The following is a 57,192-nucleotide window of genomic DNA, read 5'->3' on the forward strand; positions in this document are numbered from 1 at the left end:
CGAGCCGTCGAGTCTTGTGGCTGTCGTGATCTGTAACTAGAGAAGCACTCCTTCCATCATCAGCACCCGACAACCTGCTGTCGCGACCTCGTCTATATCAGTGTCGTCTAATATCCTGTAGCGAATCTCAGCATGTTGCATTTCTCTAAACTGATCTTGACGATGATGAGCTACATGTCGGTTCCTCAAGTTACGTGCTAGACCCACATACAAGACTGGATAGTCAGGACAACCCACATAGTAAATCCCAGGCCCAGACGGCAAATCACCACGCTGCCTGTAGGGCAAAATCGGCATCTCTTTATAATCAAGATTCAACTTCATGCTGCTTTGCTGTTCAGGCACAACTCCATCAAGGTTGCCCGTGTAGTAAAGCCATTTAACGTTTCCCCAATTGCGGAAAGCAACCAAGTCAGTGAACTTCTGCTCATCGCTGCCAGTTGTCCAGAATTCGGACATCTTCTGGGGTTAGGTCTGGGGTGGCGGTGCGATCGCTTCTGCTCGTTCTGGGATGCAATGTTTACCTCAATGAGGATGAGTGGAAGCCTTAGGGGTATTGGTGGCTACTTTCGCGATCGCACGACTCCAGCGGATGTTGGCTTGATGATTCGGCTAGGTAATGTTCCTGGTCAACGGTCGTTAAGATCTTGGCAACACCATCAGTGATTGCCGTCAATCCGCTAAACCGAAGTGGTAAGGCTCCACTAATCATCACCAGTTATCGAAATGGCACATCCTCACAGTGGAACACACATCAGGCTGAAAGCAGCTATCACAAACATTACTCTGCATCCAAATTTTACTGATTGCATCAAGACCCGAACTTTCGTCAGATGCTTGGTGCTTGGGGCTGTCTAGCACTGGCTCACTAAAAAGATCGATGACGAATCTTTTCGTCTTTTCGTAGCTTCCAGCATCGATATGAACTGCCGCAACCAACGCCTCAAAGGTTTCGCCTAAAACAGACGATTGCCTAGAGATCCCTTGCTTTTTTTCTCCTATACCAAGGCGAATGAATGATGCGATACCCATCTCTTCAAACATCCGCCCCAAATTTTCCCGTTTTTCAAGTTCAATCTTCTTGTTAGTGATAGATTCGCGGCTGTCATAACCTTGTTGAATCAGCATTTCAACCAAAATTGATTTTAGAACTGCGTCACCAAGAATTCGGTAGAGTTCTTGATCCTGGCAATTTCGACCCTGCTGCCTTTGTTCCTGTGCAAATGCCTTACGAGTGAGTGCGCGAATGAGCAAATTCTTATCGTTAAAGGTGTAGTTCAAACGTCGCTCAACTACTGCAATGTCTTCAGGTTTCATCTCTAAGCTACGTACTGGATTTTGCGCGTGCTCAATAAATACACCTTTGAAGCTTGTAATTACGGTTCTTGTCAATCACGTAAAGTGGTTTGACTGTGAAGATTGACAGGTAGCCTTGAAAGCTTGCCTATATACAAGGACTAGCAGCATAACGGTTGCGGTCGGCGGTTGTCATGGCCTCAAAGCCAACAATAGAAGCTTCTTCAATTGGCTGCACCGCGATCGCCCCTCCAGTCTCTCTAGCTTTTCCCCAATTGGGGAACGCAACCAAGTCAGGGGACTGCTGCTTATCGCTGTCAGTTGTCCAGAATTCGGACATCTTCTTGACCTAGGTCTGGGGTGAAGGTGCGATCGCTACACGTCCCAAAGTGGGACAACTGGACAACAAAGATAAGTGGGAGGCTTGGGGCTTCTGGTCAGGTGCATTCCCTGTAGCGCGATTGAGGCAGATTCTAGCTGAATAATTGCGTTCACTAACAATACTGCCAAGCTAACGTAGATAATGCTCAAACTTTAACTAATAGCCTTTAATGCTGAGGAACAAGTTACTTTGGGCTTGACCAGGGAGTGAATCGAGTGCCAATCCCTCTCATCTCCAACTTAAAGTCAGCATAAGGAGCTTTTTGTAGTTCAGGAAACGAAAGTGATTTCAGGTCTTCTATAAACGGGGAACCACTTCCAAATTTCTGACTAGCAATAGTATTCATTGCCTCATACCTAACAATTTGCCCATCAGAGGAAACCCTAAGTTTGAAAATACTCGGCTCCTCATAAGACCAACCACCTTTACTGCTAACACCCACTAAATTCATCCTGGCGGTGACAGCTGCTCCTAACGCCCCTAACTCTGCTGTATCGTTCAGATCAGGAGTGTAGCCTTTGAAAGCTGCTATGACTTGGGAATCCAGAAATAAGTTTTTACACTTTTCTCTACATCTTTCGTTCCAAGCTGGATAAGCAGCTGACCAAGGTAATAGATGTAAAACTTTTCCTTGCGGCGAAAGAACAACCTTGAAATCTGCAAACTCAAGTGGTTTGCCAGCTTCCAATTCAGCTCCTAATTGTTTAAGTGGATTCTTCTCTAGAGCTTCTATTATAAAAGACTGTGTTTGTCCAATAGACAGAGACTCTGGATCATATGCAAAATAGCCAAGGATTTGGCCACTACCACTGAGAATAAATCTCCAGACAACCTTTTGTTGACTTTGAGACGTGGATTCAGTACTACTTGCTGGAGTATAGTTTCCTTCAATTAGATTAGACAGTTTTCTTGAGAGATCCAGCCATCTCCTGGGCTCTTTGATTAGGGTGACTTTATCTATATTTTTTTGAGGATCAAAGCCAAAGTCTTCAAAGTACCCATGATAATAAAGAATATCCATCAACGCAGAGATATTGCCAGAAAGCAAAGAGCGTTCGCCAGGGGATGCACCAAAAATATTAAAGCTTACTTGACCTGGCATTTCATAGCTTCTCAGGAAGGTGCTATCAGCCAGCGTTGAGACAGATGTGCCCATAGCAAGTGGATAACAGGCATAGACTAGATCCCAACTTGCTAAAACAAAGTCAATCCCATAAATCTGGCTAGGATCGAACTCGTCAGCCAGTCTATAACCTTGCTGATGATAGCACTCTTCTCTAATGTCCCCAATCGTTGATGCTGTTGTCAAATCTGATGATTTCTTGGATTTGCTTTGGCTAATAGTGTGCTCCAGATTAAGAAGTTTTACAATTGGGCTTTGCAATTTCTCTTGAACAGATTCATCAAGTTGTTGAGTAGTTTTGATACCTGCCAACTGAGCAATGACTTGATTAATCTGAATGTCCACTTTTAATCTTGGGTTATTTCCCCCCGCCCTAATTGCTTCAAGGCTAGACAAGTCATTAATAGATCGTTCAGCACGTGCAAGAAAGTCTTTTACTTCGCGAAGTACTTGCTGATCGATATCGGGTTGCCAGCCATTTTTCTGCAACTCCCTCATCAACATTACTCGTGCTTGGGCATTTAAGAATTCAGGAATACCAAAGGCGGTTCCATTTTTATATTCCTCGATTGCCTGTTCGAAATTGCCTAGCTTTTCATATAAAAAACCTACAGCGATTTGAGTCTTATAGTCATCTGGAGCAAAATTCAGCGCTCGTTTGTAGGCTTTAAACGCTTGTGACCACTCTCCTTGTTTCTCGTGCTGCTGACCTTGAGCAAAATACCAATTCCCAACTAAGTGTAAATTCTGGTTAATGCTGTATGCCGTCCCTAGCAACATTAGCGATGCTGCAAATGTTGCTTCTGCATGTAGCGAAGGAGGAACTTTAACACTACTTAAGCTTCGGGAAACAGCTTTTCGTCCTTGGTCAGTCAGTGCTCCACCTGCAACAAAGGCTAAACCTGCACCCTGGCCAATCGTGCTCAATGTACCTAAAAAGTCAAAGCCTTCTGTTGAAAATGCTTTGGCAGTCTGAGTTATGAAGGATGTAGCAAGCACCAGACAAGCCACTGTGCCTACATTCCAAAGCCAGTCGAACTTGGCTGAGAGAGGCTTTGAGCGGGGTGACTCTGTTGATGGTTCTAGATACCACCACCAAGCCGATTCTGGCGGCTGTAAACTTTGACGTAGTTGGTCAAGGTGTTCAGCATGGCCAATGCTGTCTGACTGTTGTTTAAGTTCTAAATCCAACTCAACAAGTTTTGCAAGGTGCTCATCCTCAATTTGAGAAGCTTGAGAGAGAGCATCTTGAACTCGATCGCGCGATCGCAACACTTTGATAACTTGGGAAGAGGACAGCTCTGGCTCAGTTGCCAAAATCTTGAGAGACTCTGCGTAGTGAGCTAAGAGTTGCATTAGACTTAGCTCATTTTGCTGGCTGTCAAATTGGTCCATAGCTTATTGCTGGTAAGTAAAAGAATTGGGTAAAGCTTGCGATCGCTCTACTCTACTAAGTACTCAATTCAAAATCAGAAATTTTCGACATACTAAAGTAGGTTTGGCTCTGCCAGCGCGATCGCTCCTTCAATTTTTCCCATTTCTCCCTTGGCGATCAGTGTCAGCGATCGTTAGCACTTTTTACTTAACCGGGTACCACTTGTCCGAGTTCGCAAACCTCGAGGGAAAATTCTAGGTTTGCAGACTACTCATGACACCTCTTCAAGCTGCCTTAGTCACTTTCCCATCTATTTGTATTGACTCTAAAGCTTGAATCTCCAGGATATTTTCTAGAAGCTCATAAATAGTTTGCTTAGCTGCTAGTAATAGCGTACAACCCTGCTGTGTCAATTCAATGTTTTCTAACCATTGATGGCAGATAGCACTGATACTTTCTAGGTGTTGACAGACTAGATGAGGAGCAATTTCAGCAGCAGCTTGTTGTAAAACTGTAGAAGTACTCCGTAGCTGATTAGCTAACTTTTCAGCATGAGGAGAACCCCAAGAAGATTCTGCTATGGATGCATATGTTGATGAGGTTTGCCAGTTCTCTTTTTGGCTTGTGTTTGCTTGAATAAAGCCTTGTTTATCTGCTTGTTTTAATAAAACGGAGCAGCGGGCATAGGTGGATTGAACGCAGTAGAGGCTATTAACTGGAGTGGGCTGCCCAGCAGTGCTGATGTTGATAGGGGCAACATCTGTTAAGGGAACTCGAAGACTGTACCAGCTCAAAGTATCCATACTCACTACTTTGAGCAGTTCCTCAACAGCTAAGTCAGGTATGGCGTGGACTCGTTGAGTGGGCTGATGGAATGCGTAGAGTTTTAGGGGTTGAACGATGATGAACTGAAATTGCTCTTTGGTATATCCCAGACATTGCATCGCTGCTGTGAGTTGACGGTCATAGCCAATATAAGTGGGAGGGCGCAACAGAATAATTTTGTCGTAGCCCTCTTGGAAAATTGCATGATAGCGAGCGAGATCTTCAAAAAGTTGCGTAAACTGACCATCCCGATGTTGCAAAATTCGATCGCAATCGTCGCCAAAATCAGCGGTTTTGATAAACCAATCTTCGGGTTCATCTTTAAAGGTGGCTTGTTCGATGCCGAGGGCCAAGTTGGCGGCAAACTGACGTGACATGGAAGCTTGATAAACGCTGTTATGAGTTTTGAGAGCGTCGAGAGAGATTGCAGAGTCGGAACCTGCTTGACTAGGAGTACACAGCGTGTAGTTAGTTTCTCGGAGCAAGCTTCTGAGGGTATCGGTGACTGTAAAGCGCAGGTCGGCTGATGAAGTAAGTTGCTCTGGAAAAATCGGAAGAGAGTTGAAATAAATTTGGCGTGATCGGGTCATACAGTATTCGGGGAGTGATGGGATTGGGAGCGCGATCGCACTTTGGAAAAATAGTTAAAGTGCGATTGCACTTTAGGGATTAAGGAATAATAGAAACGTGGTTAGACTTCAAAAACAGCTAATGTAGACCAAAATTTTAGAAATTCTTCACGCCCCATTGTGTATTTCGTGCCGTCCCACGGATCACGGATAAACAAGTTTCCAATAGAATCAGCTCCATCCACTATCACCATATGATCAATTCCAGGTTCTCCAATTTTGGTCCTCACCTGAGCCATCCAAGATTTGCCAGTACCTATCAATGCATTTAAATCCTTAGAAAGGTCTGAACCAGATACCATTCCGCCCCGCCACCTACCACTACCAGTAAGTTCATTCAGTGCTTTTCCGATACGTTCTGCATCAGTTGGTGCTCCAGCCAAGTCTTCGATTCTAGTTTGACTAATATTGAAAATTCCACGTTCTCTCAACAGCATTTCTGCACTGGCTGAGCCGCAAGATAAAGGGCTTACTTGCTTTACTACGGAAGGATCTACGACTTTCTCACCGATCGTACGCCAAGGCCGATTAAGCTTTGTGCTCTCATCAACAAAGCCAGCTAATCCACCTTTGAGTTCAGGAATAAGCTCATCAGCTTTTGTCGATGACTGAGAACTGATTTTTTGTAAAGCAGATGGAATTTTGTCAACAATATTTTTTCCTTTTTCTAGTAATCCCGAAACTCCGATTTGTTCAAGAACAGACTTAAAGTTTGTTCCTAATTTCTGTATACCCTCTGAAAGAGTATTTAGAAACCCTCTAGAAATATCAGATATTTGAGTAAGGATGGAGCTGCCTGCTTTTCCTAAAGCAGGCCAATCCAAATTTGAAATAGCTCTGATAATATCTCCTAAAATTGGTACTTTTCCAAGTTTTGCAATTAAACTTGCACCTTTACTCCCTTTACCGATCAGACGTACGAGACTACGTAGATAAGGACCAGCTAAAGGAATTGCAGCAACTGCTGTTGCAATAGCCGATGCAATCAATCCCAACCAATTTTCACCATCCAGAGCTTCTCCTCGCATGACCTTAGACACAGATTTAAACAACTCTGCAACTAAATCTCGAATTCCTTGAGTAAGGGAAAGCCCAATTTCAGTAACGACACCCACACCTGGGAAAAAGATATCAATAACTCTAGCTATGATTGAAGGCAATACAGTATCAAACAAAATTTGTAATAGTGTTGCCTCATCATTAAATCCACCAAAGATAGCTCCCAAAACAAAGTCTTTGGCTTCACCTAGACCATTGAGGAAGTCATTCAAAAGACGCTTGTAGAGATTACCTTGGTCACGAATAGCCTTCTCCAAACCTGTCCGAGTTGCCTCAATCTGCTGATCGACACCATGAATCTTGTTGTAGAGATGCCCTGTCTTGTCACCAAAAATGGCATCAACAATAGCCGCAACCGCCTTTTGAGTGCGGGGTTTGATATAGTTAACTGTTCCTTTAGCAAAATCAGCTACAGAGGATATACCGCTTTTTACCCCATTGGCTAGGCTGTTAGCTAAAGGTTCAACAACACCATCATAGAAATTCCATTTGAACCCTGGGATTATGGTTCTACCCCAAAAATCTTTAACTGGAGGGATATCAACTCCAACATGACGAAGTCCCTGTAAATATCCAGTAACCTTACCCTTAAACTCACCGACCCAATTGTTAATGCCTCCTACTAAAGCATCAATTTTGCCTTTTAGTTCTTGGGACAACCTTTCAATTTCACCATTGATTTCAGCGCCTGTTCTGTAGGCATTCTTCAAGGCTTCAATAAATTGCCAAATTGCATCCTTGACTAAAGTTTGAACACCATCAATCTTGCTTTTTAACCAACTTCTAGCTTCATTGATTTTGCCTTTCAGGTCATCTTTAGCCCGTCTGAGATTATCTCCAATTCCCCAAGCTTCATAAACTTGACTAGGTATTTTGCTGTCAATTTGTCCCAAAATCCAGTCAGTAGTACTGTCAACACCATTCTTTATCGGATTAGCTCTATCATCGACCCAACTGCGTGTACTATCCCGGACGGCATCAAGCTCAGAATGAATCTTTTGCCGTTGCTCAGCATTCATTTGCTCAAGCAGCTTTTGTAAATCCTGTTCATACTGGTCTTTTTCAGCTTCTAAGTTGCTGATTCGAGCATTCGCTTTTGCCCGTTCAGGTCCAGCAAAGTTATTTAGGGCAGTGTCATAAATACGCTGAATGCGGGGGTCAGCAAACAGTGGTCCACGAGTTGTACCATTACCGCTGCCTCCATTACCTCCATTACCTCCACCCACGCGCCAGCCCGGAGGTGGACCTTGTTCGGAGCGGGAGAGTAGATGCTTGAATTTGACTACAAGCTCATAATCTGTAGTTACTCCCTTCGGACTGTTAACCCGAAGCAAGTAGGTTCCTGGAATCAGATCAACCAGGATTTGTTCGTCAGTAATCCCTTCGCGCATGGAGTAAGAGATTGGGCGATTCCGCACGTCATACAATACGAGATCCGCGTCAGCCAATAGGCGCATTAACCGTGCATCAATTCTGCCTGGGCGGGACAAGGTGAAACGATAGTAGTCATCAGGAACTAGGTTTCCTACCGTCTCACCCGTTAACCTTGTCTCAAAGGGATCAATCGGTCCAAATTCTGGCAACGGCTTAGCAACATACCAATCCAAACCGCCCTTACCTTGTTGCCGTGCAATTTCTGCCTGCCGCTCTAGTTCCCGAATTCGCTCCTCTTCCTGGCGGCGTTCTTCTTCCTGGCGACGACGCTCCATTTCTTCTCGCAAGCGCCGTTCTTGTTCTTCCAACTCCCGCTGCTTTGCTTCTACCTCTAAGCGACGGCGTTCTTCCTCTTGGCGAATCCGCTCCTGATCTCGTTGAAAGGCCTCTTCTTGTTCTCGACGAATCCGCTCTTCTTCTTGCTGCCGTTGTCTTAACTCTTCCTCTCGCCGCAACCTTTCTTGCTCCATCTCCCATTCATAGTTGGGACGATGAGCGGGAACCTCAATCCAATTGTTGTTTGGATTATTGGAATCCCAATAAAGATAATCATAATTCTTGATTCCATTATGGTCTCCGATCCACTTGTAGTAAGGATAGGAACCATTGCCCATAAAACGCTGAGCTAGACGACTTAAACTATCGCCCTCCCGGACTTGGTAAGGTACCCATTCGTAGTACTGACCATTTCCGGAGAACTTCTCTGCGTGAGCCCAAATTTCAGGAGCAACCTTGTCCGGGTCAACTTCTGGCATGAGAGAATAGATGAACTCCTCATTTGGGTCACCAAAGTTCGTCTCGGTTAGTTGTTTGAATGCCTCAATCTGTTCAGGCGTAAGATCACCTGGTTTCGGTTGCTGTCCACCCAATAGCCCCCAACCAAGAGTGGCCTGATTTAGATTCACCCGGTAGCCCAAATCTACTAGAGAGGCTAAGGTGACAGCACCGATAGGCGAAAAGACTTGACCATTAGCGTCCGTCTGGAAACCTAAGTCATAAGTCATCACCTCATCTTGAAACAAAGTTTCATTCCAATGCAGTCCTGCCGATCCAGCACCCTGAGTTTCTAGAGAGATGGCATCTGTGACCCCACCTAGCTCCTTGAAAGCTGCAACAGCATTCTCACCGCTGTATTGGGCTAGTGGAGTCCCCGCATAGTCAACCAAACCCTTAGCTTCCCAAAGATTGCCAAAGCCTAGAGCATGTAGGATTTCATGCTGTGCTACGCTGAACAACTGTCCAGAACGTTCTAATTCCGCCACATCTGCCGCGTCAAATTGCACAATTGATTGCGCCGGAAGTAGTGTGTCATAGCGCATGAAATCAATCTTTGTCTGCGCCTGAGTTCCACCCGCTCCATCCAAGTTATTAACAAAAACCTTAATGTTGATGTCATCAATTATCTTGCCGTCAACGATCGCACTGGGTAATCCTTGAGCAATCAGAGGCTCGATACTTCGCACAGCAGCCTGAATCACGGCCTGTTGCGAGGTTGTTAATCCTCCAGAACTAGATGGAGAGGTATTATCTCCAACGGATACACCTTCAAACTCCACACTAATGTTGAAAGGTTCTGGTGCCTTACTCTCGAAACCTTTCAAGATATAAGTTGCCGTGGAGCCAGCATGGCTATCCACCTTGACTAACACCTCTCCTGAAATACCTTCTGGTACTGCCAAGAAATGGGTTCCATGGGCCAATACTTGAGTCCCCAGAACTTGGCCTGACGGCGTTAGGAAACTGACCGATGCATCACCAGATAGAACCGAAATTTCAGCATTCACCAACTGCTGGCTAGAAACTCGGTAAATATCAGTTGAGTCAACGTTGCTGACTTGATCAATAACATCCTGCGTGCTGGAAGCTTCAATTAAAGTCGGCGTATGTGGCAGAGCTCCGCCTGGATTGGGTTCCAACGAGCCTTGTTCAGAGCCTGAAGGTTCTGAAAAGCCATTGCCTCCTTGGTCAACAGGGGTTGCTGGAACAACAGGAGCGGGGAGGGCAGGATGAGCGGGCTCGCCTGGTAACTCTTTACCAGGGTCAGCGTGAGAGATAGCATTTAAAGTAATTTGTTGACCGAGCTCGGACTGCCGCCAATCTTTGTTGGGAGCGATCACATCATCCAGGAGTGCCGCTTTACCAGTTGCACCATTAACTCGGAAAATGAGGTCGTTGTAATCGCGGTCGCTACCTTTATCAACACGCTGGTCTTCCATGACAAAGGTGCTACCATCGCCTGTCACATCCGCAGCTTGGCCCACATGAAAAGCATCATCTGGGTTAGCAGTTGCCATTGAGAACAAGGGCAGCTTCGCACCATTAACAGCTGGATTATCAAAAACTGTTTGGATCTGACCATTTGGCACTAGCATGATGCCGAATTCATCACCTGGTCGCATGGTAAACGTCTTCATGCCCAGATACTCACCCATGTTCCAGTCATTGCTTTCACCCAAGCTGCCACTAAACTTGGCTGCTTCTAAGCGATCGCGAATGACCACATGACCTAGCTCAGAATCACTTAAAGCGCGACGGGCTGCTTCCTGAATAAACGCTTCAGATCCAGGTTCAAACTGCTCCATCCCATCCAAGCTGAAGACAGCTAGCTCACCTTTGTAGCTGCCGCCATCGAACAAGAAATCAATCCCGACTTCTCCAGTCTCGCCGACTGTGAAGACCCCAGAATCAAACCTAACTCTGGGGGTTGCTTCTTCTGCAACGGGCAGCTCAATCTCTACATCTGTGCTTGCTTCACCCTCTGGTAGCTCCTCAGCCGTTTGCTCAGCATCCGTTACAGTTGTGGGATCAATGTTTTGCTCGCTAACTTCAGCATCAATGTTGCTTTGTGCTGCCTCATCTGCATCAAGGCTCAGTTCAGTCTCAACATTAGCTTCTATGTCAAATTCTGTTGAGTCTAACGGGGAGTTTGAACTGAGATTAAAACTCTCTACACTCTCCTCTGAGGCCATAGGGGATTCGGTTGGCTCAAAGTCAACTTGATAGATAAAGGCAATGGGCTCAATCTTTTCATCACCCATATCAAAATCAGGCAAGTCCTCTATCCCTTGATCTAGCTCCCCATCCACATCCATGTTTGGAGCAGAACTAGTCTCACCTGAGAGCGGTTCCTGAAAGCCATCTGCATCTGTTGCTAGCTCTGCATCTGAAGGAGCAGTGCTTCCTGCATTAAGATTGATATCTACAATTCCACTTTCAATGCTGTAAGCGACATCTACGTCTAAGGCAGCAAGGTCAGGTGTCTCATCTCCGCCATCAACCAAACCACTGGGCGTCAAGATGGGTTCAAGGATAAAAGTTTGAGTCTGCGCTCTTTGAACATTGTTCGGAGCAGCAAAACCTTGAGCAGCACGCCGCTTAGCAGAGCGATTAAACAGCCTCATAGATAGCACCTGAATTTATGGATGAAGAGTTAAATGGGGATCGCACAACCAAACTGCACTGGTTAATTCGAAGCTGTGCAGAATGAAGTTTCGATAACACTACGGTATAACCTAGCTAAAACACTAAGGGAATACACGTAAAAACTTAAAATACTTTTGTTACTTAAAAAACAAGGTTTGTTCGTGAACTTTGAATAAAGCTGTAAGATTTCTATTGGCCGTAAGTCCACTTACTGTCTAAACTCACGCCAATATCCCTACGGGTGCATCTGCTAGGAGTTCCATTGCTGAGTCATGATTGCAACAATTGGATTTGCCCTGACATCACTCCTTACTGGCGGTTGGGGCAGATTGCTAGTTCAAACCAAGTTGTCCTGTTAGCGTTACATACTAAGAGACAACTGCGCTTCTCCATGACTGAGGGTTATGCGTTGCGTTTCTTCACAGGGCAGTTTACGGTGAGCCAGGTGCAAACGCTTTGTGAACGACAGTTTGGTAATAATGCTGTCTCATGTCTAGTTACAGAGTTGTTGCAAACGCTCATGACTCTAGAAGTCTTGGCCTTGCCATCAGAAAGCACTACTTCCACAAAGAGTGGCCCTCAGCTTAAATCCTGTGTGCAATGGGTTGAACATCCTGAGGGCTACTGGATTTTACGGAACCCTGAAGATGTTACCTATCTTCAAGTGAGCGATCGCGATAAAGCTGTGATTGATCAGTTAGGTCAGCTTTCCCCTACCGAGATCGTTCAAACATACACCGTTAGTCCTTCTCAATTACAGCATCTATTACAACTGCTAGCAGCCACGGGTATGTTGGTTGGCTCTATCCCAGCAACGCCGCCCAAACGTAAATTCACACCCATGCAGTTGTTGTTCTTTAAGGTTTCCTTATTTAATCCTGACCCTTGGTTGAATCAGCACATCGACTTACTGCGTTGGGTTTGGTCTCTCCCCTTTTGCTTAGGATTGAGCTTCTTTTTAGCCTGCTCAGCAATCATCGGTTTGGATCAATGGGATGGCATTCTTCAGATAGGACAACAGATTTGGGCAACTCAAGGCGCAACCGTACTGCTCCCCTTTGGGCTATTGGCAATGCTGGTTGTGACGATCCATGAACTAGGCCATGCTTTTACGCTCAAGCATTACGGTGGCATTGTTCCCGAAATTGGGCTGATGTTTATGTTTTTCATGCCCGCAGCCTACACCAACACCACGGATGCTTATGCTTTAGTCAGCCGATCACAGCGAGTTTTGGTAGTGGCGGCTGGAGTACTGTGTCAAATTATCATTGCGGCGATCGCACTTTGTCTTTGGAACTGGTCTGTCGATGGCACCTGGTTGAACACAGCCAGCTACTTGCTGATGGTGGCAGCCCTCTTTACGGTTGCTGTTAATCTGAATCCCTTAGCCAGATTTGATGGCTATTACTTAGCCGTTGCCTTGACCGGAATCAACAACCTCAGATCTCGGTCTTTTGGATTCTATGCCAATCTCTTTCGGCGACGCCCTTTGCAGGAGAAGCCTCGTGACTGTTGGATTCTTGCTACTTATGCTCCTTTCAGTTTTGCCTATGTTCTGCTCGTCTTTGGTGTGATTTTCTATCAAGTACTGGACTGGACTCTGACCAATATTCCTACTATTGCGCTCACGCTCTTAACTTTGTGGGCAATTTATTTCTATTGGCCTAGCTTGACACCGAAATCAGCTTCTACTTCCCGCTGAGCCCCTAGCACTTTAATTAAAATATCTACCAAAGCTTATGACCGCCGACTCCCCGCATCCTCAGTTACATCTACAAGTCGTTCCACCAACTAACCGACCCAACTCTAATCCTGCCCCCCCAGCCCAGGCTAGTAGGCCTGACAAAGAACCCCCAGTTGCCCCTGAGAGCGGGACTTCTCCCTATCAACGCTGGCTAATCATGAGTGGTCTCGGGCTCGGCTTAGGAGCGATTAGCTTCATCGCAATTCCCAATCACGTGCAAGGCAGTGTGGAGGTAGAATCGACTGCGGGAGCCCGTGACTTTGTCTATATGCAAATCTCTGGGACCATCCAGGAATTGTTGGTCCAAGCCGATGCTATGGTTGAACCCAATCAACCTGTAGCTCGTTTGAACAGTGATGAATTAGAGCAGGAGATTGCTGAAGCCAAAATTGCTCAAGAACAGGCTCGGTCTACACTAGAGGCGAAAGAGCAGCAGCTACCAATGGCTCAGGCGAGACTCAATGAGGCATTGGTCACTGAAACAGCGAGTCGTCAACAGACTGAGCGGCTGCAACGTGAATTCGCTCAGACGGCAGGAGGCACTCCTCCTCCTCAGATTCGTGAACTGGAGAATGAGATTACTGGTATTAAGAGTGAGATTGTCGGGTTAAAGGATAACTTGAAGATAGTAGAGTCAACTATTAGCGATTACCAGGCAGCAGTACCTGACGGAGCGATTGCTCGTAATGTGTTGAGAGATGCTGAGCGACAGCAAGCTACCCTGCAAAGTACAGTCGCCAACAAGGAAAGTCAAGTTAGAGCAAAAGTGGAACAAATTGCTACCATCCAAAAGAACTTGCAGGAAGAGTTAGAGCAACTCCAGGCAGAGGTTAGCCGGAAGGTAGCAGCCCGCCAGTCTGCCCAACAGGAAGTAGCAGCAGTAGCAGCAGACATTCAAACTCAACGTCGTCTAGAAGAGACGCTAGGTGAAGAATTTAAGCGGCAACAGGATAAGCAGCAACACTTAATGCTACGAGCAAAGCAAGGAGGAACTGTGATTACAGAGTCCCTTGATCGACTGCGAGCCAAGAAGCTGCAAGCCGGAGACCCAGTCCTAGAAGTCGTTAACTTGAAGCAATTGACTGCCAATGTCAAAATTCGTCAGGAAGATTCAGATCTAGTGCACAAAGGTGCCCTTGTGAAGTTTCGGCCTCGGGAAGCTGGGATTCGAGACTACACCGCAACGGTGCAGGCGATCGCCCCCGTGGTGCAACTAGATGAGTCACGGCAGAAGCGAATGTTAACGGTGCGCATCTTAATTGACAACGATGACAATCGCTTGCGACCCGGTGTTACTGGTGATGCTCGAATTGAGACAAAGTCAATTCCTATCTACCAGAAGCTCCAGCGAGAGTTCCTCAAACTGGTTCCAATTGGCAAGTTTTTCTAAACTTGTTGTCTTAAATTTTGGTAGCGCAGTGCTTCTCGATCAATGAACTACTCCGCCGCAAGTGTATAGTGACTTTTTATTTGACGTGGAAACACATTAGTGTCGTTGAAGAAGCCAAGCTAAATCTGGCTTGAGTCAAAAAAGCAAGCTAGACTTAGCTTGGCAATGCTGATGGACAGATGCTAATTCACTGAGAAAATTCTCCCTGTAATCCAGCAACAGAGGAGATTTTGCTCTACGACATGAATTTGTTTCAATGCCATTTAATTTGTCACTGTACAAGTGGAATTGAGCTCAGGTAAACTTGCCCTTATAGAAGGCACTGTTCAATTCGACTTTTTCCACCAGTCCTTTGCCTTTTCAGTTTTTTCAATTGCTGTAGTTTGGTCGTAAACCTTGTTAGCTACCTCAACTGAATGTCCCATCAGTTCAGCCAATGCCTCTTGCTGTTCTGCATTACCGTATTTTCTTTGGTAAGTGATTGCAATATTCCTAAAGATGTGCGGAGAGGGCCGCTTACCTGTGAATTTGTACATAATAGTGGCAACCATTGCACTTACCACAGGTCCTGACAAGGGTTTGCCTATAGAGTCTGGTTTACCATTGCCGCCGACCGAGAAGAAGACAAAATTGTGTTCAACATTGGCCTTAGGTCGCCACTCATTGAGCCACTCATCTAAGTCTAAGGTTAAGTGCTGAGGCAACCAATATTCTCGCCCCTTGCCAGTTTTAGATCCTGTCTTATGGTCTTCAGGACCAAGTTTGACTCTGTAACCTTCTGTCTCTCTAAATAGGGTTCTGCCAAGCTCTAACTCTCTGATCTCTCTTTGTCGCACAGGACAATATGTCAGGATGGCAATAATGAGATAACGTTGCCACCATCGGAGAATTGCTGTTTGCGATCGCATCTCTCCCTTCTGAAGTTTTCCTGTGTACTTGGACTTCTTACTCCGTCTGGGAGCACAGCATTGACGGAGATACTGAACCACAGATTCACACTCCTCGAAAGTAACCAGCTTTTCTTCAAGGTTGAGTCGGGAAGGCTCAGATTTACGTTTCTTTTGAATATCTGCTCGGTAATCTTTGAGCTCTTCTATCTCCTGGACATCTCTATAATCTCGCTTTTTGGAGCGTTTATGATACACCCACTTACCAATATTGACAGCACACTCAGCAGCTCTTGAAGCCCAGCTATAGCTATTCTCTCGTTCACTGATGCCCCAAGCTACAAACTCCTCTAGTAGCTCTTTATTGCTCATCCACTCCAAGCTGATGTCGCTCAAGCTCCAGCCTCTGATATTTTTTAGCCATCCTAAGAAACAAAGACTAAAGTCTTGATAGATTTCAAAGGTTGATTCTCTCATGGCTTTATCTTGCCGCTTGGCTACTTCTGGGGCCGTGCAGAAATAATGAAATCCATAATGTGGCAGAGCTTTCAAAGATTCAGCTGACAGTTGACTTATAAACTCAGGACTAAAGTGTTCCTGCTTTAATTCATAAGGACGAGCTGCAAGCTGTTTTTTTAACTCAGGGGTCACCTCAGTCGCTTTTAGCCCGTAGGGATTGTGGTTATAGCACCTTCTACCCTTGCGCATTGCCTTGAGAGAATAAGTAGTTTTAATCTGAGGTGTAAATTTTTCACTGTCGGGTTTGGTGGCGTCGAAATACCAACTTTGTTCTTGTATCCATTTAGTAAAGCGAAGTAGGTGTGAGCGGTAATCTTTAACAGTTCCTTTCGTGATGCCTCCAAGCGACAAAGCTATCTTTGTTTGCTCATGAAATGCATTTTCAACATCGTTGACCTCCTTCAGAGGCACCCTTGATAGGCAACCTTCAAAGTCTTCACTCACTGCCTCTACTCTAAAGGCATAACTGATGCTGTATCCCGGAAGAACATAAAGCTTGAGAGCCGTTTTCAACCCAGCAAAATGTTTTGGCTTATCCGTAGCGATGTGAAGCTGGTAGAGGTGAAAAGCATCTAAAAGGGTGGTTGGAATCATAAGGTATCAGTTGAAGCGATGCTCTAGTATAGTACAAAAATACTAAACTGGCATAGAGACAATTAAAGCAAAAGGTTTTTTTAAGATGATTGACTTTAAAAGCTATACGTTTTGCCCTGCAAAGTTTTTAGAGGTTGAGATTTTTGATGGCGTAGGAAAAAGTTTTCCTACCTTCCTACGCCTAATTTGGGTTTGCTATGACCCTGTTTAGCTAGTTCGGCCTGCTACAAAAAAGGGCGATCTACCGGATCGCCTTGTGCCTAGGATCAGCAAGGTGCTTAACTGCTTGCTTTTAGAGTTTCGGTCAGCTTATCGAGCCGCTCATTGGCTTCTTGACGGCGATCGCTAGCCTCTTTACTCAGTTGCAGAATGCCAACCCCAGACACCAATCCACCAGCAGTTGTTACCGTGCCTTCAGAAGTGTGATTTGCCATCAGAAGTCCAACTCCTACAAGCATGATGAAAGCGCTGACAGTAGACACAACCAAGGCTAATCGGAAACTGTCATGTGCAAGTTGGGAGCATTCACGGGTTTGTTGTAAAGCTTCAGACAAAACTTGGTTCTTGAGGTTAGTAGCGGGTTCGGCAGAGGAGTTAGAGAGAATTGGTTGAGAAACTTGAATCGGCTGAGCCATATTGCGGTCACTCGCTGTTTTCTAGTTACTCTCTTAACAGCGATCGCTGCCAATTTTATGCCAACTGCTGATGGGGACGAATACAAAAAATCCCGCTGGATGCGGGATACGAGCGTTGCAAAGATGGATGACTGCCTATCTTAAACCTTGAGTTATAAAAGCTGCCCAGTAGATGGAATGGGCAAAAGGCAACTGGGTTCGGCATAGCTTCTTCAGTCGAGTCTGGGTGTCTTCGATCTGGGTAGCAGATCTGGCCCACAGGTCATGATCTCGTTTCCGGTTTTGGTAATCATCTGATTGGGGGTTGTACTGGCCCATCTGTGCCTCAGCTTGTTGGCGTTTTGCCTCCGCTGCTTCATATTTCTGGTCGAGCAAGGTAAGTAGGGGTTGTTTGTAACGCTGGGCCAGATCCGCTCCAGTCATTTGTCTGAGATCCTGCTGAGCACGTTGCACAGCTTCTGGACAGTTCAGCGAACGCCGATGTTGATGGTAGTGGATAGAAAATAAGGCAGTTGCTAAGTCATCCACGGCCCAAAGGGTACTGACGACACTGCGCGCTCCAGCACAGAGAAAACCAGTTGCGAGGCTAAGGGGTTCATCAAAAGTCGCAGATGTGAATCCAATACCTGTCTCACAGCAAGAGAGGAAAACATCAGATAGATGGGGTAGTCGCCAAGCGGGTGTCAGCAGTTGCCCTAGAGTGATCGCTCCATCGGCTAGAACCAGCATTGATTCCAAGGGGTTATCCAGCCGAGATTGAGCATGGTGGCTAGAGAGGATAACTTGCGATTGTTGTGCTAACTGGCGATAGTTTTCTACCTTGGCTTGGTCGCGTCCCCGTAAGCGTTGGGCTGCCGGAATATTGTAGAGCTTGGCGATCGCCTCCCCCTCAAAGCTAGAGCAAGGTAGATCTTCTGTCGCATCTTCTACCGTGCTGTGCTGGATGGAATCGAAGGCTATGGGTGGTCGCTGTTGGCAGAACTCTAGCACCTGGCAACTGGGGACAACGCGCAGTTGAAACCGATCGCCCAGAAAACCTTCTGGCGTAGGCAAAGCTGCAAAGGGAATTTGGTGTAGAAACAGGTGGGGCACCACGATTAGTTCGGTTGCACCTTGCAGATGAGTCTCGATCAGGGAGTTAAGTTGCAATCGTTGAGCCAGTCCTTGTAGCACCTCTGGCATCTGCTCAGCCCAATTCTTACGTCTCTCGTTGCATTCCTCGGGGTCATCAGCTTGATTGATTTCTAAATAGGGCCGCAACCATTGGTCAATTAGCCACTGCTGAAGCGTCTCTACATTCTGGCCAGAGCAGGTATGGCACGTTAATTCATCTTGACGCAGAACAAAAATATGAGTGTCGGTGGAAGTGGTGTAGAAGCTTAGCAGAGTGGTGGTCGGAGAATCTACTAAACGCTCCATCGCTGCTAGGTTAGGGGCGCTTACCTGAAGCAAACCTGCTGAGACTGGATCTAATCGGCTGAGCTGCTGACGGATGGCATGTTTCTGAGTTTCTAGCTCTTGAATCTGTTGAGTAGCAGCATCAAGCGCTGCTCGACCCCGAGTGCCAGGAGCGGCGCTAGCTAGAGTACGGTTCTCATCGTTATGACTCCTGCCAAAGCGCAGTTTATTAATCTCCTCTTGCACAGCTTCGTATTGTTGTAAATAGGGCGCAATTTCAGGAGGAATATTGCCGCTGTGATATAAGTCGTTGGTGGCAATTAGCTCCACAAGTCGTTTAGAGCGAGAGCGTTCAGCCACTTCTACAGCTTTTGCGAATTGCCTTGTATTCACGCAAGCCTGCACCATTTTCTCGTAAACCTCAATGGCTTGCTCCTGAATTTCCTGACGACGATCTTCATCAGCGGCCCAACTGCGGAGACGCTCTACGGCCTCAATTGCAGTACTGTAGCCCGTGATGGCATCTTGCCAACGGCTAGCTGTAAAAGCTGTATTGCCTAAGTTTCGGCCAGTCTGGAGACAATCTATTGGCAGCGTTTCAGGCATTCTAACCTGTAAAGCGAGTTGGAAAGCAGTGATGGCTTGCTCGATGTTGTCAGCGCGATCGCCTCGGATGCGGTCAGAGTAGGCAGTTGCCAAATTGTTCTGGGTCGTTGCCCACTGTTCCGGGAACGCCTCACGAGTTCTGACTTGCAAAGCAAGTTGGAAAGCAGTGATGGCTTGCTCGATGTTGTCAGCGCGATCGCCTCGGATGCGGTCAGAGTAGGCAGTTGCCAAATTGTTCTGGGTCATTGCCCAATCATCTGGAAACGCCTCACGAGTTCTGACTTGCAAAGCGAGTTGGTAAGCAGTGATGGCTTGCTCGATGTTGTCAGCGCGATCGCCTCGGATGCGGGAATAGTAGGCAGCTGCCAGATTGTTCTGAATGACTGCCCATAACTTAGGTGCTTGTCCGCGCTCAAAAACGTTCAAAATAATTTTATAGGCAGTAATAGCAAGTTCTAGATTTAGCCACCTGGAACCTAATGGGAACTGCTGAATGATATTGCCAAACTCGCCGATGATCATCGCGACAAATTGTCGTCGTTCCACCTCTCCTTGTGAAAATACTTCCAACGCCATTAGTAGCGCTTGAAGCATTTCTTCATTGAGCTGGGTCTGATGCGCTGCTAGAAAAGAATAAACTTGCTTTGCATCCCCTTGACTTTGAGCAGTTAACTGCAAAACCTCTGCCAAAAAACGCAAAGAATTTTCTAAGCTTCCTCCTGATGGTTGCTCTATATCGTTCCTACTTCCCTCCAGTGCCTCAGCTAGCTGAAGACCCAAATGAATCAGCCATTCTGCCGCTTCCGCATTTCCCTGTTTCTGCAACTGTTGGGTTACTTGCGGTATTACCAGTAGCAGTCCTGCATCCACCAATTCTGCATGAGCTTGCAAAACCGCCCCTTCTTGACCACCGGGGCAACGCAGCAACTCCTGAATCAGCAAAACATATTGCTCTAACCGTTGTTCATCCATAAATTTCGAGTGTCCTGCTTGCTACTGGTTTAACCTGCGTTCTCACTGCCCCAAACCGTAGCCAGTTGCTCTAATAACCGTTCTGCTAATCCTTGCAAGGCAATTCGATCGTCTAGAACTGCTTCCTCCCGCACCAGTGCACCTTCTAGGATTCGACCTGACAGTACCTTTTCAGCCTTCACCCGCCACTTGCTACGAGACTCAGTACGGTAAATCCGCTCTAATTGCGCCACTACCATCAGCCGACTGTAGGGATCTACCCACATCTGCCGAACCTGTTCTGCCTCTAGTGAGGGGGCATTCTCTAATTGAGTGTTCCCTCGCTCCAGCCGATCCAGGTAATCAATCAACTCATCTAATGACTGCAACTCATCCAATGGCACCTCCTCCATAGGATCTTCTGGGTCAAAGATGGGCTTAAAGCCTAGGAGCACTGCTTTGTCTACTGCAACATCGAATTGCACTACTACATACCCAATACGTCCATGCCAGACCTCTGGTGGTAATGGGCAAACTGTCGCTCCCTGGAGCACGGCACGGCACTCAAGCCGCCCTAAATCTTTAATCATCAAATCTGCAACATCACCACCAGCCGCGAGTGTTCCTAGGTTCCAGTTGTTAGATTGGCTCAAGTCAGTCTCATAGCCTTGCCAACCTAGGTAGGCATTCACTACCAGTACGGCCATCGTGTTACGGTAAATCTGCTCTGATTTCTCTGCCGTCGGCTGCCGACCCGCCAATGCTTCTGCCTGTGCCCGCATCGCTGTCGTGATCGGCACTTGAATGGTCAAATCTTGTTCTTGCACATCATGCATCATTGTTTTGTCCCCTCCGTGTTATAGATAGCCTTGTGACTGACCGAACTGTTGTAACCGAGGCCGACACTGTTTTTCGTAAAATCCACTCAGCGTTGAAACTGAAACTCCAAACTCTGCTGCTAAGGTTTTCCAGGGTGTTTCTGGTGGCAATCGCCGCAAAATCAAGACTTGACAGGTAATATCTGGTCGCCCCTTAACATGAGTGCAGCCCAGCTCTCCTGACTTATCCGCCTCGACCCACTCCTGCACTTCCTCGAAGACAGAGGGTGTTTCTTCTGGAGCCGCAATCTGCTCCACTGGAGCTAGCCCTTCACCCTCTAGTGATTGAGTTGGCAGGACTCGCTGTTTCTGCTCCTGGCTCGCTTGTACTGCATAGTCTTGCAATCTCCGCTTCAGATAAGCATTCAAACGAGCGATGATGAAACACTCTTTCGCGCCATAAGGTTGCTCTGCCGTTGTTGCTTCACATAAGTTTCGTGAGAAATGCAGCCAAGTATCTTGCAGCGCATCCTCGTAGTAAGGCTCTGCTGCCCGCCACAGCTTTCCCGACTGCTGGATCATCCGAATAATGCGGTTGAACCCTTTACGTCGTTGTGGGCTGTTTAGGGGGTGCTGACAGACTTCCTGCACCAACTGCTTCAATTGCTGGTGCCAGTCAACATCTAGAGAGTTATCCTCTGGGCGATCGCTTGTCTTACTGGTCGGTTGAGACATTGGCCCCTCTAGAAATGAGTCATTAAACATTCGTTCCATAACTCATTCCCCTCGATCCGTCCAGGTGTGCTCAGTGGTCCATACGCCAATCGTCATGCCTGCCTCCAAATCACTCTTAATGTGTAAACAGGCAATCTTCGAGGTTTTATGTGAAGTTCCGTAAAGTTTTACGATCTAGTCAGGCACTAAGAATCGCTTTTGAGTGAAAAGTTAGAGGTGATGACCATGAAGTTGGGCAAGCATCTGACCCTAGAAGAGTTTTGTACTTGCACCCAAACCTATAGAAAATACGCTGAAAAAATTAACCCATATCCCAAGAACCAAAAGGAGACAATTCTGGCACTACAGACGCTGTGCCAACAAATCATTGATCCAGTAATTGAAAACTTTGGTAGAAAACGATTTCAGCTAACCTATGGCTTTTGCTCAATGGATCTAAAACGGTTTTTAAGTCAAAAAGATCCAGAAACGGGCGTCAAAAACGGTCGAGTTGCCCCGAGCCGAGATCAGCATATGGCGCATGAACTAAATCGAAATGGGAAGTACTACTGCGATCGCCTTGGAGCAGCCTGTGACTTTCGGATTATTGGGCTGGAGAGCGATCGCCTCGTAGATTGGACTTTGGAGCATCAACTGCCGTTTGATTCACTGTATTACTATGGGAGCGATCGCCCCATCCATATCAGCTACAGTCCTCAACATAGACGCAGCATTTGGGCATTTACAGACAAGGGAGTACCCACGAAAAAGGGAATTGAGGACTGGATTAAAAAATTGGGTTAATCCTCATTAGGGTTTGCGATCGCCTCGGTGCTGCTTGCAATTTTCGTATTGTCGGATTAGAGAGCAATCACCGGGGTCTGAGTAGCAACGGAACAGAAAGTTACGTTAAGGGGAGTACCAATTGAACCTACCGAAATTTAGGAGCCTGAACCCCTGATATTTCGTTCTAGATTTCTATACCAATCAGCCTAAAGACTAATTGGTAGGTCTCATTGAAACTGGAAAGTACTTCTTACAATCCTTACCTCATCTGCGCTTCGGCCTTAGCGTAAGTTTCTGTTCCGTTGCTACTCAAACCTCTCACCTTATGAAGCAGATATAGAATAGCAATTGCTATTGACTCGCTGTACTACTACTGAAGTGATCGCCCTATTCACATCAACTATAGCCTTCCTTATAGACAAAGCATTTGGGCATTTTACATATGGAGGAGTATCAATAAGGAGGGGCATTGAGTAATGAATTGACCAAATGAGCTGACATTTTTGTTAGATTTGTAGCCACCTTAGCTCTGCTTATGATTTTTGATTCAGCTTGAACAAGTAGCTATATTTGTTCTGGTTGTTTTTCTTCTGAAACCCATTGTTCAAAAAGTTTGGCACCAATTGCATAAGTTTCAAAATCAAGTTGTCGAATGACACCTGTGCCTGTCATGACTCTTAGTGCATCTTCTGTGTCTCCAATACTCAATTGTGCGTATTGTGCTAAGGCTTCAGCAGTTCCTTGCCGCTGCTTAATGAGTGAAAGATAAACCATTTGTTCAGCTATACCAAAACCATAACTTGCCTTAGTACTATCCCAAAATTTAGAAAAATCTGCCTCATGTTGATGCCGAATTAAGTATCGAATTAATTCCTTGGTGGTTCGAGGTTTCGCAAGAAGGCGATTATCAAAAATTGTATTAAGAAGCTGTTGAGTTAGGTAAGGATGACAGCCAGCCCAGTAAATGATTCCATTGATCATTTCCTCAGACAAAGAAATTTTTTCCTTGCTACAGCGATAACCAATTAAGTTTTTCGTCTCTACCTCTTCAAAGGGACTTAGCCAACTTAATTCGGATATTCCAAGTAATGGAGAACCAACCTTCTGCTGATAGTCTCTTAAATCCCGATAACCAGAAAGGAGCAATCCTAGAAAGGGTTCGATCGCAGTATTGGTAGTTTCTTTGAGGGATCTCAAATAACTCCATGCATTATTAGCCCAAGGCTGATTGACTATGAACTCAGAACCATCTAAGAGGAAACATACACCCAACCACTTCTTTTCTTGTAGCTTCTTGACAATCTTCAGGAAGTCTTGGCGAAAATCCTCATGGATTAAACGGCGTTCTTTAGCAGGATTCGTCACATTCAGTGTAATACCAAATAAGCTAATACTGCCACCGGCAAGCTGCCGCATGAAGCGATCTTGAGCTTGCTGTGAACCATGGATAGCTTCCTGAAGTCGAGCAATTAATAAATAACGAAGATGATCGAGATTTTCGGGCTGCTCTTGCTGGAGATCAAACAAAACTGGAAATGCTCGAGTTGGTTGATTTTCCTTTGCACTTAATAAATTCCATCGAATTGCATTGAGGACACTCGTTTTTCCAATTCGACGACCACCTAGTAAAATGCGAACTTGAAAGGGAGATTGACAAACATCTTGAATAAGATCTCCACGACCAAAGAAGTGTTCTGGCTCGGAAATCGCTAATCTATAATTGTTGAAGGAGCGATCGCTCAACCTAGCCTCCATTGACGAATTTCCTCTAATTTCATGTCTCTTCGTAGCCAATTTGACATAAGCGGTACCTTTGCTTTGTAGCTATCACCTTCTTTAAATTCGAGTCGCTCCACTAAACCTACAGCTTCAAGCCAACGAAGCGCTCTTTCACATTCGCTCTCGCCACAGGTCTCACTTAAAAGTTCAAGAATAACCTCTTCTTGAATACCTTCTAGCAATTCCTCATTACTCGAAAGCAATTTAAGGATACCAATTGATGCACTGGCCTCAGAAAAGTTACGATCTTTGCGATTTTGAAGATCATCCCAAATATTTTTCTCAAAGTAATCTGCTAGATCTGAATAGCTAAATGGCTTTTTCAAGTAACGACTAGCAGCTGAAGATGTAATTAATTCACCGCGCCCGTTCATTTCTTTCTCTGCCTTTTTGCATAGCAAACTAGCAATTTGTCGAGAAATAAAAGGATATCCTCCACTTTGTTGATGAATATCTTCCAATAAAATCCCCTCGAATTCAACTCCCATAAGATGTCCAATATCTGTAAGCATTTGTGTTGTTTCTTCTTGGGAAAAGGGAGCAACAAACACCTCTTTAAAAAACTTGTAGACTGGATTGGTGGGTAAACCAGGCACATGCCAGTGATTAATACTATTACAGTCAGGATGAAGATCTGCGACCAGAAGTGAGATTAGCTTACTCTCTTGGTTAAGCGCTCGAAGTGTACCAAAGACAGCATTAAATTCTTCAATCCGATGTCTTGCTTCATCTGGTGGATCGAGTTCAGTTGGCAAAATTCTTTCAACTTCGTCCAAGAAACAGAAAATGGGCTTATGGTAATCTAATTTCCATAAAGCAGATGCAAGTTCATTCGCCTTTTCCATGAAATCGGTGGTAAAGTCCTTTGCTGGACGACTGCTGGCAAAAGTAACAAACCCTTGGGCAGTAGCTGAATCAACTCGCAATAAGTCTGCCAACTTTTTAAGAATTTGGTTAAATAGCTCAGCACCATAATGTAACCTACCAGCATAAGGCTGAAGGTCGATATGAATTACCGGGTGCTGTCGCATAGAAAGACCAAGTTGTAAAAGCATGGAAGTCTTTCCTGACTTACGTAAGCCAAACAATCCTATACCTTGTAAGCGGCGAAGGTCTTCTTCTAAACTAGTCAATAAGCTGTTACGACCGAAAAAAGAAAGAGTATCACCGATTGCATTTCGATCGTTAAATAAATCAGCCCCAGGCATATAGCGGCTGGCATATTGAGTTAATAGTCCAAAAGACTTACTCTCATCTACCAATGCTTGTTCTATTGCAGCAAATGGAATAGGAATAATAACGAAGTGATCACGCACCCGAACTTGGGCTATCTGAAATAGGGCTAAAGTATCAGGAGATTCTTGATATAGAAGAATACTTACTTTGTACTGACTACTTCCATTAATTTTTTTTGAATAATCAACTAATTCTTGAATAGTTTGTTCTGTTGGCTTGTCAACAAATATTACAGGCATCGGTACATAGGATGCCAACTGACCTGTAGCAGATACAATTTCTAAGAGCTTCCATTCGCTATTCGTTACAACATTATCAATTTCGGCATTAGCTTGTCGAAAGAATTGTTTGATATTGCTTAGTAATCTATCAAGCACTTCTTTTTGTAGTTGACGTGACTCTGCCAGTATGGGATTAATATCAAACCAGGTAGTATTTTGATCCCGATACTCGAATATTAAACGACTCCTAATTAAGACAAGATAGCCATCCTCAAGGCCAATTCGCTTTTGTTCATGGACCTGACGTAACAATTCCCATTCATCATCAGTGATTGGCATCACTATTTCATTGCGACGGGCACTGATAACGCTCTCCAGCATTTTTCCGTCAAGCGGTAGCTGCTGGCCTTTCTTAATCCAATCATTGAGCAGTCGAAATAAATCACGAATATGTCCACCGCTAACTTGACATAATCGATCAAGGGAATCAGGGCTATCAAATACTTGCAGTAAAGCCGCTAAACGTTGTTCTTCATTTAAGTCGGGAAATGCACGTACTAGAACTGCTTGCCTAAGGAGCGCTATTCCTTCTTGGTCAATACTTCCATCTATCTTTTTTACGCGTACAGTAGGAAGGATTTTAGGTTGGTCAAAGTACTCGATCAATGTAGCGTAGCGACTTGAGAATCTTAACGCTATAGGAACTGTATAGATGACATGGCAGTTAAGGCTTCTCAACTGCTCAGCCTGGTCTATGAATAAGTACTCTTGTGGAGATGATCCAAAAAGTTGTACGCCACTATCAAGTCGGTCAAGATTATCTACTATTACGACCAATCCTTGTTTGCCTCGTTCTCTCAACTGGGCATTTGCAGGTTCCAGTAGCTCCTTATTAATAGCCTCTAATAGTCTATTTTTCTGTGGTGCTAAATACTGATGCAGTCGCTGCCGTAAATCTGCATCATTCTTAGCAGAAAAAGCGAGTTCACCAACTGCTAATGGCAATAGGAACCCACTCCTTTTATCAACTTCGACTTCCAATCCCGGCACTCTAGCTTTTGCCTTCATGTTTACTTCAGTCAGAAGAACTTTCATCGCGCTGTTTAACAAGTCGCGTAATCCTTCTACCTGGATATTCACTTGAGCATATTCCAGACTTTGGCTGACTTGACGAGCGATTGCCAACAATACATCGACAATATCTACATCTGTCATCTCCAAATCTGTACTAACGTCAAAGTAGATAACATGAAATCCTTCGTACTCCAATTCTGCTTTCAGACGCATCAACTCTGTAGATTTGCCAGTACCGATGTGACCTGTTAGAAGTTGGCAAGTAGGATGATCAGGTAACGCAAAAGTGATGGTTTGCTTTAATTCTTCGTTAACTGGTCCGCCCTGTACTGATGAAAAGTCAATGTAGTACTGCCGATCCTCAGTCCTCTCCACATCCAGAACCCTACTTGGATTGGTAGCTCGAAAAAGTGTCCTAGGATCAGGTGCCATGGAAATTTAACCGTTAGTTGTGAATATTACTTTAGGGTTCGTTGCCGTCTGAAAGAGTTTAACAATTTGACCCGATACGGATCAGCGTCTTTTCGCCATACTAGCCGATGCCCTTTCAACTCAGTACAGTTTTCTTCCAGGCACTTCTGCCAACCTTGGTGATCGCGAATTTTTCCCAAATCATCCAGTAACCCCCACTCTGCCTCCTGCCGGCTCAGCTTGGCAAACTTCTCATAGAGTGGATAGTCTGACTGGACTAGCAACTCCTTCTGGTGCAACACGGGTGGGTTGTCCTCTGGGTCGTAGTCTCGATAGCTAACATGCAGGTCTTGCAGGTCAATCTGCATACTCGTGCGGAGACAAGGATGCGGTTCTCTGTCGAAGTCTGGGTAGAACAGGTAGGAGATTTTAGGTTTGCTGGTATGGAACTTGACCACTGTTGCTTCTTCAGGGCGACCGATCGTGCGAGAGGCGCAACCTTCGTAAAGACGAAGTAGAGGATCAAGCACATCCAGAACAGAAACGTGAACCCAGAGAGAGTTCGATAGTTTTTTACCGATCGCACTAGACTTACACCGTTCCGCCATCACCTCCAGATTTCCCAGGCTTAACAGCATTAGATCAGCTGCGGTACAGGCTTGCTGATAGTTACCGAATAAGGCCTTGATATCATGCTGGGCGATGGGTGCAAGATTTCGTAGCTTTGGACGATGGCTGAAGTGGCTGAGGGCAAGGTAAACGAGCAGATCCTGACGACGTTTTTCGGCGATCGCATCCCATTCCTGAAGTTCCGTCGCTTGTAGAACAATCTGAAAGGCTCGCCGTAGCGTTCCAAATTCGGACTGTAGAGCCGTAAACTCCTGTAATTCCTCTTCGATGGGCAATCGTCCCCGCTCTGTAAAAAATGTCATTAGAGGAGCCAGCATTTCCTTATACTGCTCAAATCGCTTGATACTGGTTTTGATTCTGGGAGTCGTAGCACGGGAACGGAAGCGAGAAGCTCGGAAAGTTTGTGCCTGTGCCTCATCTCGAAATACTAGATAAATGCCTAGCGCAACCGGAATGGCATCAACGCCGAGCACCTGATCAATGTAGCTCTTGAGCTCCTCTTGGCCGTAATTCTTCTGGAAGGTGTTGCGGCGCGTAATTACCCCATCGCTGTAAGCCATCATGCCACGCATTCGGTCTTCGATCAGGACTTGAGCTGCGACAATTAATACCTTCCCCGTCAACGCCCAAGCTTTGAGCAGAGCTTCTCGTCTCTCTGCTGGGTCCTCGATTACATTGATGATGTAACCCAGATTAACGATGTCAGCCGCTGTGCAAAGAGCATCAGGACGGTAGTAGGGGTCCCAGCCAGAACTTGTGTAGCCGCGATCGCCAATTTGCTCAATATCTCCCCCATGTCCGCAGCCGTAGTCAAAGAAAGTTGTTTGAGGTGTAAAGAGTCCTGCTTCTAGAGTGACTCGTACAGGTTTGGAGAGCTCAGCTCGGACAAGCGCAGCCTTATGGCGATCGATTTTGGGCTGGCTGATTGCAGCGGTTCGTGAAGTAGGACAGGCCAAGACATGCCCTTGAATCTGAATTCCGCAGTCCAACAGGCGTTTTTTCCAACCATTGCGAGTCCCAATCGTTCGCGAATTGTTGAGCAGCCCTAGAGCTTCTTCCTGCTGTGTGAGTTCTGCAAATGCTTGGTAAAGGGGATAATCAGTTGTAATAAAGGTCTCTTTCCGATGTAAGACGGGCGGATTATCTGTACTGTTGTAATTCCAAACGCCAACTTGCGAAGTTGCCAGATCAACCTGAACACTCCATTGCAAGGCAGGATGAGCATTGGTATCAAAATCAGGGTAAGACAGGTAGGAAACTCTAGGCTGGTCAGTACTAAACTTGACCAAAGTAGCCCCATCCAGCTTCTTCAAATGTTGACGAGCCAAGTTCTCATAATCTTGTAATGGTTGCTCAAGGGCAGGCAAGGCAGAGACATGAACGTAAAGAGCACCTGGCAGCCGTTTTCCAATCTGACTGCGATCGCAACAGGCCACTAACTGGTCAAAGTGAGTCACAAAAATATGAGTCTGCGATGTGGTGTTGCAGACCTCGCGCTTCGATCCCAGCCCTACTATATCCATGAGCTGCCTTTAGGTCGCATAGAATTTAGGATAAAACCTCAAGCAAGAAAATTCTACCCATGACGCTGCCTCCCTCCCAAAATCTTGATATTGAGGCGTTTAGTCGGTTGTTTAATCGCACCACTAACTCCTACAAATACCTATTTTTCTTGGGGTTGCTTGATATTTTAAGGCAGCAACAGTTTGATGAGGTTAGACTGGTTCCTCTCAAGGACGTGGTTGTGGAAATGTTGGCAAGAGCCTGGAGAGCACATTACACTTACCAACTCAAGTTTGGAACGCAAGACCAGATTGTAGAGAAACTGAAAGAATTAGACAACGCCCTACCAAAATCGCTCTTCCGCGTCAGTGATGCTAGCTCTACCGAGCTCAAAGGTATGATTCAGGGACGGGTTGCCGATTCAACCATTGAACTACTACGTTACGTTCCCTTCCGTCTAATTCGCCCCTTCTTTGAGGAAGAATTGTGGGGAGCCAAGGATGCTCAGGTGAACCAGAAAATCTCGGTGCTGTCCCAAGAAAAATTTGAGACTCGCAAACCGCTTTATACCTTGTGATGACCAGCAAGCTATCGTCCTCCATCCAGATTGGGTTGTTTACCTGCAAGCAAATTACGTCCAGGTGCAGCAATGGGCATTTGAGGCATGGGTAGAATACATGGAACGGTGTAATCCAAACGTTGACCATCTCTCCAGCAAGCTCCCGCTAGCACTGCTAATTCTGACACTGCATTCGGGTGGCTCTAGCTGGTATCACCCTTTAGCCAGTGCGCTAAGCCTGCTTAGCTCCAGCGTCGCCAGTTAAAACACCCTCTACGAGTTTGGTGCGCTCATACAACTTAGAGCTAAGATTAAAAGTTTGGGTGTTAAACCACTAAATCTAATGGTTTAGGGTTCGACTGGATTAAAAGATGGCGCGGCTGTAGAGCTTTGACAGAACAAACTCTCAGCCTGCTTATTGAGTGGAGAGCAAGGCGATGAGAACACTAAGTCTATTTGACGAAGAGCGGCTATCATTGCCCAAGGCGATCGAGCTGTCAATTGAGTCGCTACAACATTATGGTTCCTTCTATAAACACTGGGCGATCGCCTTCTCTGGTGGAAAGGATTCTTCTGCAACCGTTACGCTTGTTGCTAATCTAATTGAAACAGGTCAAATTCCTAAGCCGGAAAGCCTGACCGTCCTTTTTGCAGATACGAGGCAAGAGTTGCCTCCCCTCCATTCAGCCGCAATGGGGATTTTGGAAGAACTGCGTAATCGTGGGTTCGATACTCGTGTTGTTCTTCCAGAACTAGATTATCGGTACTTCGTTTACATGCTGGGCCGGGGAGTGCCCCCCCCATCCAACACCTTCCGATGGTGTACTCCGAAGCTCAAGGTTATGAGCATGGAGCGAGAACTGGAGAAACTTCGAGAGGAGCGGGGCGAAAAGTTCCTCATGCTCACGGGTGTGCGGATTGGCGAAAGTGCCGCTCGTGATCAACGGATTGCAATTAGCTGCACAAAGGATGGTGGTGAGTGCGGTCAGGGCTGGTTTCAACAAAGCTCATCGAATGCGATCGCTGATACTCTAGCTCCAATCGTGCATTGGCGCGTGTGTCATGTTTGGGATTGGTTACTCCAAGCAGACTTGGAGCTTGGGTTCCCAACCTATGAAATCGCTAAAGTTTATGGTCAGGATGTCAGCGATGGCGAGGAGCCTCTCAATGCCAGGACAGGTTGCATTGGGTGCCCTCTAGTACAGAAAGATGCTGCGCTCGATCGCGTTGTGGCTCAGTCAGAGTGGGCCTACTTAGCGCCGTTGCAGAAACTGAGGCCCCTCTACTGGGAGGTTAAGAAACCTCAGTATCGGCATCGAAAGCATGGTGAGCTGAATAAGGATGGGCAGTTAGCAGCTAAGCAAGGACGCTTAGGCCCACTCACACTCGAAGCGCGACGTTGGATGTTAGAGCAGGTTCTAGAAATACAGGAGGAAGTGAATCGGGCAGCGATCGCTCGAAATTATCCTATCATTAGCCTAATTAATGATGAAGAGTTAGCCCGGATTGAGGAGCTAATTGCTGCGAAGGTTTACCCTGAAAAATGGGATGGTACAGAACCCACAGGTGATGTGATGCTGCCTGAGATTTTTCCTGATGGAAGTGTACAGCATCTTTTGTTCAATAGTTACTAGCTATTATCATAAAGTTCCTAAAAACTTATGGAAAGACGAACAGTTGCACAAGCTGTAATTGAAGTTCTTCAAGCAGCTAAACAACCAATGACTGTTGCTGATATTACACAAACCATTCTTAATAAGGATTTATATACCTTTAATACAAAAGAACCTAGAAATATTGTACGCGGAGCAATCGAGCGCCGTTGTGAAGGATTAACTCGAAAAGACTTAGCAACACAAAAGTGTTTTAAGAAGCTTCCAGATGGAAGATATACGCTTGTAAGTGATAGGGAAACTTATTCAAATTGAAAAGCTGAGTTCCAAGTAAAACCATTCCGAAGAACAAGTAAGAATCTAGCTTTGTGAAGTTTGGCGGTCCTATGATTTCACTAACTGCAGTGTTTAAGCGCTTTTCTTTAATTAAAGTTTACAGAGCGATCTGTTATAAATAGTTAAAAGAGCTTACTGCCCACAAAATTATCGAAGAGCTATGTCGAGTGAAACTAACAATCTGACGCCTGGAGAACAAATCAAGGAAATCCTAAAGGAACTATATCCATTCAAGAAGAAGGAGTTAATTAATTCTTTTCTAATGGACATTGATAATGCTTTGATGGCAGAGGGGAAATATCTAGAGATAACTTATGAAAGTAATATTAACTACTTTTTAAGAAGGTTGATTTCAACTGCTCAGTATATTTTCAGAAAATATAATCCTAAGTCACACCCAAGTGATAAATATATTCAAGAGATCCGCAAATTTTTGACTAACTCTACACGAATTCCTGAAAGAAAAGTAGGGAAAATTTTAGTGCTTTTGCTTGAATGTATACGAGAAAGTAAACGCGAACCTAGTGATACCCTCAGAAAAAATCTACTTCAAGAGGCAGACAACCAAGGAAAGGGATGCTATATTTGCGGCTCAAATCTAGATTTTTCCTCTAAGAATAACGAGAATTCAGCTATTATTGAACATGTCTGGCCAAGAGCTATGGGAGGAGATAGTGAGCCAAGAAACTTACGAGTTTCTTGTAAAAGATGTAGCGAAATAAAAGAAAACTATATCGATGCCTGTGACTTTCATTATGAAAAGATTTGTTTAGTAAATCATGATAAAAGTAAAGAGGCATTTTCAAAAGAATTTAATTGGGTATATAGAATAGCTGTTGTAACGAAAAGCAGATACAGATGTATAGTTTGCGGTAAAGAACCGGCATATGAAGGGGTAATGGAATTTTGTCGTCAAGAAGATGACGATAGTTGGCATTTTCTTAATATAGGACTTTATTGCTCTAAACATTCTCAAGAATAGAACCTCCAACCATCCTTATAGATTTATTATAAATAGACCATGGAAGTTAGAAATTATGTTGGTTGGCGCTTACAGCAAAGGTTAGATCGTTCTACTACATCTCTTTTTATCTTTTATGCGCGAGCAAAAGATATTAAGCTTTGGGTTGGCGTTAGACGAGTTGAAGATTTTCAGGAAGGAACCCAACGTATTATAAAAGAGTCCAGAGTTCATGCAGTCACACGTTTTCTCAATTCTGATTCAAGGAATACTATTCCAAACAATATACTGCTAGCATTTGAGCCAAATGTAGCTAGCTTTAAGCCGATTGATGCTGAAGTTTCCCAATGTGTTTCTGATACTGATTTCAAGAATAATTGCGGTAACCAGTTAGAATGGGGAATTCTAACATTCACTTTTGACGTAGACGTAGAAGAACATCTACGCCCAGCCTTCATTGTGGATGGTCAACATCGACTATACGGCATTTCTAATTTTCAAAATGAAGATATTCCACTATTAGTTGTTTGTCTTCTAGATGCTGCCCTTGAAGAGCAAGCTTTTCAATTCATTGTTATTAATAACAAAGCAGTAAAAGTCCCAACTGATAATGTCAAAGCAATAATTGCTAACTTAGATGAACAAAAGCTACAAGAGCGACTATTGAAGGCAGGTGTCAAATATGGAGAAGTATCTCCAGTATTGAGAGATATTGATGATTTACCTAATAGTCCTTTTCAAAAAATGCTACAATGGCCGCGAAATTCAGAAGAAGATAGACTTATTCCTCTTACTGCTATAGAACAATCCTTAAGATATATTAGAACGATTTTTCCATTTTTTGAGGAAGATGATGCCTCTATAACCGAGTTCTTTTTCGCAGTTTGGCAAGCTGTTAAGAATAATTATCCCAATTTGTGGGGACAGCCCAATAAATTTATGACAAAGGTTAACTTAAATGCTTTGAATGAATTTATTCTAGACAGGTTGCAAAAGGCTTGGGAATTTGGATTGGTAGATATATTCTCATCTGAGCAGGTTTATATACAAGTAAATAGTATCATTGACCGAGTCCCTTCTACATTCTGGGAACACGCTTGGTCAATTAAGATTCAAGATAATGCGAATATTAGAAAGTTAATAAAAGAGGATTTGGAACGTATAGTTCTTAATCTAAAGTTAAGAGAGCGTTGGAATAATAAATTACAACTGCCAATAGAGCCAGAATAATCTTAATTCCCCATCGAGCACTATTGACTGAATCGCTTTACTATACGTTTTAACGAAAGATTACTTAGACTGTATAGTGATTTTGATAAAATCTTCGATAGTTTTAACACTCAATTCACCTGTCAAGTAACCAATCCCACGATGTAGATGTAACCGGAATTGAATTGCAAGGGTTTCTGGATCGGTGGGTAAACCATCATTGTGGCAACGTTGCTTGAGTGCCATTAGGATTACGTCAGCCATGTTGCTACCAAATACTTGCCAAGTTATTTCAACGTTACTATCAGTAGGAATGGGCACGATAGATGGTGAGGAAGGTTCTGCCAAAGAACGGCAGAGGGCCCAACGACAAAGGATGTTCCACTGGTCGATTTTTGTAACACGTTTAAGCCTGATCAATTGCTCTTTAGCTGTTTGGGACAGCCTAATACGATCAATAGGTGATTCCATAACCTTTACCAGAAGTAGCCTGAATTAATCTGGGTACATTGTTGTGTATCGTCATACTTTAATAAATATTCACTAGCAATCGCTCCTTGCGCTCTTAACCGCTCAACTTCCTCGAAACGAATCTCCGTATCCGTGGAAAGCAGAATAACTTGATGACTGGCTTTAGGAAAATAATGATCAACTAGTTTCTTGCGGTGTTGAGAATCAAGGCGTCCGAGTGGAGTATCTATTGCTACGGGTAATTGCCGACCAGAGGCACGGGCAAGCCCCCATAGAAGAGCAATAGCAAGCAGTTGCTTTTCACCAGCGGAAAGACGATGTTTTTGAAGTGGTTGATAGTTTTTGTCAAACAGTTGAATGGCAAAGGTTTGGGGATTAATTTGAATTTGCTCAACCAAATCTTTTTTGCTGAGTAGTTCATGTAAACATTCAGTTGCAAAATTTCCGAGGTGGCTGAGTTTACGTTCCTTAAGCCGCTGCTTAAACTCAACCAGAGTAGTTTGAGCTTTAGCGATCGCCTCTATTACATGATTTGTATTTTTGAACTCAATCGCAAGTTGGCTGTATGACAGAAGTTCGTTGTGTGTCTGCGCGATGACTTGTTTTACCTGTTCATGTTGGCGATGAGCTTGTTCATAGTTAGCTCTCAGCCGACCTAACTCAGTTTGGGCTTGACGTACAGCTTTTTGTAGTTTTCCGTATGCTTCTGGAGACGCGGCACTGGCAACGTAACGTTCAGTTGAGTCAATCTCACTTTGAATATCATGAATCTTCTGAATTTCTGCTTGAGCCTGCTGTTGTTGCGTAGGAAGTAGGTGGGTAAGTAGGTGGCCAAGGGAGAGAGGCAGGTCAGATGTGGGGGCAAGGTAGGAGATAAATGAGTGGGTCGATAGATGGGTAGATGAGTGGGAAAGGAAAGCCTGGATAGGACTTAGGTATTTCTGAGGAAGATTAAGGTCATGCAGATATTCCAGCAGGCATCGATTGTGATTAGTTAGCAAATCGTGAGCAATTACTTGCTGTTGCTGGTCAAGTTCCTGCTGGCTCTGATCTTTGGCTTGTTGAAGTAAGGGTTTGATCAAAGCAAGTGGCAAGCTACCTGCCGCAAGTTTCCGTAAGGTTTGCCGATGACCTTCAGCTTGCTGACGCAGGTAATCGAGTTTTACTTGAAGGCTCTGTTCTTCGGCAGCAATTTTGCCCCCCTCCGTTAAGAATTTTTCTTCTGCAAGTCGTAACTGCTTTTCAGCCCAATCTAAACGGTTTTTCAAACTTGCTTGTTCATCAAAAGCAGCCTTTTTCAGCTGCTTTAACTCTTGTAACCGTTGTTCAAGTTCTTCCAACTTTTGTAGCTGTTGCTTCCCAGAAATTTGCTTCTGCTTGCGACGTTGTAAGACTTCCAAATCTGTAGAAAGACGATCGGGGAGTTCTAAACCTAGAAGCGATTGCATTGCCTGAATCACAGCAGGAGGTAAGTTGTCATGCTCAGCTAATTCTTTAACTTGCTCCCCATCAAAAAGGAATAAGTTAGAAATGCCTAAAGGAAATATAGCTTCGATGCGATCGTCCCAATTGTTGCTCCAATCAGAGCTGGACTTACCATCAACATAAATAGTGAGAGTGTCTCTACTATTTTTGACTGGACCTGTCCAACTGCGACAAATTCGAAATTCAGTCAGAGAACGGTTAAGCGTATGGTGAAAAATCAAATGGATAGCTGTTTCTTGCTTTGATGTGTGACGATGAATGCACTGGTTCAGGAAATCTGGATAAGAGAGGGTGCCACGATTAGAGCAGGGGGCACGATGCCCATAGAGCGCGAGCCGAATAGCATCAAGTAAAGTAGTTTTCCCACGACCATTGAGTCCACCAACTAGCACAATGTTTTTTTTTGTGTTTGTGGTGGCAAGGTCAATGACGTGTTGTCCACCATAGAGTCCAAAGTTGTGCAGGATAAGTTGCTGGAAAATCATGTCGGCCGTGATCCAAACTTCGTCTCTGCCCAAGTTTTAACTGTTTTTACGTCGCCTGATTCAGCAGATTTCTTAATATTTCGATCCTCAATTGCTTCTGCAATTGGATTATCAATTAAACTGCAACAGCTTTCTAAACAGTCTTCCAACGCCTCATATAATCCGGCTCGGCGGGACATAGATTGAAAGTTACGCTCAGTACTTAGCAACTTCGCCATGAGTTCCAAGTGCAATGGGTCATCGCAAAGCTCTTGCAAAATGTCCCACTCTTCTTTTCCTAGCTGGTTCGTCTTGATTTGAATATTGGGATCTAAGAACTCCTTGCCAGTTACTTTTTTGTAAATAGATGGTAAAGCATCATCAAATTCATGTTTTTCTTCTACCCAAATGCGCCTAATTTCACTTAACTCACTTATAGAAATGAGTTCAATGTTTTTCATTTCTTGGGGCGCTTTTTCTTGAACTGTCGTTTGAGCTTCTAGCAAATGACGAAGTAAATGTTCCCGCCAGTGCTTCAAATAGGGGCCTGGAATATTCGTGACTTCTTTTTCTTTGGAACCGTCAATCTTTCGCTCAAATAGTTGAACATTACCTGTGATTCGACGAAAGTCTCGATTTTCTCGCTCCTGTTCTCGCTTTTCATCTGATCGAAAATCTAGTTCATCGCGGAAATCAAGTAGTGCCTGCATCCAATCCTTTGATTCATCATTGAGGATCATGGCTTCCATTGATTTATCTCGATCAACCAAGGTACAAACCCAGCAACCGAAGCGAGAACTGCCACAACTAGGAGTAGAAGTGTCTACAACCATAGGGCATTCATTGTCTGTTGTTGCTCCTCGGTAAATCTGGAACAGTTCTTTGTTACTATGCCCCCAAGGATTTTGCCATTGCATCAGATAAAGCCAAACCCAATCGTTATCCCACTCTTCAATTGGACTGTAAATTAATGAATTTTGCAGACTGGCATTAGGGCTAAGGCGCTCCCGCACCCTTCCTTCAGCGTGTTTTGCCATTGTTGCTGCCCGTTTTTGGCTTTCAGCTTTGCGAGTTCCCAGGACCAAGATCGTCTCACCATTTTCATGGACGATATTACGAATGAACTGATTGGCAGGATGGATCTTCATCCGTTCCGTGCACCAACGGAATTTTTGTCGCGGAGCGGGATAGCCTTTGCCAATCAAATTAACCCAAAAAGTATTTTCCAGTTCCGGATTAAGCTGATGTGGTTGGAAAGGTAGTCCCTGAGCTGTTGCAGCCTTTTCTATACGGTTCAAGGATTGACGTACCCAAGCCGAGATCACTGGGTTTTCGACCAAGGTATCAGTGGAGATAACATGAACGGGTTTGGTGCGATCACTCTCTGGTAATGCCGCGATTGCACTCCATACTAGTTGGAGAACAGCACTACTGTCTTTTCCGCCCGAATAGCCTACGATCCAAGGTATATTGTCAGAAGTATACAGGGCTTGAATTTCATCCGTCAGATACCCAACACTTTGGCGAACCTGTTCTACTAGAACTGTATTACCCCGATTTTTCCTGTCACCCTTTTTGCCCACAACCATAATTTTAGACTTAGCTCACGATCAATTTGTCTTCTTCAGATGCTAGAGGTAGCCCTAAAGCCTTTTTAAGATAAGCAATCATAAAACCTCTGGAAGTTCGATTGTTATGAACACTACCCCCTGAAATAACTGAGTTTTGCCAAGCTGGATTTGCACGCTCCCAATTGATTTCCCTTAATGGCTTAAGACGATCTGCCCAATCATCAGGATAAAGGGCAATCAGAGCAGCTCCAGCTCCACCTAACCCAACTAATGAGACTGCATGGCTGTGAACGTAGTCTCGTCGTAATTCTCCAGCAGCCACTTTTTTCTGTAATACGTTTTGCCAATCAGTCATTTGGGCACTCACTGCATTCCAATATTGTGCTGCAATACTGGTTTGTTTGTCTAAATCGACATCTTTGTGGTTAGAGAGCAACATATTGGTTGCTGTGTAAATTCCACTTAGTGTGAACAACTTACTAGATCGAGGGGGTAGGCTACTACGCTCAGAGTCAGTCAACTTATCAAAAACTTTCACGCCTTTTATCACAGCCTTAGAGAGAACAGCTTTACGATCCCGATGATCATAAAGAATGTTCAGAGATGGATCGGGACGCGCCGCATAGCGGTTGAGGTCGGTAAACATCTGTTGGCTTCGCTTCAAGCCAATATCCAAAAAGAAGACAACCGCGATTGTTTCATCACCAATGTCAGGATTCTCCTTCAATGCCATCTCGAAGGCAGCGCGACGGTGTTGCCCATCATTAATAATGAACCGGCCATCCATCGGTACTTTCAACAATCCAATATCCTCTGAACCAGCTCTCTCAAAGCTTATGCTTGCATTGACAGAAACAGTAATAGCTGAGAAGACATAGCTAGTTGAGTTGTCTAAGATGTATTGAGCGATATCAGGTACCCGTACCTTGTTGAGCGTTCGCTGTGCCCGTAGTTCGGCTGGAATCTCCTCATCATTAAAGGAAAATAGTTTTGGGATCAGGCGTACAGGACACATTGAAACGTAGTATTCGCGTCCTGCTTGAACCCCTCTAATAGCTGGGAAGACATACTCAAACGGTAGAGCCATTCAATTAAGTGGTTTTCTGCTTAGATGGTTTAACTGCATTTTAGTGACAAACTTGTATGTTGATTTAAGCGATCAATAACATGCAATAATTCTTAGCACTAAGTTCAGGCTTGTTAAGAACATGAAAGTGTTAACTCTACAGCCATCTACGTGATTGGTGAATATAATGGCTAAGGAATAAGTGCATTGACACATTTGTTAAGGACGAGGCATGAGCTACGAGTATCCCGCCATTAGGTATTGGCAATTGCCCGGTGCCGAACATAAATCGATTATTTGTTTTGCAGCTCCTTGTGATGAAATACTCAATTGGGCTGGTATACCACGCAAGTCAGAAGCTATTGTTGAAGATGTAAGTTCTGAAAAAATACTTGAACTACATGGCTATCAACGAGAGAAAGACGACAAAAGGATTGATAAATTAGTTGATTTTTATCAATCTCCTGAAAACGTGATACCTACTTCAGTTCTCCTAGCTGCAAGATTTTCAGAACAAGTACTGTTTGAATCTTCTGGAGAGGTTGCAGATTTCGGTGGAGTAAAAGTTCAATATGGCATGTTGAAAGTTAATAAAACCATATTAGGAAAAGAACCCTTAGGCAGTTTATATAAGCAGTTAGCTGATTTATTAGTAGCTAGACATAGTAATTTGTCTGAGGAGGATATTTCTGAGGAGATCGTTGCTGGCTTCAAGGAAAGAATTGTCACTGAGTCAAATGAAAATAAAGATGGAGGAGACAATATAAATGAACTAGAAATGGCTTCAGATGTAGGAATGGTAGATATAGAGGAATCTGATGATTCTGATAGTGAAGCTATTAATCCTTATAATCCCGACAGTCATATCATGGATTTCTATAAGGAAATTAGATTGCGTGAAAGGCTTTGTAATGAGATAGAAGCCCTAAATAATGGCGATGAAGTCTTAGGCTTTAATAGACAGATGGTTCTAGATTATTTAGCTCCTGTTACAGTTGTTGATGGACAACATCGATTATTAGGAGCTTCTGAATCTTTGGACCATGAGGCTGAACAGTATTTAGCAAGTAATGAAGTCAAAAAAGAATTACAGGATGGTAAAACTGCCTCACAAATTACCGAAGAGTTCAAGAGAAGAAACAGGCGTGTTTTTAGTGCAACTCTTTTGACCGATAGTAGTTGGTCTGAGCATGTCTTTCAGTTTGTTGTAGTTAATCAGAAAGCAAAGCCTATTTCAAAATCGTTGTTAAGCTCAATTATTGGAACATCATTAAGCTCAGATGAAATAGATGGTATTCAATCTCGTCTTGAAAAAGCAGGGATTGAAATTGATGACTATAGAGTTATGGCACGTTTGATAGAGGATTCAAGCAGTCCTTTCAAGAATTTAGTTAAAAAAGGATATTATGCTGAAAAGAAGACAGAGAAAATAAAACTAGACTGGTCAGTTCTTAATAGTTTGGCAAGAGATTTTAGAGAACTGAAAGGTTTACAGCCATTTGACAAGCGAGAAAAAGTAGGAGAAGTAGTATCTTACTCTGAGTGGAAGAGAGAGTATCTGCTGAATAGTTTGCTGATTGTAGAGTATCAGGAACTAAAAGGATTAGTAGGCTTTAATGCTTGGGCAGATGCTGCTGAAGGGCTGTGGATTGACGTATTTCTACTGTTTTGGAAGGTTGCTAGGAATAAGTTAAGTGATGACAATAATGATCTTGCCGCATGGAAAGATCCAAATTCATCTAATCTATTTAACGGGGCAACTTTAAGAGCTTTACTATCAGACTTTGGTGACTTTTTGTATGAAAAGGAGTTTTCACCTGAATCTATCAATGAATTTGAGGAAATTGTTGATGAATATATGAAAAAGATGAAACCTGAATTTTTTGGAAGAGAATGGAAGTTAACAGGTAAAAGAATTGATAGGAAGAATTTGATGACTGTTGCTACTTACCTCCGGAATCATAGACGAACGGGCAAGATCGATGGCAAGTGGATAATCTTTAGTAGTTCTAATTAATATTTACCTAGACTATGTATTCTAAACGTTTTTTAGAAGGTTCATTCTGTAAAAGTTTACAAACAGCCATTGGTGTGGATAATTGGGGGATAGATGCTAGTACTGCTGGCGCACTAAATCCTACAAATTTACTACTTAGCCATAAAGACTTATTGATTTCAGAAGTACTTGCAGTCACTTCACGTCTAACTTGGCTAGCATTCACTCCTAATAGCTGGGAAACTCTAAGCGGGGCACAAAGAATTGATGAAATTCTTCAAATAATTTGTTCTACTACTAACTTGGAGCGCTCAAAAGCTGTTGAAATTGCTCACACGCTTAATAAGATTTTATCTAATTATCAAGAATCTCGTAGTAGAAAGCGTCTTGACCAATCTGAATTATCAGGTTTGCTCGACAAAGCAAATCACAGATGCTATCTCTGCGGAAGAGCCTTTTCAAATGATCAGGTACTGAAATTTTTAGATAGGCAACCTTATAAGGCTGAATCTGACAGAGATTTTATAGATAAATGGAAGCCTATCTACCAGATGGAAAAGGGTTGGTGTATAGATATCGATCACTGTTTACCTATTTCTGGTGCTGGCTCCGACGATGTAGAGAATTACAACTTGGCTTGCCATTATTGTAATAATGTAAAAAGAGACTGGGTTTCTATATTTGACATAGGTTTAACTACTTTATCGGACAACAAACCAAGCAAATGGAAGTTTCATTCACTAAGGCTAATATCCAATTGTCAATGCTACGAATGTGGAGATAGCGTAAAAAAATCAGAGCTAACAGTAGCATGTCATAGTGAGAAAGCTTTGCCTACTATTCAAAATTTTTTCGTTACGTGCTACAAACATGATCCCCAAAGTAGAGATAGATTTTCTCAGACAGTATAATTCCTCAGAGCTATTGGTAAGGCTTGAAAAAGCTTTGAAGAAAGAAATTTTGAAAGGCTAAAGGGTGTTCGAGTTTATCCTTTGTTGGATATTGTGACTAGCCTGAAAGGCAGTATAGCTTCAACTAAGTGCTACGCAACTTACAAAAACTTTGCTCCGTTAGGTCTCTAAAGAGTTTTCGTTTTTAGCTGAAAATATCCCAAAAATGACTTTAAATGCTGATTCTGCCGTAAGTTTTGGAAACAACCTCCCCGTCATTTACAGGTAACTTTCATTTTTTGGAATTTTTTTGTTGAATGCTTTGCTACTTGGATATTCAGCAATCACGTAGCATGGGGTCAGCTAATAGAGAAGAGAAATAGCTTACAAAAAGCTGCTTAAGTCGAACTCATTATCTTCGATAGTAAGACTGTTCCTTTCAGAGCTGAGGAACAAAAGAAGTTGCTCTGAATAGTTAACTGATCCTTTGAAAATCTCTTCTAAAATTTCAAGTCCTGCGTTTGCATATTCTTCAAAAATCTTGATACGTTCTTCTTCCGCTATTACATTAGATGCAAGACTATTAGGATCATTAGTATCTGCAATTGCTAGGAGATTGATTACCTGGTCGTAGTCTTTACTAGAAAAGATATCTTGACGAATCGGGTCAATTTCCTTGGAATATTCTTTGATTGGTTCTCGTCTCCCCTGTTTTATTCCTAGAGCTGCGGCAAATACTAGAGCATCTGCATAACTTTGAAATGGGGTAGAAGTTTCATCTGTCGCTCTCAGAGCCTTGATAAATTGTGCTTTATCCTTTGCAACCTTAATACGAATATCTGCCATCTCAACTTACCTCTACCACTTCTGTCCACTCAAAGTGATCGCTCTGCTGTACAAGAGAATATATCTCGCCTCTCAACTTGATGCTGTCTATTTCATAATCCTGTTTTGGTGAGTGGTAGGACAACACGTACATCTTACCAATCGATTCATCCATCTCCTTTTCAACTTCATCGCGCCACTGGGTCTTTGAAACTAAAACTACTAATTGGTTGGCCAAGATTGGGATGGTTCTCGTGACCTGTCGTCGGTGAATCGCGTCCAAGGCCCCGAACGGTGAATCCATTACTAGAGGGAACGTATCACTATCAGGCCCCATAAACATCCCTGTTTGTTTCTTGCTCCACTCCCGCACCCGATCTACGATCGCTCCAATAAACGAGAGGCTAAGGATTTGACTTTCTCCTTGAGACGCTGCGACTGGAGTTGCTCGTCCAGTTGTACTATCCTCTAGTGTCAACTCATACTTTTCATTCAAGCGTGGTAAATAGGGCGTAATCGAAATTTTGCTAAAAACCTCTTGAATGCGTGTTTCAAGTTGTGATCGAAACAGTAGGTCGTAATTCGCTCGAACGGCTTGCAGGCAGGTAATTGCTTCATCCGTTGCCTTAATGCGCCGTTGGGCTAGGATCTGCCTCTCCTCTACCATTTGATACTTTTCAATCTGACGCTCCAGTTGTTCAATAGCAACTTCATAGTCCTTTAATTGCTGATTCTTTTCCCCTTGTTCTAGCGTTAACCGACGAATTCGCTGTTTTGCATCATCCAAGCGTTCCTGCAATTTCTGAATATCCTCGCTGGGACTATTGCGAAGTCGTTCTCGAATCTCGTCCAGAGCTTCTCTAATCCGGATGAGGGATGTAAGCAATTGGTTAATATTGCGCTGCTCCAGCTCAACCTCTTCCCAAAACTTTGGCACCTGGTTCTCAATCCCTTCAATCTTTGCCCCCATCCGGATAACAGTTTCTTCTACATCAGCTAAACCTGCTTTGGATAGGTAAGCCTCTACTTGTTTATAGGTATCAGTTCCTTCACACAACTCCGAGCCACAAATACAATGTTTCCTTGCCAGCAAATCTCTGATAAATTGCTGCTTGACATCAGCAGGTAGCTCTCCCCGCTCTCGCAATCCATCTACTAACTGCTTAAACTTAGCAGTCGCATCCTTTAGTAGTACTGTATATCCACGGGTTGAAATTGCCAGTTTTAAGTTAGCTTTAGACTGTCTAAGCTTTTCCTGTTCTAGCTTTTCTTGCTGCTCCAGCTCATCCCGCCGCAGTTGAAGTTGGCGTACTTCCCCTAACTCACGCAAGCGCTGACTGACCTCATCTTTGAGTTTCTCTTGATAAATTAGCTCCTGCTCAATTTCAGCCTGCCGTTTTTCAACCGTTTCAACGTCCTGTTCCAATTTCTCTCTCTGTTCTGAAAATTGCTGAACCTCAGCATTTCCAACAAATTTGAGTTTGTCTTGAAATATTTTTTTAACTTTCTTTAAGTGATCAACGGATCGATCCAGAACTGCCAGTCCAAGCAGAGTCTTTGTGGCCTCGGCAATTTCTGATCTCTTGTTGGATTGAACGATTTTTTCAATTCGCTCGCCATCAAAGAAGAAGTATTGGTGTAAGCTTTCAGGCAGAACTCGATTGATTACCTGTTGAGGATCTTCATCTGCGGAAAGTTTCTTCCAACGACCGTCTTCTTCGGCAAACCACAGAACCACCTCATCCGCAGTTTCTCTAATGCGATCGCTCTCCTGTTTTGCTTGACGAGTGCGGCGAACTCGATATTGTTTGCCACCATGCTCAAACATCAATTCAGCCCAACACTCTACAGGTTGGCCTATAGACACTTCAGCTAACGCCCGCTTATTGACCAGTTCGTCTTCTATTTGAAATGCCGCTGTAAACTTACCGAATAGAATCCAGGTGAAAGCATTGAGCAGAGTTGTTTTGCCAGAACCATTATTGCCATGAATGACTGTAATCCTCCTCTGCCCGCTGCCTGCAAGATCAATTTCAGGTGTCTCTCCATAGAACTGGCGAAAGTTGTACATCCGTAATGAGGTCAATTTCATCGAATCTCTTCCTCAATAATTTTTTGAAGCTCGTCGATGATGTATCGAGGTTTTGTCGTATCGATCTTGGCTTTTTCCGCTTCCCTAACCCGTTTAATAATTTGCTGCACTTCAGGAGAAGCATTCCTAAATGGTTCGTAAACTTCTTCCATACCCGTTTCCGTATCCACGTGCTCACGCCTCCAACTACAATTCGATTTGGAACTTAAATCGGTCAAATATCCATCAAGCCAAAGCGTTCCTGTAGTGGCAACAGCTTAATTCGTGCTTCCGCTGAGTTATCTGCTAAGTCCGCAAACTCGGCAAACCTTTGTAGTTCTTTACGCAGCAGATTTCGTTCCGTTTCTAAGTATTCCCGTCCTAAGTCGGGAGGCACCACAATCATGTCGAATAAAGTTGCCCTTTGTTTATCAGGATGCCGACGTAAAATCCTTCCTCGCCGCTGCACGAACTGGCGAGGATTACTACTACTAGCAAGAATTACTGCCGTTTGAATCGCTGGAATATCAACTCCCTCATCCAAACAGCGGATAGCTACCAACCCCTGAAGTTCCCCATTCTCAAACTGCTTCCGTAGATCCTCTCGCTCATCCAATGGGGTTTCTGCTGTGTAAGTATTCACTCGATACTTCAGGTCAACTCCCAGCAATCTGGCAACCAACTCCAACTGCCGCATGCTTTCTTGAGTGATCTCGTCCTCAACAGAACCATCTCCACAGTAAAAGAGAGTATGGTCTGTGTTTAAACGTTGAGCCATCAGGGTTCTCAATGCTTCCAGCTTGTTTTCCGCTGCTCCTACCAATCGAGCACGCTTAGCTAACAAAGCCGTCAGTGCTTCATTATCCTCGCCTTCTCCACCTACTACGATCGCCCGCCCGATCTGGGAGGATAGGTCTACATACCGCGCTATCTCATTCTCAGTCAACTTTACGAGAATCGGGAAATATAGGTAATGAACTAATGCTCCTTGCTCGATCGCGTCTCTTAAAGTGAATTCCGGCTGTAAGACAGGACCGAAATACTTAAATACTGCTTGAGTTCCCCGATCATCGAAATAGCGTTCTGGAGTTGCTGATAGTGCTAGTCGCAAACCAACAGTTTTTCGAGGCAAACTTGCTTCCAGCTTTCTAGCTCCAAGATTATGAACTTCATCACCAATAATTAGAGTCTTCGGAGGGAAATAGCTCAGTTTTGCCTGAAAGCTATTAGTTATTAATGTGGCATTGGTAGTAACAACAGCTACAAATGCTTGCAACCCGGATTTAAGATTAATGAGTTGATTGGACAGCTCACCATCCCAGAGCTTTGCACTCTCATAAGCTAATACTGGCTCCAAACCAAACTTTTGGCATTCCCGTGCCCATTGCTTCACCAGATGGCGGTATGGGCACACCACAATCAAAGCTTGAAGTTCAATCTTTTCATAGAGCATAGCGGTGATCGCCAGAGCTGTAATCGTTTTGCCGCTTCCTGTTGCCATCTTCAGCGTTCCCCGCCCTTTATTGGCGAACCAGTTAGCGACTGCTTGTTGCTGGTAAGGGCGTAGCTCCAGCCCGGAGGGGAGTGTTGGCACCCCATCTGGAAACGAGTGTGAAATGGAATAGCGACCGCTCGGCTCCAATACCCTTGGCTCCATTGACGGCGAATCTTGAGGACACAGCTTTAGCAGTGATCGTTTTGCTGCCTCTGGAAATTCCAGCACATCCAGGTTTTCAGTTCGGTTATTCCAAAGGCGCTGAAAATTCTCAACCTTCCGTAATGCTCTCGTCTGGAGGGCTGCATCCCATGACCAATAAACATCAATGCACTCAAAGTTTTCGATTAAGGCACTATAGCTCTCATTAGCTGACCCCATAAAAGTAACAAAGTTACCCTCGCTGTCAGCAAAAATCCCTACCTTCTCGTGATAAATCCCCCGATTGCGTACCTTTTTAGGGATGGCAAGCCTAATTTCTAGTAATCCCCTAGCAAGTAGCCAAGCCAGACAAGCTAAGCGGTCATGCACTATCTGGTCAAACTCAGTTTCCAATTCCTGTAAGAGGGTATCATCAATTACCTCTTCTCGTTGCTTGAGTCCTTGCTCGATCGCTTTTGCATCTTCGGGTGATAGTTGTGGAGACGCGATAAGTTGCATTTTTCCTCCAGAGCGGATCAAAGCAGTCAAGCCTCTCGCTGCCGCTGCCATTGAGGAACTAGAGAAATAGCCAACTGCTCGGTTATAAATAACGGACTTCTCGAGGCAGGGAATATAAAAATCCTGAATCAGATCACGCTTATCACTCCGATATTCATCCTGAAGCTCTAGATCGCTCAGACTCAATGCCAGTAACCTTCAATATATTTGTCTCAGTCTAGCCTGTGTGGCTCCAGAGCAAAAAGAGCCGTTGCTCAAATCCACCTCGCTCTGCTCGTCGGCGCTCTTGCTCTTCTCGAACGGTTGTAAGGTTGATTTGGTGTAATGCCATCAACGTATCTATAACTTCCAGCAAATCAGCTAACTCCTTAATCAATTCCTGATTGCCAGCCTCTACAGTTTCCTGAGCCTCCTCAAGGAGCTTCCGCCGCAGAGCCTGTTCATACTCAGCTTCGGATAACGTTGTCACTTTGAATTCTTGCCCTGCTGCCTGAATAATTTCAGGAATGCGATCGCGAACTAGCTTGTTGTGTACTTTATGCATTGCTTTCCAAGTAGTTTCGTTTGCATATGCTAGGAACTTTTCAATTCACTAGTGCTCAGTCTTTAATCTGGAGTCCAGGCTAGAGCTGTCCAGCATCCGAAACCAGTGCTCGGAAATCTGTCAATAACCTTTCCAACTTCTTTTGCTTCTTAGGATCGTTCCAAACCTTTGATTGTCTTGCTAAGCGTAAGACATCATTAAACTGATCCTTTAAAGAAGGGGAAGAATTATTCGCTCTCACTTGATTGACCTTAAAGTTGGCAATTCGCTCTTTAATGTCAGACAGAGAAAGGTCGTTTGCAATCGCTTCCTCCAGAATCTTACAGCGCTGCTCATCATCTTTAACGCGAGCAATCGCTTGAGCCTTGGTATAAGCAATCTGCCCATTTCGCAGTGCCTCTAAGACTTCTACTGGCAGATTTAACAGTGGCAGCCGTGTAGTCGCGAAAGACTCCCAGGCGATGGTTCCAAGCTCAGCAAAAACGGCCTGGACGGTTTTTGCCTCCGAGTTAAGCAAAACGTTTTGCCTAGTATTACCGCTCGCCTCATTTCGCATTCGGTAAAGCAAAGCTGGAATATCTATAGGACTCATATTTAGTCTTAGTCCCAGGAGTTGCAAGATGCCTTCTGCTTCCTCTATAGGGTTTAAATCTTCACGTTGTAAGTTTTCTACCAGTGCAATTTGCAGAGCTTCTTCATCATTGAGTTCACGAACTACAACAGGAACTGAAGATAAATCAGCTTGTTTTGCCGCTCTTAGTCTTCGTTCTCCAGCGATTAGTTCGTAAACTCCTGACTGGCTAGAAGGACGAACTATAAGTGGCTCTAAGATTCCATACTGACGAATGGAATCTGCAAGTTGCTGTAGCCTTTCAGCGTCAAAATATCGACGAGGTTGGCTAGCAGGCAACACAATTAAGTCAACAGAAATGCTGTGATCTCTAGATCCTAAATCGGCCTCAAAAGCCCATTCATCTTTTAGGCTCTTCCGTCTTGCCATAATCTATAGCCTCCTCAAAAAGCTTGTTGTAGTCTTTAGCTGCTAAAGTGGCAGCTTCACCAGTCATACTAAATACAGTGGCAGATTGCCCTGGTGCATCAGCAATCACTTGACGTTGATAAATTACCGAATCCAACAGCCTAAATCCTTGAGTTTTTCTCAAAGCTTCTTGTGCTTCTCTAAGTAGAACAGTGCCTCGGGCCGCTCGGCTCAAAAATATTGCTGCTTTAGGTATCTCTTTACGAATTTTTTGCGCTTGATTGACTAAACGAACAATATCTTTGGCTGAAAGTAAATCTAAATTAGAAGGTTGCACTGGGACTAGGGCTAAATCAACGCTCAGCAATACTGACTTAGCTGGTTCCCCTAATACTGAAGGCGAATCCACAATTACAGAGTCATACTCTTCGGCAAGCTTACCAATTTGGTCAAAGAGATCATCAGGATCATTGATCACAACAGAGGGCATATCAAGCTTTTGTAGCCACTGACTAGAGCTTGCTTGTCCATCAGCATCAATCAGAATCACACGCTCTTGCTGAGACAACCAGTAGGCTAGGTGAACTGCTGTCGTTGATTTGCCACATCCACCTTTTCGATTGAGAACTCCAATCAGCATTGCTTTATTGAGTACTTCCTAGCTCACCGTGCTACTACTAGAATCACATGTTACGCCCATAAAGTTATCAATTTTGAGTCATAGACTCAAAGTTATCCACCATAAAACCCTGAAGCGCCCGTTCTGAACTTTCTTCCCTGAAGCGATCGCTGATAGCCAACCAAAGCATCTAGGTAAAAATTGGAATCAATGGAGCAGAAAATCCAATTATTACAGGGGAATGGTCAATGGGTGGAGGCACGCTTATGCGATATGCCTCCTCGCCACTTGGGTGACTTCAACAATATTTGAAAAGCTATGCTCGAAGCCTTGGGGGCTGAGGATACTTTCTGGGATTGGGCCAGAAAAAAGCGCCTGTCCCTCTCAAACGATCGCTAGGAGGCTTACGCAATTGAGCAAAACGAGCTAACACAAGGACTTTTGTGGCTTGAGATTCAACATCATCGCTCTCAATGGGCCGTCGGCCAACGCCTAGTGTACATTGAAGCCCTGGCTTCAGCCCCTTGGAATCGCCGACTGATTAACCCTGACCCTTGGTTAAGAGGCGTAGGCTCTGTCCTGCTACAATTTTCCCGCAAGCGGAGTCTAGATTTAGGCTATCAAGGTAGACTGGGGCTACATGCCTTACAAGGCTCAGAGGCATTTTATGAGTCGCGGAACATGTTGAATCTTGGGTATGATGCTGACCGAGAAATGGTCTACTTTGAGTACGGTGTCCTGAACCCACGTCAGTCAGAGGAAAACGACAATGCCATTTGACTGGGAAACTTTTAATTATGATCAGAACTGGCTCCAAGAAGCCATTCAACTGGAAGCAGCATCTGAGCAGGATGTGCAGATCGGCGGAGTTCGCACTTCTCGGCCTCTTTCCATTAATCCGACTCAACTTCAAGACCAGCTCAAGCGGGTAAAGCTCTTATCAATTCTCTTTGGTGAACTGCGTCATCTCTTGGAGCGCGCAAATTTAGGAGCTGGCACAGAAGCTGCTTTGGCTCAGGGGCGGCAATCAATTCAAGCCCGCGTAGCTCAACTTAGCTCAGAACAACAGAAATACCTTGAAGCGCTTCTTGCCGAAGAGGAATCGAACCCTGCCGAAAAGCCGCTACGATTGCAACTTAACCCAATGCTGTGCTCTTTGCTTACCGAGTCAGATTGGCAAGAAATTGCTCAAGCAGCTATGAATTCAATCCAAACTCGTCTACTAGAGCAGGTTATTGTGCGACAAAGTGCTTAAGTTAAACTCTTAATCGCTTTATAGCTAAATACTAATATGTCTTTGTTAGCAGTAGTGAAAAATGGTTGCTAAGGATAATTAGTCGTTTTACAGGATGGGGATAGCTACAGTAAACAAGCTGAGTCAACGCAGAATCAGGTTTTTTGGCGTTGGCTGTCCCTAATACATTCGAGGGTCGGTCAAATGCGGCGGAGTGGTTAACTGCTCGACTGAGTGAAGTCAGACTTCCCAGTTGCAAGTCGTTAATTTTTCATTGCATTGAAAATAGCAGCGATCGCTGGATGGATCAGGTAAACTACTCTTCAAGTTGCGTAAAAACGGAGAGAATTAGTGATTGTAGAGATACGAAACGGGCCGCTACTCCAGGAGGTAAAGATGTTTCATGACTACTAAAAACCAAAAACCCCAACTGCGCTAACAGAGGGGGTTCGAAGGTTTTTTATTATTAGTTTGGAATAGAGGGGACTCTTACTTGTGTGCTTGGACGGCCCGCAGTTAAGTCACCCACATCGCCATGCGTCTATATTACGGTCATTTGGCAAAAAGTGACAAGGCCTTTTGCACCATTTCTAAAAAGACCAATGGCTCTCTATTCCTCTCTAAACCAGGGATGGAGCGCATCGAAGCAAACTGAAAAATTTTCTCGTTCTTCGAAAGAGTTTTAAAGAAAACTTAGCTGTTCTTACTCAGCGCGATCGCTCTCCCTGTCTAGCCGTTATTTCGGGACAGAGAGACCATGCATAGCTATTGTGACGATCCCCTGCATCAGCAGAGTGATCAGCTGTATCAATCTACTTTGCACCCTCTGTCCCCTTACCTCCACGGGACTAGAGAGTTGCATCATGCCACATAGACAAACACCTACTCGTGAAAGTCAGGCGATCGCCCCAAAGCGGGCTCGTCAGCGTTTATCAGAACCCCTGCCCCGCGAACCTTTAGGCCAGCGATTGTGCCAGCTCTTCCCCTACCCCTGGCAAGCGATCGTCGCTCCTACCCCTACCGACGCTGGCCAAAAACCTGCTTGGCAGACCCTTACGCAGTACCCCCTCAAGCCCCGTAGTCTCTGGACCTACTGGCAAGATGCCGCTCAACTCGTCGGTGTTCGCTTTGGCCCCACCACCTACCACGGCCTCATCGACCTCGACGCCCTCAGCCTGCACCACCCCACCCGCGATCGCCAAGCCCTTGCCACCATTCGAGCTGCCCTCGCTAGCATCGGCATTCATCAAACCCTGCTGCTACGCTCCAGCTGGAACGGTGGCCTCCATCTCTACATTCCTCTGCCTGAAGCAGTCCCCACCTTCGGCCTCGCCGTCGCTCTCAAACACTGCCTAGAAGCTCACCACCTGCCCCTGCAAGCAGGCCAACTGGAAGTCTTTCCCAACGTCAAGCGCTACAGCAAAGCCGGAGAATACAGCGAGTACAACGCCCATCGCTTGCCCCTGCAATCCAGCAGCGGTTCCGTCCTCCTCAGCAACACCCTGCAACCTCTACCCAGCGATCTGCCCTCCTTCTTCCAGCAGTGGGATCAAGCGGCAGCAGCCCAGGATCTAGAACAACTTCACCAGGTGATCGCCCAGGCAAAGAAGCAGCATCAGTACCGCTCCTACAACCGTCGCAGCAACACCGCCCTTTGGCAGCAAGAACTGGAAATTGAAATGGAGCAAGGATGGACCGGACCCGGACAAACCAACCACCTGCTCAAAACCATCGGCTGCTACGGCGTCGTCTTCCAATACCTATCCGGCGCAGCTCTAGCCCATTACATTGAACACACTGCCATCCACAGCCTTGGCTACCGAGAGTGGTGCCAACACCAGCACGAAATCAGCCGTCGAGCTCAAGAATGGGCAATAGCCGTCGAGAACTATTACTGGCCTCTCGGCACCTCTCCTAAACGCGATCGCAGCCTCACTTTAGGCACTGCTGCCAACAACATCGTCAACTTCAACCAGAAGCGAGCCGAAGACGCCCAGGCGCGGATCAAACAAGCAGTCCTTGAATTGACTCAACAAGGCCAGCTACCCGATCGCCCCACTGCACGAGCCGAAGCGATCGCCTCCTTAGCTCAGTGCAGTCATACCACTTTGCAGAAGTACAAAGAACTGTGGCACCCCGAAAGGTGTGTAATGGAGCCACAGGAGACAGTTGCAGCCGCATCACAGCCTCCAGCGGTAGAACCAACCAAAGCGCTAGAAGAGGCTCCTAGAGAGGAATTACACACCTTTACCTATATGAAGGGTGGGGGGCATGATGCTGTCTTGGAAAAACAAATAAACTCTTGTGGGGAGGGTCCAGGGAGGGGGGAAACGAGTTTTCCACAACCTTTGATCCTACCGCCAGAGCCTTCGACTTCACCTCCAGCGATCGCCTGCGACGATTTAAGCGACGTGATTGTGGGGATTCAAATCGAAGTTAGGCAATTGGGGTGGAGTGTTGAGCAAGTCCATCAATTTATTGCGGATAACTTCCACAGTAAGCGTAGGAGCCAGCTTACGGATGATGAGCTACTGTGTTTGCTCTATCGACTAAGAACGCACACCTGTAGCGAGGCAACACCTTGAGGCGATCGCTAAACGATTAGGCTCCAGGGTATTGCTGCCCTAGAGCCAATAAGGGGAGTTCCATTAGAAAACGATTGCCCCTACCAAGAGAGGAGCGATCGTTTGTTTATCTAGAAGGGGCAACCATCCTCAGGCGTCCAAGTCTCGTTAATCTTCCAGCAACCATCGAAGTGATTGCGGATGATGCGAGTGATGAAGGCGAAGCGGTCATTATTGGTCACTAAGTCCACGAGCCGTTCATTACCTTGGCAATCTTCAAGCTGGATGATGAGGCGGATGGGATGTTTAGTAATGGGGCGATCTTCGTCCATCACTGAGAGGTAGGTGTAGCCATCACCTAGGGAGAGGCTGTCAATCTTAGCTGGAGCAATGGAACGGACTTGCTCTTCTAGATAGGTTTCGAGTTCTAGTTGAGCCGTGGCATGGATGTGGCCAAAACCCTGCTCTTCTTCGGTTTGAGCGGGTGCAATAGTTTGAAGTAACATTGATTCAAATCCTTAATAGGGTTTCTCAAAGAGAGGGCATCGTTCGGTTTGGCGACTTGGGCGATTGCCCTCTCTTTATGTCTATAATGATATCATGATATGTATATATATACAGCTCCACAGTTCATGTTAATCTGATGTCTATTAACCGGGTTGATAATCTATTGAGGTAATGAGATGACGATATCAACAGTGCCGAGACCCGAAAGAGCTGAACCCGGAGCATACGGAGAACGGAAACGACCCAAGCAGTTCATGATTACTGATTGGGCTTCCGATGAAATGGACAAGGTTGCTGATGAACTCGGTATTACTCGTTCAGAAGTTTTGGAACGGCTCATCCGCTGCGGTGGATTAGCTGCTGCTAAAAAATACGATTCTGGAGCAGGTCAATGTCGAGATGAATCTGTCTAGTTCTCTCAGTTAGTAGTTGAAGCGATCGCTCAGTTTGCACGCCTTGCGATCGCCCCTGTACTCCACCTCTAGCTGTTAACCACCAGGTGAAGCCCTATGGAATTCTCTCACGAGCTAGCATTAGCTCTAGTTCAGTCTGCTGATTCGTTTCTAGTTGATTTTGATGAAGCTTCGCAATGGCTGAGTTATTCGTCCAACCAAGTGGCCCACAAGAAGCCCATCAAGAACTTTGATGAAGGGATAGACTTTTTAATCGAAGGATTGAAAAGCTCCACTTGCGGGCGTTCTAGCAAACTGATTGCTTTGACAATCGACTGCCTTAAACCTCCCGGCATGATGGCAGAGACCGGGAAGCGCAAAGAAATCTGTCGCTACTTTCTAGAGTATGAACGAACTGCTAAAGCAGCTTTTGCCAATCAGATTGCCCCAGCAGATCCCACTCCAGCACTAGTCCTCCTCTCACCCACCTGCTCGAACTCGAATGACTTGCAGGATGTGCATGAAACAGACCTAGAGCTGCGGAAGGTACAAACGAGATGAGCACCTCCCCTAATCTCACTTATCTGAAGCTCTGCAAGGAGTACGTGCAGATCACCCAGCGCAACTACTGCGCGGCTAAAATCCTCGCCATCATTGAAGGTTGGCAGCAATGGAAAGTCAAGCACAAGCTTGACGACTGGGTGAGGCTGACGCTCGAGCAAATCCGAGAGCACCTGTTTGAGGAGTACAGCGTTGAGACCATCCGCCAAGCACTGGCCAAGCTGACCAATAAACTGCAACTCCTCAAGCGGCGCAACAACCCAAAAGCCAAGTACGATCGCGCCTATCAGTACCAACTCAATCGAGAGACCATTGAACAAGCATTAGCTCAGAATCAGGCCCAAACCCTTGCTCCGTCTCATTTCACAAATCTAGGAGATGATGACCTTGATTCTGGGAGTTCATCTCCTAGCTCAGAGGTCATCATCTCCCAAACGAGTGATGATCATATAGAAATAGATTCCACTCTAGACACCTTAATAAACACCACAACAACGGAGCCACCCGCCCGCCCTGTTGTTGTGGGTGGAGACGGAGTGGAAGATTCCAAGCCAGTAAGCGCTACCCTACCTGTTAAGTCTCAACCCGTTCTAGAAGCATCTGGGTCAGAAATAGAACAGATTGCAGAGGGCGCTGATTCCGCCGCCGCTCAAACCGCCATTTTTGAAAAAATTGAACAAGCGGGATTTCCGCTGACTTCGCCTCTGAAGGCTGAAGTTTTAGCCGCTCCTTCCCAGGTGGTTGCAGATGCCCTCGCTGCTGCGATCGAGTATCGAGATAGGCATGAGGTGAGAAATCCGATCGGCTTGCTCAGGGATGCCGTCAGTCAGTGCTGGAAACTGGCGGGAAGCGAGCATCCGAAAGCAACCAAAGCCGCAGAACCAGGTTTTAAGGAATGGTTTGACTTAGCTCATCGCCTGAGGCTAGTTACAGCTAGCCAATTGATTGGAGGAGAGCAATACATCCTGACCAACGATGACGAGTGGGAACCTTGGGACTTTTTAGCGGCTGCTTTTCCTGTAGCGCGATTGAGGCGAATGGTGGCTTAAGGGTGGGCTGGGTAACGACCAAATTGAGCGGCGGCAGACAACTCGGAACGCAGACGAAAAAATGCTTAACCGCCGCTCCAATGACTTGTTATGCTGCTAGCTCTTGGAATCGTACGGCTACAGCATTTGATCTAGAAGCTATGTTTTATAGGAGTCCAGTCGCTTGGGAAAACACCACTAGCTCTACCGTACGGAATATAGGATCTTTCAGGACATTTATCATCTAGCTTAATGTCAAACATAGAGTAGATAGACTTTGTTAAGAGCTCGTCTTCAGCCATCCCAAACTGGGCACAAAACATTACTACAGATGCTCCGACTGCATGAATAGCATTTACCAAAGTAGCCTTATGTAAATTAGCCTCTCGATTGTGCTTTGTAGCGTTGTAGGCGTCGTACCATACAATTGATTGTGTAGGTTTGCTAGAATCCCAACGTTCAAAAGGTTTAAACGAAGGGAAATCGGGATACCAACGAAGCTGCACCTGATAATCCTCCAAACACATAGGCACAATAAGCTTTACATAATCCTTCGTTGTGTAGTGGTTTCTAATGTATCCATGCTCTTTTAGAACTCCTACCCAGGAAGCCTCCACTTCCATGCAAGCAAGTAACAAGATTTCGCGTATTTTATGTCCAAAAGCTTCAATGTTTCTACTTGAAGGTTCAACAGTTGCGAATAGTTCCTGCATCCTATCAATTAAAAGTTCTACTGAAAGTGCTGATTGCGTCAGAGTTTTTAAGTCAGGAGCCAATAACTGACGCGGAAGATATCCTGGCGGTCGCCACATGCGTTTATAAAATCTACCTGGTGCATACAATGCAGGACGAATGTTAGTTGCAAAAAATCTATATCTTAACCAGTCTTCCAAATTTTTTTGGCCTTGAGATTCAGAAAATCCTATTCCACTGGAATTTGCTGAAAAAGCAACGTAATCCTTAACATGATTATCCTCATACTTATATGCGAAAGCATATGGAGCATTAGAGAAAGGATAGAGATCTTGCATAAGATGAGGGGGAGGCAAGCGCGAATCAGTGAAATTTGGCTTAAAGACCAACATCATATTTACACTAGCTTCTGATATAAAGCCGCATTACCTTAACTTAATTACAATCATTCCTTTAATGATTTTCAAAACTCTTAACTTTGAACTCTCACAGATTAATTGCAAAGGCTGCTCCAACGCGTAAATGAAGCGGCATAACTATTAATTAGCCCGAACTAGTTCCGTCTAATTCCTCAATGAGAGGGCAAATACTTGGTAGAGCGATCGCCCCTCCAGCTCCTCCCCGACTGCTCACTAAACCCGCTCGCCCTACCTTACCCAGCCCTCAGCCTAAAATCAGAAATTTTCTAAATCTCAACACTTGGCTTAGGTCTTGCGTTACAGCGCGATCGCTCTGTCCCAAGTGAAGCTCTCTAACTCCGATACAGAGTTGTGAACGAATTGTTAGTCTATTGAGCTACTACAAACTGGCTTAAATCCAATTGCTCTATCTCTTTACACGAAGCTATTAAATGTCAAGAGGATAGACGTGTCGCGACAGAGACTTGGTGAGTGGGTGTTGTCAATCGAGACCTCAGATCGCAACGACAATCAGGGATCGCGACGACAACTACAGATC

The 57,192-nt window shown here is 44.9% G+C and carries 45 protein-coding genes; 17 read left to right on the forward strand and 28 right to left on the reverse strand.

Annotated elements, in window-relative coordinates:
* Positions 1-36 precede the first annotated feature (36 nt).
* Positions 37-459 carry a GIY-YIG nuclease family protein gene (locus H6F90_RS04680; protein WP_190550668.1) on the reverse strand — a complete coding sequence of 141 codons (423 nt, stop codon included), beginning with the start codon at positions 457-459 and terminating at the stop codon, positions 37-39.
* A gap of 75 nt (positions 460-534) precedes the next feature.
* On the opposite strand from H6F90_RS04680, the gene H6F90_RS31050 reads away from it, so the two are divergent.
* Positions 535-666 (forward strand): hypothetical protein, encoded by a 132-nt coding sequence (locus H6F90_RS31050; RefSeq protein WP_255524963.1) that lies wholly within the window; start codon positions 535-537, stop codon positions 664-666.
* A gap of 45 nt (positions 667-711) precedes the next feature.
* On the opposite strand, the gene H6F90_RS04685 is transcribed toward H6F90_RS31050, so the two are convergent.
* The 5 genes from H6F90_RS04685 to H6F90_RS29975 form a co-directional block, all read right to left on the reverse strand.
* A complete protein-coding gene (locus H6F90_RS04685; RefSeq protein ID WP_190550670.1) occupies positions 712-1,317 on the reverse strand; it encodes a ribonuclease III domain-containing protein in 606 nt (201 codons plus the stop codon).
* Between the two features lie 127 nt (positions 1,318-1,444).
* Positions 1,445-1,636, reverse strand: a complete 192-nt coding sequence (locus tag H6F90_RS04690) for a hypothetical protein (protein ID WP_190550672.1) — start codon at positions 1,634-1,636, stop codon at positions 1,445-1,447.
* A 226-nt stretch (positions 1,637-1,862) separates the two neighbouring features.
* Complete coding sequence (locus H6F90_RS04695; protein WP_190550674.1) at positions 1,863-4,196, reverse strand: tetratricopeptide repeat protein; 2,334 nt, start codon at positions 4,194-4,196, stop codon at positions 1,863-1,865.
* 264 nt (positions 4,197-4,460) lie between these two features.
* Positions 4,461-5,591, reverse strand: a complete 1,131-nt coding sequence (locus tag H6F90_RS04700; RefSeq protein WP_199295725.1) for a DALR anticodon-binding domain-containing protein — start codon at positions 5,589-5,591, stop codon at positions 4,461-4,463.
* A 101-nt stretch (positions 5,592-5,692) separates the two neighbouring features.
* Positions 5,693-11,524: a DUF4114 domain-containing protein gene (locus H6F90_RS29975; RefSeq protein ID WP_199295726.1), complete on the reverse strand. Its 5,832-nt coding sequence runs from the start codon at positions 11,522-11,524 to the stop codon at positions 5,693-5,695.
* Between the two features lie 284 nt (positions 11,525-11,808).
* On the opposite strand from H6F90_RS29975, the gene H6F90_RS04710 reads away from it, so the two are divergent.
* Together H6F90_RS04710 and H6F90_RS04715 are read left to right on the forward strand one after the other, a co-directional pair.
* Positions 11,809-13,248: a hypothetical protein gene (locus H6F90_RS04710; RefSeq protein WP_199295727.1), complete on the forward strand. Its 1,440-nt coding sequence runs from the start codon at positions 11,809-11,811 to the stop codon at positions 13,246-13,248.
* A 37-nt stretch (positions 13,249-13,285) separates the two neighbouring features.
* Positions 13,286-14,680: an HlyD family secretion protein gene (locus tag H6F90_RS04715; RefSeq protein WP_190550676.1), complete on the forward strand. Its 1,395-nt coding sequence runs from the start codon at positions 13,286-13,288 to the stop codon at positions 14,678-14,680.
* A gap of 326 nt (positions 14,681-15,006) precedes the next feature.
* Here H6F90_RS04715 and H6F90_RS04720 read toward each other — a convergent pair whose 3' ends face one another.
* From H6F90_RS04720 to H6F90_RS04740, 5 genes are all read right to left on the reverse strand, one after another.
* Positions 15,007-16,680, reverse strand: a complete 1,674-nt coding sequence (locus tag H6F90_RS04720; protein WP_190550678.1) for a site-specific integrase — start codon at positions 16,678-16,680, stop codon at positions 15,007-15,009.
* 278 nt (positions 16,681-16,958) lie between these two features.
* Complete coding sequence (locus H6F90_RS04725; RefSeq protein WP_199295728.1) at positions 16,959-17,315, reverse strand: hypothetical protein; 357 nt, start codon at positions 17,313-17,315, stop codon at positions 16,959-16,961.
* Between the two features lie 135 nt (positions 17,316-17,450).
* Complete coding sequence (locus H6F90_RS04730; protein ID WP_190550680.1) at positions 17,451-20,291, reverse strand: CHAT domain-containing protein; 2,841 nt, start codon at positions 20,289-20,291, stop codon at positions 17,451-17,453.
* Positions 20,292-20,320: 29 nt separating this feature from the next.
* Positions 20,321-21,109 carry a DUF1822 family protein gene (locus tag H6F90_RS04735; protein ID WP_190550682.1) on the reverse strand — a complete coding sequence of 263 codons (789 nt, stop codon included), beginning with the start codon at positions 21,107-21,109 and terminating at the stop codon, positions 20,321-20,323.
* A gap of 18 nt (positions 21,110-21,127) precedes the next feature.
* On the reverse strand, positions 21,128-21,862 hold the full coding sequence (locus H6F90_RS04740; protein ID WP_242024334.1) for a sigma-70 family RNA polymerase sigma factor: 735 nt from the start codon (positions 21,860-21,862) through the stop codon (positions 21,128-21,130).
* A 159-nt stretch (positions 21,863-22,021) separates the two neighbouring features.
* On the opposite strand from H6F90_RS04740, the gene H6F90_RS04745 reads away from it, so the two are divergent.
* Positions 22,022-22,606 (forward strand): hypothetical protein, encoded by a 585-nt coding sequence (locus H6F90_RS04745; RefSeq protein WP_242024335.1) that lies wholly within the window; start codon positions 22,022-22,024, stop codon positions 22,604-22,606.
* Between the two features lie 546 nt (positions 22,607-23,152).
* Here H6F90_RS04745 and H6F90_RS04750 read toward each other — a convergent pair.
* The 3 genes from H6F90_RS04750 to H6F90_RS04760 are packed head-to-tail and all read right to left on the reverse strand — an operon-like array spanning position 23,153 to position 29,462.
* Positions 23,153-24,343 (reverse strand): ATP-binding protein, encoded by a 1,191-nt coding sequence (locus H6F90_RS04750; RefSeq protein WP_190550686.1) that lies wholly within the window; start codon positions 24,341-24,343, stop codon positions 23,153-23,155.
* Positions 24,328-27,330 (reverse strand): AAA family ATPase, encoded by a 3,003-nt coding sequence (locus tag H6F90_RS04755; protein WP_190550688.1) that lies wholly within the window; start codon positions 27,328-27,330, stop codon positions 24,328-24,330. Before H6F90_RS04755 ends, H6F90_RS04750 begins: the two co-directional genes overlap by 16 nt.
* A gap of 26 nt (positions 27,331-27,356) precedes the next feature.
* The gene (locus H6F90_RS04760) at positions 27,357-29,462 is read right to left on the reverse strand and encodes a DNA phosphorothioation-associated putative methyltransferase (RefSeq protein ID WP_190550690.1); all 2,106 of its coding nucleotides are present in this window, start codon (positions 29,460-29,462) and stop codon (positions 27,357-27,359) included.
* A 59-nt stretch (positions 29,463-29,521) separates the two neighbouring features.
* Between H6F90_RS04760 and H6F90_RS04765 the strand changes: the two genes are divergently transcribed.
* Positions 29,522-30,019: a hypothetical protein gene (locus H6F90_RS04765; protein WP_190550692.1), complete on the forward strand. Its 498-nt coding sequence runs from the start codon at positions 29,522-29,524 to the stop codon at positions 30,017-30,019.
* Between the two features lie 11 nt (positions 30,020-30,030).
* On the opposite strand, the gene H6F90_RS04770 is transcribed toward H6F90_RS04765, so the two are convergent.
* A complete protein-coding gene (locus H6F90_RS04770; protein WP_190550694.1) occupies positions 30,031-30,189 on the reverse strand; it encodes a hypothetical protein in 159 nt (52 codons plus the stop codon).
* Positions 30,190-30,438: 249 nt separating this feature from the next.
* On the opposite strand from H6F90_RS04770, the gene H6F90_RS04775 reads away from it, so the two are divergent.
* The 4 genes from H6F90_RS04775 to H6F90_RS04790 all read left to right on the forward strand — a co-directional run bounded on the left by H6F90_RS04775 (position 30,439) and on the right by H6F90_RS04790 (position 34,141).
* Positions 30,439-31,635, forward strand: a complete 1,197-nt coding sequence (locus tag H6F90_RS04775; protein ID WP_190550696.1) for a phosphoadenosine phosphosulfate reductase family protein — start codon at positions 30,439-30,441, stop codon at positions 31,633-31,635.
* A gap of 27 nt (positions 31,636-31,662) precedes the next feature.
* Positions 31,663-31,929, forward strand: a complete 267-nt coding sequence (locus tag H6F90_RS04780; RefSeq protein ID WP_190550698.1) for a winged helix-turn-helix domain-containing protein — start codon at positions 31,663-31,665, stop codon at positions 31,927-31,929.
* A gap of 181 nt (positions 31,930-32,110) precedes the next feature.
* Positions 32,111-32,932, forward strand: a complete 822-nt coding sequence (locus H6F90_RS04785) for an HNH endonuclease (protein WP_190550700.1) — start codon at positions 32,111-32,113, stop codon at positions 32,930-32,932.
* Between the two features lie 39 nt (positions 32,933-32,971).
* A complete protein-coding gene (locus H6F90_RS04790; RefSeq protein ID WP_190550702.1) occupies positions 32,972-34,141 on the forward strand; it encodes a DGQHR domain-containing protein in 1,170 nt (389 codons plus the stop codon).
* A 60-nt stretch (positions 34,142-34,201) separates the two neighbouring features.
* Here H6F90_RS04790 and dndE read toward each other — a convergent pair whose 3' ends face one another.
* Genes dndE through dndB form a run of 4 tightly spaced genes read right to left on the reverse strand, consistent with a single transcriptional unit; the run spans position 34,202 to position 39,198 of the window.
* Positions 34,202-34,591, reverse strand: coding sequence for a DNA sulfur modification protein DndE (gene dndE, locus H6F90_RS04795; RefSeq protein WP_190550704.1), 390 nt, complete (start codon positions 34,589-34,591; stop codon positions 34,202-34,204).
* 5 nt (positions 34,592-34,596) lie between these two features.
* Positions 34,597-36,561 (reverse strand): DNA sulfur modification protein DndD, encoded by a 1,965-nt coding sequence (gene dndD / locus H6F90_RS04800; RefSeq protein ID WP_190550706.1) that lies wholly within the window; start codon positions 36,559-36,561, stop codon positions 34,597-34,599.
* On the reverse strand, positions 36,558-38,129 hold the full coding sequence (gene dndC, locus H6F90_RS04805; RefSeq protein ID WP_190550708.1) for a DNA phosphorothioation system sulfurtransferase DndC: 1,572 nt from the start codon (positions 38,127-38,129) through the stop codon (positions 36,558-36,560). Before dndC ends, dndD begins: the two co-directional genes overlap by 4 nt.
* Positions 38,130-38,139: 10 nt before the next feature.
* Positions 38,140-39,198, reverse strand: a complete 1,059-nt coding sequence (dndB, locus tag H6F90_RS04810) for a DNA sulfur modification protein DndB (protein WP_190550709.1) — start codon at positions 39,196-39,198, stop codon at positions 38,140-38,142.
* 211 nt (positions 39,199-39,409) lie between these two features.
* Between dndB and H6F90_RS04815 the strand changes: the two genes are divergently transcribed.
* Both H6F90_RS04815 and H6F90_RS04820 read left to right on the forward strand, forming a co-directional pair.
* The gene (locus H6F90_RS04815; protein ID WP_190550711.1) at positions 39,410-41,194 is read left to right on the forward strand and encodes a hypothetical protein; all 1,785 of its coding nucleotides are present in this window, start codon (positions 39,410-39,412) and stop codon (positions 41,192-41,194) included.
* Between the two features lie 14 nt (positions 41,195-41,208).
* Positions 41,209-42,084, forward strand: a complete 876-nt coding sequence (locus H6F90_RS04820; RefSeq protein WP_190550713.1) for an HNH endonuclease — start codon at positions 41,209-41,211, stop codon at positions 42,082-42,084.
* Between the two features lie 363 nt (positions 42,085-42,447).
* Here the strand turns inward: H6F90_RS04820 and H6F90_RS04825 are convergent, their stop codons facing one another.
* From H6F90_RS04825 to H6F90_RS04855, 7 genes are all read right to left on the reverse strand, one after another.
* Positions 42,448-42,909, reverse strand: coding sequence for a DNA phosphorothioation-associated protein 4 (locus tag H6F90_RS04825; protein WP_190550716.1), 462 nt, complete (start codon positions 42,907-42,909; stop codon positions 42,448-42,450).
* Between the two features lies 1 nt (position 42,910).
* Positions 42,911-44,980 (reverse strand): AAA family ATPase, encoded by a 2,070-nt coding sequence (locus tag H6F90_RS04830; RefSeq protein WP_190550718.1) that lies wholly within the window; start codon positions 44,978-44,980, stop codon positions 42,911-42,913.
* Positions 44,977-45,150 carry a hypothetical protein gene (locus H6F90_RS04835; protein WP_190550720.1) on the reverse strand — a complete coding sequence of 58 codons (174 nt, stop codon included), beginning with the start codon at positions 45,148-45,150 and terminating at the stop codon, positions 44,977-44,979. Before H6F90_RS04835 ends, H6F90_RS04830 begins: the two co-directional genes overlap by 4 nt.
* A gap of 44 nt (positions 45,151-45,194) precedes the next feature.
* Complete coding sequence (locus H6F90_RS04840; protein WP_190550722.1) at positions 45,195-47,300, reverse strand: DNA phosphorothioation system restriction enzyme; 2,106 nt, start codon at positions 47,298-47,300, stop codon at positions 45,195-45,197.
* A 31-nt stretch (positions 47,301-47,331) separates the two neighbouring features.
* Positions 47,332-47,658: a nucleoside triphosphate pyrophosphohydrolase gene (locus H6F90_RS04845; RefSeq protein WP_190550724.1), complete on the reverse strand. Its 327-nt coding sequence runs from the start codon at positions 47,656-47,658 to the stop codon at positions 47,332-47,334.
* 79 nt (positions 47,659-47,737) lie between these two features.
* Positions 47,738-48,658: a ParB/RepB/Spo0J family partition protein gene (locus H6F90_RS04850; protein ID WP_190550726.1), complete on the reverse strand. Its 921-nt coding sequence runs from the start codon at positions 48,656-48,658 to the stop codon at positions 47,738-47,740.
* On the reverse strand, positions 48,630-49,277 hold the full coding sequence (locus tag H6F90_RS04855; protein ID WP_190550728.1) for an AAA family ATPase: 648 nt from the start codon (positions 49,275-49,277) through the stop codon (positions 48,630-48,632). Before H6F90_RS04855 ends, H6F90_RS04850 begins: the two co-directional genes overlap by 29 nt.
* A gap of 420 nt (positions 49,278-49,697) precedes the next feature.
* Between H6F90_RS04855 and H6F90_RS04860 the strand changes: the two genes are divergently transcribed.
* From H6F90_RS04860 to H6F90_RS04870, 3 genes are all read left to right on the forward strand, one after another.
* Positions 49,698-50,036 carry a hypothetical protein gene (locus H6F90_RS04860; RefSeq protein ID WP_242024336.1) on the forward strand — a complete coding sequence of 113 codons (339 nt, stop codon included), beginning with the start codon at positions 49,698-49,700 and terminating at the stop codon, positions 50,034-50,036.
* On the forward strand, positions 50,026-50,511 hold the full coding sequence (locus H6F90_RS04865; protein ID WP_190550730.1) for a hypothetical protein: 486 nt from the start codon (positions 50,026-50,028) through the stop codon (positions 50,509-50,511). Before H6F90_RS04860 ends, H6F90_RS04865 begins: the two co-directional genes overlap by 11 nt.
* A gap of 842 nt (positions 50,512-51,353) precedes the next feature.
* A complete protein-coding gene (locus H6F90_RS04870; protein WP_190550732.1) occupies positions 51,354-53,075 on the forward strand; it encodes a hypothetical protein in 1,722 nt (573 codons plus the stop codon).
* 110 nt (positions 53,076-53,185) lie between these two features.
* Here the strand turns inward: H6F90_RS04870 and H6F90_RS04875 are convergent, their stop codons facing one another.
* Entirely contained in the window at positions 53,186-53,560 is a 375-nt protein-coding gene (locus H6F90_RS04875) for a hypothetical protein (protein WP_190550733.1), read from the reverse strand.
* Positions 53,561-53,737: 177 nt separating this feature from the next.
* On the opposite strand from H6F90_RS04875, the gene H6F90_RS04880 reads away from it, so the two are divergent.
* The 3 genes from H6F90_RS04880 to H6F90_RS04890 all read left to right on the forward strand — a co-directional run bounded on the left by H6F90_RS04880 (position 53,738) and on the right by H6F90_RS04890 (position 55,563).
* Complete coding sequence (locus H6F90_RS04880; RefSeq protein ID WP_190550735.1) at positions 53,738-53,974, forward strand: hypothetical protein; 237 nt, start codon at positions 53,738-53,740, stop codon at positions 53,972-53,974.
* A 96-nt stretch (positions 53,975-54,070) separates the two neighbouring features.
* Positions 54,071-54,514, forward strand: coding sequence for a hypothetical protein (locus H6F90_RS04885; protein WP_190550737.1), 444 nt, complete (start codon positions 54,071-54,073; stop codon positions 54,512-54,514).
* Positions 54,511-55,563 (forward strand): hypothetical protein, encoded by a 1,053-nt coding sequence (locus H6F90_RS04890; protein WP_190550739.1) that lies wholly within the window; start codon positions 54,511-54,513, stop codon positions 55,561-55,563. Before H6F90_RS04885 ends, H6F90_RS04890 begins: the two co-directional genes overlap by 4 nt.
* Positions 55,564-55,694: 131 nt before the next feature.
* On the opposite strand, the gene H6F90_RS04895 is transcribed toward H6F90_RS04890, so the two are convergent.
* Positions 55,695-56,573 (reverse strand): hypothetical protein, encoded by an 879-nt coding sequence (locus tag H6F90_RS04895; protein WP_190550741.1) that lies wholly within the window; start codon positions 56,571-56,573, stop codon positions 55,695-55,697.
* Positions 56,574-57,192: the final 619 nt, after the last annotated feature.

This window comes from Trichocoleus sp. FACHB-591 (genome assembly GCF_014695845.1).
Classification (GTDB): domain Bacteria; phylum Cyanobacteriota; class Cyanobacteriia; order FACHB-46; family FACHB-46; genus Trichocoleus.

Bases quoted from the DNA above. Each gene is read 5' to 3' on its own strand.
- H6F90_RS04740 (WP_242024334.1), bottom strand. From the start codon at position 21,862: ATGGAACGAATGTTTAATGACTCATTTCTAGAGGGGCCAATGTCTCAA.
- H6F90_RS04815 (WP_190550711.1), top strand. From the start codon at position 39,410: ATGAGCTACGAGTATCCCGCCATTAGGTATTGGCAATTGCCCGGTGCC.
- H6F90_RS04845 (WP_190550724.1), bottom strand. From the start codon at position 47,658: ATGCATAAAGTACACAACAAGCTAGTTCGCGATCGCATTCCTGAAATT.
- dndE (WP_190550704.1), bottom strand. From the start codon at position 34,591: ATGGAATCACCTATTGATCGTATTAGGCTGTCCCAAACAGCTAAAGAG.
- H6F90_RS04865 (WP_190550730.1), top strand. From the start codon at position 50,026: ATGCCATTTGACTGGGAAACTTTTAATTATGATCAGAACTGGCTCCAA.
- H6F90_RS04725 (WP_199295728.1), bottom strand. From the start codon at position 17,315: ATGGCTCAGCCGATTCAAGTTTCTCAACCAATTCTCTCTAACTCCTCT.
- H6F90_RS04885 (WP_190550737.1), top strand. From the start codon at position 54,071: ATGGAATTCTCTCACGAGCTAGCATTAGCTCTAGTTCAGTCTGCTGAT.
- H6F90_RS04820 (WP_190550713.1), top strand. From the start codon at position 41,209: ATGTATTCTAAACGTTTTTTAGAAGGTTCATTCTGTAAAAGTTTACAA.
- H6F90_RS04825 (WP_190550716.1), bottom strand. From the start codon at position 42,909: ATGGCAGATATTCGTATTAAGGTTGCAAAGGATAAAGCACAATTTATC.
- H6F90_RS04890 (WP_190550739.1), top strand. From the start codon at position 54,511: ATGAGCACCTCCCCTAATCTCACTTATCTGAAGCTCTGCAAGGAGTAC.
- H6F90_RS04760 (WP_190550690.1), bottom strand. From the start codon at position 29,462: ATGGATATAGTAGGGCTGGGATCGAAGCGCGAGGTCTGCAACACCACA.
- H6F90_RS04785 (WP_190550700.1), top strand. From the start codon at position 32,111: ATGTCGAGTGAAACTAACAATCTGACGCCTGGAGAACAAATCAAGGAA.
- H6F90_RS29975 (WP_199295726.1), bottom strand. From the start codon at position 11,524: ATGAGGCTGTTTAATCGCTCTGCTAAGCGGCGTGCTGCTCAAGGTTTT.
- H6F90_RS04775 (WP_190550696.1), top strand. From the start codon at position 30,439: ATGAGAACACTAAGTCTATTTGACGAAGAGCGGCTATCATTGCCCAAG.
- H6F90_RS04700 (WP_199295725.1), bottom strand. From the start codon at position 5,591: ATGACCCGATCACGCCAAATTTATTTCAACTCTCTTCCGATTTTTCCA.
- H6F90_RS04680 (WP_190550668.1), bottom strand. From the start codon at position 459: ATGTCCGAATTCTGGACAACTGGCAGCGATGAGCAGAAGTTCACTGAC.
- H6F90_RS04720 (WP_190550678.1), bottom strand. From the start codon at position 16,680: ATGATTCCAACCACCCTTTTAGATGCTTTTCACCTCTACCAGCTTCAC.
- H6F90_RS04790 (WP_190550702.1), top strand. From the start codon at position 32,972: ATGGAAGTTAGAAATTATGTTGGTTGGCGCTTACAGCAAAGGTTAGAT.
- H6F90_RS04735 (WP_190550682.1), bottom strand. From the start codon at position 21,109: ATGATGCATGATGTGCAAGAACAAGATTTGACCATTCAAGTGCCGATC.
- dndC (WP_190550708.1), bottom strand. From the start codon at position 38,129: ATGGTTGTGGGCAAAAAGGGTGACAGGAAAAATCGGGGTAATACAGTT.
- H6F90_RS31050 (WP_255524963.1), top strand. From the start codon at position 535: ATGAGTGGAAGCCTTAGGGGTATTGGTGGCTACTTTCGCGATCGCACG.
- H6F90_RS04690 (WP_190550672.1), bottom strand. From the start codon at position 1,636: ATGTCCGAATTCTGGACAACTGACAGCGATAAGCAGCAGTCCCCTGAC.
- dndD (WP_190550706.1), bottom strand. From the start codon at position 36,561: ATGATTTTCCAGCAACTTATCCTGCACAACTTTGGACTCTATGGTGGA.
- H6F90_RS04855 (WP_190550728.1), bottom strand. From the start codon at position 49,277: ATGCTGATTGGAGTTCTCAATCGAAAAGGTGGATGTGGCAAATCAACG.
- H6F90_RS04880 (WP_190550735.1), top strand. From the start codon at position 53,738: ATGACGATATCAACAGTGCCGAGACCCGAAAGAGCTGAACCCGGAGCA.
- H6F90_RS04695 (WP_190550674.1), bottom strand. From the start codon at position 4,196: ATGGACCAATTTGACAGCCAGCAAAATGAGCTAAGTCTAATGCAACTC.
- H6F90_RS04685 (WP_190550670.1), bottom strand. From the start codon at position 1,317: ATGAAACCTGAAGACATTGCAGTAGTTGAGCGACGTTTGAACTACACC.
- H6F90_RS04875 (WP_190550733.1), bottom strand. From the start codon at position 53,560: ATGTTACTTCAAACTATTGCACCCGCTCAAACCGAAGAAGAGCAGGGT.
- H6F90_RS04755 (WP_190550688.1), bottom strand. From the start codon at position 27,330: ATGGCACCTGATCCTAGGACACTTTTTCGAGCTACCAATCCAAGTAGG.
- H6F90_RS04830 (WP_190550718.1), bottom strand. From the start codon at position 44,980: ATGAAATTGACCTCATTACGGATGTACAACTTTCGCCAGTTCTATGGA.
- H6F90_RS04730 (WP_190550680.1), bottom strand. From the start codon at position 20,291: ATGGATGAACAACGGTTAGAGCAATATGTTTTGCTGATTCAGGAGTTG.
- H6F90_RS04870 (WP_190550732.1), top strand. From the start codon at position 51,354: ATGCCACATAGACAAACACCTACTCGTGAAAGTCAGGCGATCGCCCCA.
- H6F90_RS04780 (WP_190550698.1), top strand. From the start codon at position 31,663: ATGGAAAGACGAACAGTTGCACAAGCTGTAATTGAAGTTCTTCAAGCA.
- H6F90_RS04715 (WP_190550676.1), top strand. From the start codon at position 13,286: ATGACCGCCGACTCCCCGCATCCTCAGTTACATCTACAAGTCGTTCCA.
- H6F90_RS04895 (WP_190550741.1), bottom strand. From the start codon at position 56,573: ATGCAAGATCTCTATCCTTTCTCTAATGCTCCATATGCTTTCGCATAT.
- dndB (WP_190550709.1), bottom strand. From the start codon at position 39,198: ATGGCTCTACCGTTTGAGTATGTCTTCCCAGCTATTAGAGGGGTTCAA.
- H6F90_RS04750 (WP_190550686.1), bottom strand. From the start codon at position 24,343: ATGGAGGCTAGGTTGAGCGATCGCTCCTTCAACAATTATAGATTAGCG.
- H6F90_RS04765 (WP_190550692.1), top strand. From the start codon at position 29,522: ATGACGCTGCCTCCCTCCCAAAATCTTGATATTGAGGCGTTTAGTCGG.
- H6F90_RS04850 (WP_190550726.1), bottom strand. From the start codon at position 48,658: ATGGCAAGACGGAAGAGCCTAAAAGATGAATGGGCTTTTGAGGCCGAT.